The organism is Microbacterium sp. 05N427 (assembly GCF_056397105.1).
The window spans coordinates 1-57,671 of sequence record NZ_JBFTMT010000009.1 but is presented as its reverse complement, the minus strand read 5'-3'; the positions used below and the strand labels follow the sequence as shown (position 1 = coordinate 57,671).

Genomic DNA, 57,671 nt, shown 5'->3' with positions numbered 1-57,671 from the left:
CTGGGCATTCGTCGCGCTCAACATCGCCTGGATGGTGTGGATGGTGATCCAGGCCTTCCGCGACACCCGCTCGATCCTGAGCGATCCCTGGGGCCTGCCCACCTCGCTGGACCCTGCCAACTTCGTCACCGCGTGGACCGTCGGCGATTTCGCCACTGCGACGCTCAACAGCGTCAGCACGACGGTCATCTCGTCCTTCGTCACCGTCGCTCTCGCCGCACCCGCCGCCTACTATCTGGGTCGTGTCGAGAACCGCTTCACGAACGCCCTCACGATGTACTTCGTGCTCGGGCTGGGCATCCCCGCGCAGGTGATCCTGATCCCGCTGTTCGTGATGCTCAACGAGGTCTATCTGACCGACAGCCTGATCGGACTCAACCTCGTGTACGTCGGCGTGTCCATGCCGTTCACGGTGTTCCTGCTGATCGCGTTCTTCCGGTCGCTGCCGCAGGAGCTCGAGGAGGCTGCTGCGCTCGACGGCACCACCGCGTTCGGCACGTTCTGGCGGATCACCCTGCCCCTCGCGAAGGGCGGCATCCTCACCGCATTCGTGCTGCAGGTGATCTCGCACTGGAACGAGACGCTCCTGGCGCTGACGCTGCTGCAGTCGACCGACAAATACACGCTGCCGGTGGCACTGATCTCATTCATCCAGCAGCAGACGTACTCCGGAGCGGACTGGGGTGGCCTCTTCGCCGGGCTCTGCATTGTGGTGTTGCCGATGCTCGTGATCTATCTGTGGCTGGGCCGCCGGCTGACGGAAGGACTCACGCTGGGCATGGGTAAGTAGCCAGCCGGAGCCGCTACCAGAGCCGCCCGTTGCGGCGTTCCCAGGCCGCTTCGACCGTGACGTGGCGGCCGGCGTAGACCCCGGCGGGGATCGATGCGACCAGAACGGCGACGAGGATGATCAGCGGAACCTGCCAGCCGCTGGTCGCCGTGTGCACGAGGCCGAGCAGCAAGGGGAAGATCGCCGCCATCACGTAGCCGAGGCTCTGCACGAATCCACTGAGCGCGACGGCCGTCTCGGGCTCCCGCGCGCGGATGCTGATGAGCACCAGCGCGAGCGGGAACAACAGACCGGCAAGGCCGTACAACAGGACCCACAGCCAGGAGAGGGCCGGATCCGGAACGAGCAGCAGGCCGAGCAGCCCGGCCACGGCACCGGTCGCGCCGATGACRTACAGCACGCTCGTCGCGCGGAACCGCACGATCAGGACCGGGACGATGAGGGAGGCCGGCAATCCGGTGAACGCGAACAGCGAGAGCAGCAGGCCCGCGGCCTGCGGGGTGACGCCGGTCTGCTCGATCAGGATCGTCGGCAGCCACGCGAACGCGGTGTAGGCCATGCTCGCGGAGGTGCCGAACACGGCCGCGAGCACCCACGCGAGCGGGATCCGCACCAGCCGTCCGAACACCCGCGAGCTCGACGGCGCCACGACGATCGGCCCGGTCGAGAGTACGGCGGCCTCCTCGAACGAGTCCCGCCCTGTGCCCTCCCGCGCGGGCTCATCGGAATCCGGCTGTCCCGCGTGTTCGGCGGGAGATGCGACGACGCTCTCGGTCCGCGCACGCAGCAGCATCACGATCCACGGGATCGTTCCGGCGAGCGCGAAGACCGCCCACATCGCCAGAGACACACGCCAGCCCGCGATGTCCGCCGCCGGCACGGCGACCAGCGGGGGCAGGAACGTCGAGAACGCCATCACCGTCGTGTACAGCGTCATCATGAGGCCGAGACGGTCGGGGAAGTACTTCTTCACCATCGGCGGCATGAGGATGTTCGCCATGCCGACGCCCGCGAAGACGAGCGCCGTGGCTATGAGCAGGGTCGAGGAGTCGACCGCGAGGCCGCGGGCGATGAGTCCGACCGTGACGGCACCCAGCGCGATGACGGCGACCCGCTCCAGGCCGAGCCGGCGCTCCATGAGCGGCGTGAGCAGACCGAACAGCGCGAAGCACACCGGTGGCGCGGTGCCGATCAGCCCGACCACGGCCGCCGGCATCGGGAAGTCCTTCGCCACGTGATCGACGACCGGCGACAGGGACGCGACGGCGGAGCGCAGCGAGAACGCGACCAGCACGATGCCGAGCACCGCCAGGGTGCGCCCACGCCAGAGCGGCCGCACGGCGCCGGCCATCATCGCACGCCCCGGATCACGAGGTCTGCGCGCCCTCGAGCCAGCCCAGATACWCCGCCGTGACGGTGCCGGTGACGTACCGGCCGTCGAACGGGCTCATGTCCAGGTCGGTGAGCTCGGATCCCTCGGTGATCGCCGCCTTGAGATCCTCGACCTCCTGGTAGACGAGCCGGTCGGCGCCGAGCACCTCGGCGATCTCGGGGATCGTCCGGCCGTGCGCGATGAGCTCGTGCTTGGACGGCATGTTGATGCCGTACACGTGCGGGTAACGGATGGGCGGAGCCGCGGAGGCGAAGATCACCGACTTCGCGCCGGCGTCGCGAGCCATCTGGATGATCTGCTTCGAGGTGGTGCCGCGCACGATCGAGTCGTCGATGAGCAGCACGTTCTTGCCCTTGAACTCGGTCGACATCGCGTTCAGCTTCTGCCGCACGCTCTTCTTGCGCGCCGCCTGCCCCGGCATGATGAAGGTGCGGCCGACGTAGCGGTTCTTGTAGAAGCCCTCGCGGTACTCGATGCCGAGCTTGCGAGAGACCTCCATCGCGGCAGGGCGCGACGAGTCGGGGATCGGCATGACCACGTCGATCTCGTCGAGCGGCACGTGCTTCGCGATCGTGTCGGCGAGGCGCTCGCCCATGCGCAGGCGCGACTCGTAGACCGAGATGCCGTTCATGACGGAGTCGGGGCGCGCGAGGTACACGTATTCGAACGCGCACGGCGCCAGCACCGGAGCCGCGGCGCACTGCTTCGTGAACAGCTCGCCCTCGTTCGTGATGAACACGGCCTCACCGGGCTCGACCTCGCGGACGACCTCGTAGTCGCCGTTCTCGAGCACGAGCGACTCGCTCGCGACGACCCACTCCTCCTTGCCGTCCCTGACGCGCTTGCCGAGGATCAGCGGGCGGATCCCGAACGGATCCCGGAAGGCGAGCAGCCCGTAGCCGGCGAGGATCGCGATGACGGCGTAGGCGCCCTCGATCCGCTCGTGCGTGCGTGCGACCGCCTCGAAGATGCGCTCGGAGTCGAGGTCGACGGTCGAGGTCGTGGTCTGCAGCTCGTGCGCGAGCACGTTCAGCAGCAGCTCGGTGTCGCTCGAGGAGTTCAGGTGACGGCGGTCGCGGTGCGCCATGTCGGCGGTGAGTTCGCGCGTGTTGGTGAGGTTGCCGTTGTGGATGAGGACGATGCCGTAGGGCGCGTTCACATAGAACGGCTGAGCCTCCTCCTCGCTCGACGCGGTGCCCTTCGTGGCATAGCGGACGTGCCCGAGGCCGACGTTGCCGAGCAGCGAGCGCATGTCGCGCGTGCGGAACGCCTCGCGCACCATGCCCTCCGCCTTGGCCATGTGCATGACGCCGCTGGGCTCAGCCGTGGCGATGCCGGTCGCGTCCTGCCCGCGGTGCTGCAGCAGAAGGAGCGCGTCGTAGATGTCCTGATTGACCGGGGTGTGCCCGACGATTCCGACGATGCCGCACATGGGTGTCAGTTCGCTCCGTCCGCGTAGGCGCCGACCAGGCGCACAGCACCGCCGTCGACGCCCTTGGCGCCCTGTTCGAAATCGCCGGCCGGGCGTGCGGCCACGGCATCGAGCCGCACCGTCCCGACCTGCCAGGTGTCGATGCCGCCGGCCGTGAGCGCCTCGGAGATCGCGGCGGCGGAGGAGGCGTCGACGACCGCGAGGAAACCGATGCCGAGGTTCCAGGTGCCCTCGCTGGACTCCAGTGTGGTGCCGGCCAGATCGCTCAGCACACGGAACACCGGAGCAGGCGACCACGTGGAGCGGTCGACCTCGGCCCAGGACCCCAGCGGCAGGACGCGCGCGAGGTTGGCCGCGATGCCGCCGCCGGTGACATGGCTGAGCGAGTGCACGGCGCCGTCGAAGCGCTCGGCGATGCCGAGCAGCGGGGTCGTGTACAGGCGCGTGGGGGTGAGCAGCGCCTCGCCCCAGGTGGCACCGAGGTCGACGGCGCGGTCGCCATAGCCGATCCCGGCCTTCGCGAGGATGTGCCGCACGAGCGAGTAGCCGTTGGAGTGCAGGCCGCTGGATGCGAGAGCGAGGACGACGTCGCCGTCCTGGACGCGCTCGGATCCGAGGATCCGGTCCGCCTCGACGATGCCGGTCGCCGCGCCTGCGACGTCGTAGTCGTCGACGCCCAACAGACCCGGGTGCTCGGCCGTCTCGCCGCCGACGAGCGCGGTGCCGGTGAGCTCGCAGGCCTCGGCGATGCCGCGCACGATGTCGGCGATGCGCTCGGGGAAGACCTTGCCGCAGGCGATGTAGTCCGTCATGAACAGCGGCTTCGCGCCGACCACGACGATGTCGTCCACGACCATGCCGACCAGGTCGTGCCCGATCGTGTCGTGCTTGTCGATCGCCTGCGCGATCGCGACCTTGGTGCCGACGCCATCGGTGCTCGAGGCGAGCAGCGGTCGGCGATAGCCGAGCAGCGCAGAGGCGTCGAAGAGACCGGCGAATCCACCGACCCCGCCGAGCACCTCGGGTCCGTGCGTGGCACGGACAGCGGACTTCATGAGTTCGACGGCTCGATCGCCGGCTGCCGTATCGACGCCGGCCTCAGCATAGGTGCGGGAGGACACCCGTCAATCCTACCGGCGGGCGGCTGTGCGGTCGCCCGCCGTCCGGAGCTCACGGAGGCGGATCGGCGCCCGCAAGCCGCATCCTCGATCGTGACCCGCGATCGGGCCCCGCGCGGTCCGGAAATCCGTACGATGGGCCCATGGTCGACAAGCCGCAGTGGCTGGTGCGCGAGGAGGCCGGGATCCCGGTGCTCATCGCGCTCGCGCTGCGCCAACGACTCGGGATCCGGACCCCGGTGGAGTTGCCCACGTTGAGGGACCATCCGTTGCGCGCCTTCGACGACGGCGGGGTGGATGACGCGCTCGAGCGGCAGTGGCGGGCGTACTGGGACATGACCGTCGAACCCGAGTCGCATCCGTCCACGTCTCCGCTCGAACTCATCGACGGCTTCGACACGATCGTCGCGCTGCCGGCCGTGGGGGCGGAGCGGTTGCGCGCCGCGATCGCGCCGCTCGCCTCCGAGGTGGTGCGCTACGCGAACGAGGCTCAGCAGCGCTACTCACGCTCGGTCTCCGGAACCGGCGACCCGTACCGCGCGTACGCCGCCGCGCTCGCGGAGTTCGAACGCGACACCGGACGCCGCGCGCACTCCTTCGAGCTGAACGTGCACGTACTGCCGCTCGCACAGCGCGGGATCTGGCGCATCGGCGCGTTCAGCATCGCGGTGACCGACAGCCTCCGGCACGATCCCGTGGACTTCGACAGCGCGATCCGCCCCGTCATCGCCGATGTGGCGTGAGCGCCGCCGTTCGAGTGCGGGCAGCCTCGTCGGCGGATCTGACGCCGGTTTTGGGGCGTGTTCTGACGGTTTGGGGCGCACCAGCGCCACCAAACAGGGTCTGGCGCGCCCCAAAACGTGGAGGTGCGCCCCAAAGCGACCGGGCCAGGATCCGGTCTTCGGCACTGGGGCGCAGTCGGGCCCCGGCGGGTTACTCCGCGATCGTCTCGCGGTCGACGCGCACCATGCGCTCGCTGCGACGGGCGGCGCGCTCGAGGATCAGCGTGAGGACGCCCAGCACGGCGACGCCGACCGGAACCGTCCACAGCAGCAGGAAGCCGAACACCTGCCCGAACGGGTAGGCGACCTGCGTGGCCTCCGACGCGCCGAAGTTGCCGAACACGGTCAGCACGAACGCGAGGACCACTCCCACACCCACACCGATGCCGAGGAAGACGCCCCAGCGCGGCGCACGACGGACGCGCGCGATCTCGATCTCGGGCGTCCGGTCCGGCTGCGGCGTGCTCATGCCCCCATTGTCCCACGCGCATCTGTGGGGTGATCCGTCCAGGACGAGACACTGAGCGGGAAGGGATCAGGGACGCAGCGGCAGCAGCTCGGTGAGGTCCGCCCGGGTTCCGGAGGCGTGGATCCGGCCCGCCTCGAGCGCAGACGCCCAGGTCTCGGATCCGGTCGCGACCGCGATCCATGTGGCCGGATCCAGCTCGACGACGTTCGGCGGGGTTCCGCGTGTGTGCCGCGGACCCTGCACCACCTGCACGGCGCCGAACGGCGGCACGCGCACCTCGACGCTGTTGCCCGGCGCCTTCTCGTCCAGCAGCTGCAGCAGATAGCGCACGGCCGTGGCGTAGTCACCGCGGGTGGGCTTCCCGCCGGCGGCGAGCGCCGCACGGCTGGCGTCGAGCGCCTCGCGCCCCGCCGTCGTGTCGATCCTGCTCGCCATAGGTCCATGCTAGGCACCCCGGGCATAGGCTCGGCACGATGACTTCCTCCGCCGAGACACCCGCCACGGACACCGCCGGGGCGCGCGCCGACCTGCTCGCGGCGGCGGCGAAGGGCGCGCTCGGCCTCGGCCGTTTCCCCGGGGTCGACGACGACGCGCACGCCGCGTCCGTGCTGATCCTGTTCGGCCGCCTCGACGACGAACCGTCCGACGCGGATGCGGCCACGGTGCCGGCCGACCTCGACGTGCTGCTGCAGCGCCGCGCCGCGACGCTCTCCTCGCATCCGGGGCAGGTCTCGTTCCCAGGCGGACGCCGGGAGGATGCGGATCCGGATCCCGCCGCGACGGCGCTCCGTGAGGCGCAGGAGGAGACCGGGCTGGATCCGGACGGCGTCGAGATCCTCGCGACGCTCCCTGAGATCCCCCTCGCCGCCAGCAACCACCTCGTCACCCCGGTCCTGGGCTGGTGGCGCGAGCCCTCACGGGTGGTCGCAGTGGATCACGCCGAGACCGTGCAGGTGTTCCGCGTGCCGGTCGCGACGCTGCTGGATCCGGCGACCCGGTTCACCTCGACGCTCACCCGGCTGGGGCAGACCTTCCGCGGGCCCGCCTTCGACGTCGACGGCACGATCGTGTGGGGCTTCACGGCGATGGTCCTCGACGGCGTCTTCGAAGCCGCCGGGTGGACCCTGCCCTGGGACCACGCCGACGAGCGGCCCATCCGCCTCGAGGTGTGACGGCACGGCTCGCCCCGTCATCGAGGGGCGCCCGCTCGGTAGGCTGACGGGGTGAAGATCCTCGTCCTCGGTTCCGGTGCCCGTGAGCACGCGATCATCCTCGCCCTGCGCGCCGAGCGGAAGGGGCACGAGATCCTCTGCGCCCCCGGCAACGCCGGAATCGCGCAGGACGCGACGCTGGTCGAGGTGGATCCGATGGACGGCTCCGCCGTCCGCGCATTCGCCGACGAACACGGAGTGGACCTCGTCGTCATCGGCCCGGAGGCGCCGCTCGTCGCGGGCGTCGCCGACGTGGTGCGCGCGCACGGGATTCCGGTGTTCGGACCCGGTCGCGCCGCTGCGCAACTGGAGGGATCCAAGGCGTTCGCGAAGCGGATCATGGAGGCGGCCTCGGTGCCGACGGGACGCGCTGTGCGCGCCGCGACCACGGCCGAGGTCGAGGCCGCGTTCGATGACCTCGGCGCCCCGTACGTGGTGAAGGCGGACGGACTGGCCGCGGGCAAGGGCGTCATCGTCACCCCCGACCGCGCCGCCGCGCTCGCCCACGCCGAGCTCTACCTCCCCCACGGCCCCGTGCTGATCGAGGAGTTCCTCACCGGGCCTGAGGTCTCGCTGTTCTTCCTCAGCGACGGCGACTCCGTGCGTGCGCTGAGCCCTGCGCAGGACTTCAAGCGCGCCTTCGACGGCGACGAGGGGCCGAACACCGGCGGCATGGGCGCCTATTCACCACTGCCGTGGCTCGACGAGCAGTTCGGCAGCGAGGCGGCGTTCGTCGAGGAGGTCACCCGCAGCGTCGCCCTCCCGGTCGTGAAGCAGCTCGACTCCGAGGGCACGCCCTTCATCGGTCTGCTCTACGCGGGCCTCATCCTGACGCCGAACGGCGTGARCGTGATCGAGTTCAACGCGCGCTTCGGCGACCCGGAGACCCAGGTGGTGCTGCCGCGCCTGCGCACCCCGCTCTCGCAGCTTCTGCTCGCCGCCGCCACCGGCACGCTCGAGGATCAGCCGCAGCCGGAGTTCCGCGACGACGTCGCGATCACCGTGGTGCTCGCGAGCGAGGGCTACCCCGAGGCACCGCAGACCGGCCGCCTGATCGAGGGCCTGGCCGAGGCGGCCGCCGTCGAGGGCGTCAGCGTCGTGCATGCGGCGACCGCGGGGCCCGACGCCCCCGGAGGCAACCTCATCGCGACCGGAGGCCGTGTGCTGAACGTCGTCGCGACCGGATCCGACTTCGCCGACGCCCGCGCCCGCGCCTACGAGGCGCTCGGCCGGATCCACCTCGACGGCGCGCACCACCGCACCGACATCGCCGCGCGCGTCGCGCAGTAGCCCGGGCGTGCGGGCCGGGGCGTACCGCCCGCCCGCCGTGCCCGCGAAACGCGACGCCCCCTCGCAGCACCGAAACCCCCTCGTACGGACGTCCGTGCGAGGGGGTTTCGATACTCAGAGGGGGCGTCGAAGAGAAGAGTCCCGTCTGCCCTGGACCAGGCGGCGGACGGCCCCGGCTTCAGCGTCCGGCGAGTAGCCCGGCGACCGAGAGGTCCTCATCCAGCTCAGGCCAGTGGATCCCCTCGCCCCGCCCGATCAGACGCCAATCGGCGCGTTGCGCCGGAGTTGCCGCAGCAAGGCGCGGGAACCAGGACAGTGGTGCACTGACCGTGCGTCCGTCGAGAAGGCGCACATGGATCTCCTCGTCGATGCGGACATCGAGGGCGACGGCTTCATGCGTCGAAGTGCTCATGCCATGCCTCCTCGAACTCCTGCTCGTGCACGATGATGATGCGGACCAGTGCGGTGATCTCGCGCGTGGAGAATCCCCGATTGTCCGCACATTCTACGGGCGCAAGCCAGAACTTGGCTGTGTTTCCCGCCTGTTCGACGTGGACGTGCGGTGGTTCCGTACCCTCGTTGCTGTAGAAGAAGTACCGTCGTCCTCGAAGTCGCAGAACCGTCGGCATCGCCCCACCTCCGCTGCCAAGGTAGGCAGCCGAACGGCTGAGGATCCGGGTGATCACTGAATCGGTGGGAACCGCCGCACACCGCGCGCGTGGGGAGGACGAGATCAGGAGAGCCGCCGCACCCATCGGGATGCGGCGGCTCTCCTGGTTGATTGATCTGCCCCCGGGTCAGCGCTTCACGAGGTGCGCGGGACGCTGCATGAACAGGATCCCGATCACGCCGACCAGCAGCACGGCCGCCGGCAGGATCATCGACTGCGCCATCGCGGAGGAGAACCCCGCCACCACGACGTCGGGCAGCTTGCCGGTGCCGAAGTCGCCGCCCTGGCTGGCGGCTCCCGGAAGGTTCGCCTCCAGACGGCCCTGCATGAGCGCGGCGATCGCGGCCGAGCCGAGCACGGAACCGATCGTCCTGGTGGTGTTGTAGATGCCCGCGCCCGCGCCCGCCTGCCGCGGCTCGAGGTTGCGCGTGGCGGTGGTGGCGAGCGGGCCCCACATTCCGGCCTGGCCGATGCCCATGAGCGCCGAGGGCAGCAGGAACATCCAGATCGGGGTGTCCGGGGTCATCAGCAGGCCGTACCAGACCAGGGCGACTGTCGTGAGGCCGAGACCGGGCACGAGCAGGACGCGCGGATCGACGCGGTCGAGGATCCGGCCCGCGATCGGCGCGAGCACGCCCGACAGCACCGCCATCGGGATCAGCAGCAGCGCCGCCTCGGTCGGCGTGAGCCCCCGGGCGAGCTGGTAGAAGAACATCATCGGCAGCGACATCGAGGTCACGGTGAACCCGACCGTGGCGATCCCGAAGTTCGCGACCGAGAAGTTGCGGTCGCGGAACAGGCCCAACGGAACCAGCGGCTCGCTGCGCGTCTTCGCCTGCTGCCAGATGAAGACCGCCATCACCACGATGCCGGCCGCGATCATCGCCCAGATCCACCCGGCCCAGTCGTAATGCTGGCCCTCCTGCAGACCGAACACGATGAGGAACAGGCCGAGAGCGCTGAGCACGACGCCGACCATGTCGAACCGGTGCTCGTGGGTCTTCAGCCGAGGAACGAGGATCCAGGCGAGCACGAAGCCGATCACGCCGACGGGGAGGTTGATGAAGAAGATCCACTCCCACCCGAAGGCGTCGACCAGCAGACCGCCGGCCAGAGGGCCCACGAGCGTGGCGACGCCCGCCGTCGCGCCCCACAGGCCCATCGCGGCGCCGCGGCGCTCGGCGGGGAAGGTGCGCGTGATGACCGCCATGGTCTGCGGCGTCATCAGCGCGGCGCCCAGGCCCTGCACGGCGCGGAAGACGATCAGCATCTCCAAGGAGCTGGAGAGTCCGCAGCCGAGCGACGCCAGCGTGAAGATCGTCAGACCGATCAGGTACATGTTCTTCGGACCGAACCGGTCGCCGAGGCGTCCGGTGATCAGCAGCGGCACGGCGTAGGCGAGCAGGTAGGCGCTGGTCACCCATACGACGTTGTCGAGGTTGTTCGTGGACGGGTCCAGCGCGGCCTTGATCGCAGGGTTCGCGACCGAGACGATCGTGGTGTCCACGAGGATCATGAAGAAGCCGATGACCAGCGCCCAGAGGGCGGGCCAGGGGCTCTTCGGCTTGTGGCCGACGGCGTATGCGCCGGTCGACGTACCGATGGTTTCAGCCATTCTGGTGTGCCTTTCGCTTGGCAAGAAGGTGATCCGGATCCGGGCCCCACGCGAAGTCGGGGGACGAGATCCGGGGGATCAGGGTGGCGAGCCAGTCGATCTCCGCCTGCAGCATCAGGCGGTGCCGGATCGGCTCGAGGAGGTACTGCTCCGGCACATCGCGAGTCCCTGCGCCGTCGAGCGCGGCGCCGATCGTCGCCAGCTCCTCACCGAGCAGCGCGAGCCGCTGGGTGAGCAGGTCGACCGCTTCGTCCCGGTCGAGGTTGTGCGCCTCGGCCAGGGCGACGCGGAATGCGGTGCGCCGACGGCTGCCGCCGAGTTCACGGCGCACCCACTCGCGCACCGCGTCCGTACCCGCCGGCGTGACGGCGTACGTCGTTCGCTCGGGGCGGTTGCCGTCGCGATCGACGCCGACCTCCTCGAGCAGGCCCTGCCCGTGCAGGCGGGAGACGGTGTGGTACAGCGTTCCGTTGGAGATCGGGATGATCCGGTCGTCGCGACGGGCGCGCAGCAGCCGCGCCATCTCGTAGGGGTGCATGTCACCCTCGCTCAGCAGCGCGAGCACCATCACCCCCAGAGGGGTGAGCGCCGGATCCTTCACCATCACTCCATCCCGACTAGTCCATCTGGACTAGTCCGTCGACGACTATACGCCGATTCGGATCCCCACACCACCACTTCTCGCGCCGGGCCCTCGCCCGCACCGATCGCCGCAGCTCCGCTCGCCCCCCTCACCGCAGCGCCGCCGTGAGCTGGGCAGGCGTCAGCGCGCGATCCGCATAGACGAGACGCAGGACGGCCGGATCCGGGTTGCCCAGATCCGGAGCGCGGTGGACGAGACGCAGCCCGACCTTCTCCGCCACGGCGGCAGAGGCGCGGTTGTGCTCGACGAGGTAGGCGATCACCGGGATCTCGGGGGCGACCTGCGCCGCCGCCGCGAGCGCCGCACGAGCCACTTCCGTCGCGTACCCGCGACCGTGATGATCCGCGGAGAGCCGGTAGCCGAGGTTCCACACGCGGGCGGGCCCATCGGGGCCGGCGTCGGGCGCGTGGGCGCCCAGCAGCGTGCCGCCGCCGTTGCCGATGACCTCGCCGGTCTCACGCAGCCGCACGACCCAGGATCCGAGTCCGTGGATCCGCCAGCTGGACTCCCAGCGCTCGAGCATCGCGGCGATGCGTTCCGGCTCGGTGGGCCGGAGGCTCGGGAAGTGCGTCCACACGCGGGGATCGCTGTAGATGGCGAAGACGGCATCGAGGTCGCCCGGCGCAGGCCGCCGCAGGCTGAGACGGTCGGTCAGGATCTCGAAGGGGATGTCGGCGCTCACCCGTGCACACTAGGCGGGACCTCGGACATCGCGGCCGCCTCCGTGCCAGACCTGGCGGGACGCCCGCGATAATGGACGCGTGAGCACACCCCTCGAACTGTCCGGCTGGCGTCACCTCTACTCCGGCAAGGTCCGCGATCTGTACGCGCCGGAGGATCCCGCGGACGAGCGGCTGCTGGTCGTCGCGAGCGATCGGGTCAGTGCATTCGACTTCGCGCTCGAGCCGCCGATCCCGCAGAAGGGCGCCCTGCTCACGAGCCTCAGCCGCTGGTGGTTCGACCGGCTCGCGGAGGGAGCGGACCCGATTCCGAACCACCTGGTGGACGGCGACGTCCCTGCCGAGGTCGCCGATCGTGCGATGCTCGCCCGGTCGCTCGAGATGCTGCCGATCGAGTGCGTGGTGCGCGGCTACCTGACCGGATCCGGCTGGCTCGAGTATCAGGAGAGCGGAACCGTCTGCGGGATCGGTCTGCCCGCCGGCCTGCAGAACGGCGACCGGCTGCCCGAGCCGTTGTTCACCCCCGCGTACAAGGCGCCGATGGGCGAGCACGACGAGAACATCACCTTCGAGCGAACCGCCGAGATCGTCGGCGCAGAGCGCGCCGCCGAGCTGCGCGACCTGTCGCTCGCGATCTATCGGCGCGCCGCCGCCATCGCCGAGGAGCGCGGGCTCATCCTCGCCGACACGAAGTTCGAGTTCGGCGTCGACGGCGACGGCGACGGGGTCCTCCGCCTCGCCGACGAGGTGCTGACGAGCGACTCCTCGCGGTACTGGGACGCCGAGTCGTGGCGGACCGGATCCACTCCCTCCGCCCGGATGGCGAGCTTCGACAAGCAGATCGTGCGGGACTGGCTGAGCGCCCACTGGGACAAGCAGGGCACCCCGCCCGTACTACCCGCCGAGGTCGTCGCGCAGACCGCCGCGCGCTACGCCGAGCTGCTCGCCCGCCTGACCGCCTGACCCGTCCCCGCCCCGGGGCGCCCCGGGCCCGGGGTGCCCCGCCCCGGGCTCCCACAGAACCGTGTCCCACTTTCGGCTGTGGAACGGGGCCTTTCGCCGCCGAATTCGGGACATGGTGCCGCCGAAAGTGGGACACGGTCTGCCACGACGGGGCAGCCGCCTCCCAGGGAACGCCCAGGATAGGGTTTCTCCAGCCCCCCTCCCCCGATCCCGAGGAGCCCGCATGCCCCTGTGGAAGATCCACGGCGACGGACGCACCGTCGAACCCGGCGCCGTCGTCCGCCCCGATGAGCGCCTGAACTGGCCCGCCACGATCGCGATCGGCGTGCAGCACGTCGTGGCGATGTTCGGTGCGACGTTCCTCGTGCCGATCCTCACCGGCTTCCCGGTGCCCACGACTCTGCTCTTCAGCGGCGTCGGCACGATCCTGTTCCTGCTMATCACGCGCAACAAGCTGCCCAGTTATCTCGGATCCTCGTTCGCGTTCATCGCCCCGGTGACCGCCGCCACCGCCGCCCACGCGACCGGAGGCGACAGCGGGATCGGCGCCGCCCTCGCCGGCATCGTCGCGGTCGGCGTGCTGCTCGCGATCATCGGCGTCGTCGTGCACGTCGCCGGCGTGAAGTGGGTGGACCGGTTCCTGCCGCCCGTGCTGGCGGGCACGATCGTCGCGCTCATCGGGTTCAACCTCGCCGGCGCCGCGTACGGCAACTTCGCCAAGGCGCCCGTCACGGCCACCTTCACCCTCGCGATCACGATCGTGTTCGCCGTGCTCTTCCGCGGATTCCTGGGCCGGATCTCGATCTTCCTCGGCGTGATCGCGGGCTACATCTTCGCGGCCTTCCGCGGCGAGCTCGACTTCTCCGCGGTCGACAAGGCGGCCTGGGTGGGCCTTCCCACGTTCCACTTCCCCGACTTCGGAACGCCGAGCGTCTGGAGCGGCATCGCCATGTTCCTCCCCGTCGTGCTCGTGCTCATCGCCGAGAACGTCGGCCACGTCCGCGGCGTCGCGACCATGGTCGAGGATCCGGAGATCAACGCGCAGACCGGAAAGGCGCTGATCGCCGACGGCGTCTCGACCACGATCGCCGGCTTCTTCGGCGGATCCGGAACGACGACATACGGCGAGAACATCGGCGTGATGGCGTCGACCAGGGTGTACTCGACCGCGGCCTACTGGGTCGCCGGCATCGCGGCGATCCTGCTCAGCCTCTCGCCGAAGTTCGGCGCGATCATCAACTCGGTGCCCGCGGGCGTGCTCGGCGGCATCACGACGGGGCTCTACGGCCTCATCGGCGTGATCGGCATCAAGATCTGGGTCGACAACCGCGTCGACTTCTCCCGCCCCGTGAACCAGTACACCGCCGCCGTCGCACTCGTCATCGCGGTCGGCGGGTTCTCGATCGCGGTCAAGGACTCGGGCTTCGTGCTCGGCGGCATCGTCATCGCGACGGTGGCCTCGATCGTCATCTACCACGGCGGCAACGCGATCGCTCGGCTGCGCAAGACCGGCGCAGACGACCCCCGCCCGCTCGAGGCCGTCGGCCCGATGGGCGGCGACCCGGCCTGATCACCGCGAGGGGGACCGCGAAACCGAACCCGCGTCCCGAAACCGACGATGATTTCGTGGGTCTCGGGCGGCAGGTTCGGTTTCGCGGTCCAGCGGCGTGACGCCAGCGCCGGCGCCAGCAGGTCAGCGCGAAGCCCGCGCGCGCGGCTCGGATCCGGGAGCAGGCGCGGACTTCGGCATTCCGGGGAGAGGCGCCGCGGGCTCGGGCAGGCCGTAGCGGCGGTGCACCCAGCGGCGCGCCTCCTCGAGCGGGTAGGAGTCGCCGTAGACGATGCACTGCCCCACGATCCCGTCGAGCACGCTGCGGAGCATGATCTCCTCGAGCGCCGGATCCGCATCGCCGCGGTCGCGGAAGATGGAGCGCACCGCGTCCTCCGCGGCGATGACACCCGCCATGTGCCGCCGCTCCCCCTCCGCGAACAGGGCTCGCGTGGTCGGCTGCTGCTGCAGGGCGACCATCACGCGCTGCAGAGGCAGGGCGACCGCGGTCATGCCGAGTGCGGTGTCGATGATGGCCGCGAGCCGCACCTCCGGGGGGAGTGAGGCGGCGGACGGCGGGGGAACCTGCTCCTTGGCCGGCCGCGCGGCGGCACCCTCGGCCTCGGCGACACGGGCTCCCGCCGCSGCACCCGCCGCCGCGGCACCCGCACCCGCGGACTCGGCCACAAGGGCGTGATCGGCCGGCCCGCTGTGCGCGATGCCGAGCAGCATGTCGAACCAACGGTCGATCACGGCCTGGACGAGCTGCTCCTTGCCGCCGAAGTAATAGTTGACCAGACCCTGGGCGACACCCGCACGCCCGGTGATGTCGGCGATCGTGGCGCCGTCGATCCCGCGCTCGGCGAAGACGTCGATCGCCGCCTCGAGCAGGCCCTCGCGCGAGCGCTCCCGAGCGATGCGGTTCTGCTCCGGGGAGCGTGCCATGCGCCGTGCCTTCCGGATCCGTTTTCCGGGTGACGGATCCTTTCGCTACATTAATCACTGAATCTACATTCAACCTACGTAAACCCTCACGCCCCGGAGGCCTCTCATGCACGGCAGTGCCCGCGTCGATCTGAACGACCTCGGCAGCCTCGTCGGATGGCTCTTCGCGCAGTGGTGGGTGTGGGTGATCGTCGGCGTCGTCGTGCTGTTCTTCCTGGTGATCTGGATCCTGCCGGCCGCGAAGGTGAAGCCCTCCGAGGCGTACTCGACCGATGACCGCGAGGCGAACGAGATCGCCCTGGGCTTCCTGCAGATCGTGAACCAGCCGTCCGGCCCGTGGAACGACCCGACCGCGTCCGCGCTGACCCAGGGCGAGAAGAAGCGCCTGGTCGAGATGTGGGGGGTCGCCACCCGCGAGGAGTGGCTCGCCGGCATCGAGCGGCTCGTCACCGTTCGGCGTCGCCGCGACGTGTGGGTGACGTGCCTCGCCATCCGTGCAGACCTCGCAGGACGCCTCGGCCGCGTGCCGAAGTCCAAGGAGTGGACAGCCGCGATCATCGAGGCCGGCGGCGACAAGCGCGACGCCCGCTCCTTCGTCGCGGCGATCGAGGGCGTCGAGGCGCAGGTGCGCAAGCTCGTCGGCAAGGACATCGTCACGCCCGACGTCTACGTCCGCACGCTCGACGGCTACGCGCTCGGCCAGGCCGTCGCGCTCGCGACCTGGGGTGTCGCCCTGGGCCACGCCGACGTGGCGGAGGCGCGCGCGATCATCCACCGCATCAACGAGGAGGGCCGCCCCGCGTTCTCCTCCTGGGCCGACTTCGGCCTGAGCTACATCACGGGCCGCGTGATGCACTGGAGCGACGGCGTGATCGGCGAGAAGACCTTCGACAAGTTCGGCGACGGGTGGTCCGAGTTCAAGGCCGCCGCCACCGCGAAGCGCAACGGGCCGTGGGCGTCTCTGCCCTGGCGGGTCGGGTGAGCGGAATCTCATGAGCACGGATCCGCGCGCCGCGGAGCCGATCCGGATCGATCTCTCCGCCCTGCGCACCCCGCCGGGAATGCGCACGCTGCTCGCCTATGAGCGAGCAGCGCGCATCCCCCTGCACCGACGCTTCTTCGTGGTGCTCGCCGGGGTGCTGCTGCTCACGGCGGCGATCGTGGCCGCGCTCTGGTGGCTCGGCTCCGTCGGGATGCTCGCCCGCGTGCCGCTGCTGGCCGCGTTCGGCGCCTTCTACGGCGCGCTGGGAGCGATCGGCTTCGTCTGGTACGCCGTGGGGCTCTCGCGCCGCGCGCGCCTGGCGATGTTCGCGTGGGCGAACGGGTGGGCCTATGCGGATCTGTTGCAGGGCACCCGACGTCCGGGTTCGGCGTTCACGCGCATGCGCCGCTCGATCGAGCGCGGCGTCGTCGCCTCGGAGGACGAGCGCATCCCGTTCGAGCTGGGCCTCGCGCGTTCGATCGGCAGTCGGGACGAGGCCGCGACCGTGCAGCGCCCCTTCGCCTTCATCGAGCTCCCGCTGCCCGCGAAGGTCCCGCACATCGTGCTGCGCAACCGCCGCCGCAGCATCGTGCCCACTCTGGGGCTGGGCGGCGCGCGGATGGATCTGGAGGGCCACTTCGCGTCCACGTTCCAACTGCTCGTGCCCGAGGGCTATCAGCGCGACGCGCTCTACATCTTCACGCCCGATCTCATGGCGCGGATCCTGGATCTCGGCGCCGGCGCCGAGCTCGAACTCGTCGAGGATCGCGCCTACCTGTATCTGCCCGGCAGCACCCGGTTCGATCGACCGGACGTGATGCAGGGGGCCGTGCAGCTCGCCGAAGAGCTGCACCGACGCTTCGCGGTGCGCACAGGCGCGTACCGAGACGAGAGCACCGGCCCGATCGAACGACCGGAGGGAGTGGCGATCGGGCTGGGCGGACAGCGCCTCGGCGGGCAGGGAGTATCCCTGCTCGCCGTGGCCGGCGTATCGGCGGCGGTGATCCTCTCCGCAGGGGTCACGGCGTTCGCGCTGTTCGGCGGAGCGATCCTGCGATCAGGGGGTTGACCGCAGGCGCCGGTCTCTTGGGGGGATCGGCGACCGACGCCTCGTCTCCTGCGCTGTGCACGGCAGGGAGGCGGGGCGCTTCGGCGTCTGTGCGTGGCACGCGTCTCACGCCGATGCGGCGACGCACCTCACGCCGACCCGCGCACCACCAGCTCGGTGCCGAGGGTCGTGCGGTGCGGAGGGGCTGACCCCGTGAGCCGGTCGATCAGCACGCCCGCGAGCGCCTCGCCCTGCGCGTGCATGGGCTGGCGGATCGTGGTGAGTGCCGGATCCGTCGAGAGCGCCACGGGCGAGTCGTCGAAGCCGACGATCGCGACGTCCTCCGGAATCCGCACGCCCGCGCCGCGGAGCGTCCGCAGCACGCCGCGGGCCATGAGGTCGCTCGCCGCGAAGACCGCATCGGGCAGCGCGCCTCCTGGTCGGGCGGCGCGCGTGAGCAGCTCCTGAGCCGCACGCGCGCCACTGGCCTCGGAGTAGTCACCCGCGATCTCGGCGAACGGCTGCAGCCCGTCCTCGGCGAGACGCGCACGGAAGCCGGCGAGCCGATCCACGGCACCGGCCATCGACAGCGGTCCGGTCACGGTCGCGATCCGTCCTCGCCCGATGCCCCGCAGGTGCTCGACCGCCTGCCGCCCGCCGGTGACGTTGTCCACGTCCACGAACCAGTCGTCATCGCCGCCGTTGGTACGACGACCACCGAACACGACAGGCACCGCCTCGACGATGCGGTCGACGAAGGCGTCGCTGTTGTGGTGGGACAGGATGATCGCACCGTCCACTCCGCCGTTGCGCACGAAGCCCGTCATCCGGCCGCCCGGATCGTCGCTCGCGATCAGCAGGTTCAGGATGTAGTCCGAGCGCGCGATCCGGTCGCTGATACCCGCCACGACCGCGCCGAAGTAGGGGTCGCCGAAGAAGCGGCGGGTGTCCTCTGGCACGACGAGCGCGATCGCGTGCGTCTGCCGCAGAGCGAGCGAACGCGCCGCGCGGTTGGGGACGTAGCCGAGGCGCGCGATCGCGTCCTGCACCGACTCGAGAGCGTGCGGGCTCACCGCGGTCGATCCGTTCACGACCCGCGACACCGTCGACCGGGAGACGCCCGCCGCGGCCGCGACCTCCTCGATCGTGGCGCGCCCTGAGCCGCGCGGATCCGACGCCCAGCCCTCCGCTCGACCCTCGGTCCGGCCCTGCGCTCGGCCCTGCGCAGCCTTCGACCCGGTGCCTCCGGCACCCGGGTTCGACGCACCGGACATGCTCAGACCGCCCGGGCCGCGATGATCCTGGCGTACTCGCGCCCGGAGTCCTTCACGATCCGCTCCTGCGTGTCGTAGTCGACCCGGACGATCCCGAACCGCTTGCCGTAGCCCCATGACCACTCGTAGTTGTCCAGCAGCGACCACGCGAAGTAGCCGCGCACGTCGACGCCCTCCTCGATCGCGTCATAGGTCGCCGCGACGTGCTCGCGCAGGAACATGGCGCGCTCCGAGTCGTGCACGACGCCGCCGACGATGACCCCCGTCTCGGGGTCGGCCACGCGTCCGCCCTCGAGCTCGTCGTCATACGCCGCGCCGTTCTCGGTCACGTAGAGCGGCAGCCCCGGCGCGTACTCGGTGCCGAGCCGCCGCAGCAGCCGGGTGAGCCCCTCGGGTTGCACCTCCCACCCCATGCCCGTCCGCGGCAGCCCTCGCTCGACCCAGTGCACGTCATCCGCAGCGGGGAACGGCGAGCGCGTGCGCCGTGCGTTCTCGCCCTCGACGCCGCCGTCGTGCGGCGTGCCCTCGCTGCCCGACTGCGGCGTCCCGGAGAGCAGTTCGCCGTGGTAATAGTTGATGCCCAAGCAGTCCAACGGCGCGGCGATGGTTTCGAGGTCGCCGTCGTGAATCGCGGCTGCCCAGCGGCGCACCGCGATCGGATCCACCTCGCGGATGTCGGAGACGACGTCGTCCGGATAGGCGCCGCGGAGCACCGGATCCAGGAACCATCGATTGAACTGCCCGTCGATGCGGCGTGCGGCGTCGACGTCGGCGGGGTCGCGGGCGTCGGCGGGATCGGCGACCGTGAGGTTCAGCGTGATCCCGAGGTCGAGCTTCGGATCCCGCTCCCGCAGCGCCTGGACCGTGCGGCCGTGCGCCAGCAGCAGGTGGTGCGCGGCGAGCATGCCGTCCTCGATGCTGACCCGGCCCGGCGCGTGCACGCCCGCGGTGTAGGACAGGAACGAGGAGCACCAGGGCTCGTTCAGCGTGGTCCAGTGCTGCACGCGGTCGCCGAGCGCGTCGTGCACGCTGAGCGCGTACTCGACGAAGCGCTCCGCGGTGTCGCGGGACGTCCAGCCGCCCTTCTCCTCGAGCGCCTGGGGCAGATCCCAGTGGTACAGCGTGAGCCAGGGCACGATGCCGCCCGCGAGCAGCTCGTCGACGAGGCGGTCGTAGAACGCGAGGCCTGCGGGGTTGACCGCGCCGCCGTCGGGGCGCACGCGCGCCCACGAGGTGGAGAAGCGGTAGGCCTGCAGGCCCAGCTCGCCCATGAGCCGCACGTCGTCGGCGTAGCGGTGGTAGTGGTCGCAGGCGACGTCGCCGGTTTCGCCGTTCAGCACGGCACCGGGTTCGCGGGCGAACGCGTCCCAGATCGATGCGGTGCGGCCGTCCTCGAAGGCGGCGCCCTCGATCTGGTACGCGGCGGTGGCGGCCCCGAACAGGAAGCCGTCGGGGAATCGGCGGACGGACGTGTTCAAGGGCGCTCCTTCGCTCGGYGCGTCGTCGGGTCGGCGCGGTGGTGGATTCGCGGCAGGGCTCGGCATGAGGCACTCATGCCGCATGAGAGCGTCCCCGACGATCCGGATCAGGCTATGGGAGCGCTCCCACGATGTCAACAGCCGCGGTGGCGCCGCCGTTCCGCGCGGAACTCAGTCGATTCGTGCACGCGGGACCCGTTTCGCGACCGGCAACCCCCGATTCGACTGAGTTCGGCACGCCCCGCGCCCGAGACCGCACCGCGTACCCTGGACCGGTGACCTCCTCGCCCGCGCTCGTCCGTGCCGAATCGCTCATCCGCTCGATCCCGGACCACCCGGAGCCGGGCATCCTGTTCCGCGACATCACACCGCTGCTGGCGGACCGCGAGGCGCTGCAGGCGACGACCGAGGCTCTCGTCGCGCCGTTCCGCGGATCCTTCGACGTCGTCGCGGGGATCGAGGCGCGCGGCTTCATCCTCGCCGGAGCGGCAGCGATCGAGGCGGGGACCGGCTTCGTGCCGATCCGCAAAGCGGGCAAGCTTCCCCTTCCGGCCGCGTCCGTGGACTACGCGCTCGAGTACGGCACCGCCACGATCGAGATGCACGACGACCTGCCCGCCGGATCCCGGATCCTGCTCATCGACGACGTGCTCGCCACCGGCGGCACCCTGGCCGCAGGCCGGAGGATCGTCGAACAGCTCGGCTATCACGTCGCCGGGATCTCGGTGCTCTTCGAGATCGACGGGCTGGGTGGCCGCGACGTCGTCGGCGATGTGCACACCGTGTTCCGCAGCTGAACCCCTCCCGCCCCGTGCTGCCCTCGAAGAGTGCGCCGGCCGGCGACCGGGCGGCGACCGGCCGGCGACCGGGCGGCGACCGGGCGGCGAAAACCGGACGGTAGACTGGACGCGCCCTCCCGCCCGCGACATTTCGGAGCCTCGAATGCCCACCATCGTCGTCGACGTCATGCCCAAGTCCGAACTGCTCGACCCGCAGGGGAAGGCCGTCTCCGGAGCGTTCGCCCGCACCGGCGTGACCGCGTTCAGCGACGTCCGCATCGGCAAGCGCTTCGAGCTCACGGTCGACGGTGACATCACCGACGACGTGCTCGCCGAGGCTCGGCGGATCGCCGAAGAAGTGCTCTCCAACTCCGTGATCGAGGACGTCGTCGGCATCGAGGTCGCGGAATGACGATCCGGATCGGGGTCGTCACCTTCCCCGGCTCCCTCGACGACCGCGATGCTCAGCGCGCCGTGCGCATCGCCGGCGCCGAGCCGGTCGCGCTCTGGCACGGGGATCACGACCTCGCCGGCGTCGACGCCGTGATCCTGCCCGGCGGCTTCAGCTACGGCGACTATCTGCGCTCCGGCGCGATCGCCGCGCTCTCGCCGATCATGACCGAGGTCAAGGACGCGGCGGCCAAGGGCATGCCGATCCTGGGGATCTGCAACGGTTTCCAGATGCTCGTCGAGGCGCACCTGCTGCCCGGCGGCCTGATCCGCAACGACCACCAGCACTTCGTGCGCCGCGACCAGAAGCTCACGGTCGAGAACGCCGACACGGCGTGGACCCGCGACTTCCGCGCCGGCCAGGAGATCATCATCCCGCTCAAGAACGCCGAGGGCGGCTACATCGCCTCCGACGAGACGCTCGATCGCATCGAGGGCGAGGGCCTGGTCGCCTTCCGCTATGCGGGCGTGAATCCGAACGGATCCCTCCGCGACATCGCCGGCCTCACCAACCCCGCCGGCAACGTCGTGGGTCTGATGCCGCACCCCGAGCACGCGACCGAGCCCGGCTTCGGCCCCGACACGTCCGCCGCGATGCGCAGCGGCGTCGACGGCCTGCCGTTCTTCACGAGCGCGATCGCCGCGATCGCCCGCGTCGCCGCCTGACCCCCTCCTACTTTCGAGTCGTCCCCGTCAGCGGATCCCCCGGGGTCCGCTGACGGGGACGACTCTGTTGGTGGGGGCCATCACCGGGGGGGCGTTGCGCGTGCGGATCCCCGGGGTTAGCGTCGGAACCGTCCCCGACGTTGGGAGAAGCGCATGGCCGGCCGGTTCGTGTACTGGATGAACGTGTCGCTCGATCTGCGGATCGAAGCCGCCCCTGGCGATGACGGCGGCGGCGACTGGATGCGGATCGACGAACCGCTGCATCTCGAGTTCAACCGGCGCGCCGCGGAGCTGTCCCTCATGGTGCAGGGCCGTCGCGTATTCGAGATCATGGAGTCGTTCTGGCCCGCCGCGCGTGACGACGCCTCGCTGCCCGCGTTCATGCGGGAGTACGGTGCGATCTGGACCGACAAGCCGAAGATCCTCGTCTCGCGCACCCGGGCCGAGGCGCCGTTCCACACGCGGGTCATCGGCGAGAACGCGGTCTCCCGGCTCGCCGAGGTCCGTGCCGAGACCGAGGGCAGCATCGGCGTCGGCGGGGCGACGCTCGCCACGGCGCTGCTCGACGCAGGCCTGCTCGACGAGCTCCTGCTGTTCACGCACCCGGCGATCCTCGGATCCGGTCGCCCGCTGTTCGACGATCCGCGCCCCGGCGAGCCCAGGCCCCCGGTGATCCTCGATCTGCTCGAGCAGGCCTCCTACGACCAAGGCGTCACCCTGCACCGCTACGCCATCCACCGCTGAGCGTCCCTCGTGGCTGAGCCCCCCTCGTGGCTGAGCCCCCCCGTGGCTGAGCCCCCCACCTCCCAGTCGTCCCCATCAGCGGACGCGATAGGCGCCGCTGACGGGGACGACTCGAAGTAGGAGCGGCCACCACAGGGGGCGGCGGTGCGACGGTCGGCCGAGGGCCGGCGGCCAGACCCCGATCAGGACGGCCATCACCACGACCGTGACGAGTTCGTGCGCGATGTTCAGCACGGTCAACGAACTGGGGCGCCCCTCGAAGGCGTCGTGCGTGATGAACCGCGCCGCCGTGAACCCCATCCACAGCGTGATCGCCGTGACCAGCGCCGAGAGGAAGAAGGATCCGCCGTAGAAGTGCCAGGCGATCGCCGTTGCTCCGGCGAGCACCCAGGCCGTGAGGAAGCTCACGATCACGGTCGCGATGATGGCGAGGACAGGGCTGCCCTTGGGGTTGTCGAGGTCGACCCCCGCGAGGCGGGCCCAGCGGGTGCCGAGCACACCGCGGGCGTACCAGATGGATCCGACGATCATGCTCGATGCGGTCGCCAGCAGTACGGCCCAATAGTTGATCTCGGGAACCATGACAGCCTCCTCAGGTCGGTGCCGGACCGCCGACAGCGCCCCGGTGCGCTCAGAGTACCGCCGCAGCGCTCCCCATCGCCCGGTCGTCCCCGTCAGCGGACGCTATAGGCCCCGCTGAGGGGGACGACTCGAAAGTGGGAGGGCAAGCGAGGGGGCGCCAGGGCCGGGGCGGGGGTCACCGGGCGGGGGTCACCAGGGGCTGGGCTCGTAGTCCTTCAGGAACACGCCGTGGACGTCCTCGCCGGCCTCGCCGCGCACGATCGGGTCGTACACGCGGGCGGCGCCGTCGATGAGGTCGAGCGGAGCGTGGAACCCCTCCTCGGCGAGGCGCACCTTCGTGTGGTGGGGGCGCTCGTCGGTGATCCAGCCCGTGTCGACCGCGGTCATCAGGATCCCGTCGGTCTCCAGCATCTCGCCGGCGCTCGTGCGCGTGAGCATGTTCAGCGCGGCCTTCGCCATGTTCGTGTGCGGGTGCCCTGGGCCCTTGTACCGCCGAGAGAACTGGCCCTCCATCGCCGAGACGTTCACGATGTGCTTGCGTCGGGCGGGCGAGGCGGCCATGGCCGGACGCAGCCGGCTGATGAGCAGGAACGGCGCCGTCGTGTTGCAGAGCTGCACCTCGAGCATCTCGAGCGGATCCACCTGGTCCACGCTCTGCACCCAGCTGTTCACCCGGTTCACGTCGGGCACGAGGCCGCCCGCGTCGATCGCCGTGCCGTCCGCGTGCTTCGCGAGGGAGGAGGATCCCGGCGCCATCGCGAGGCGGGACAGGTCTTCTGCGGTGAGCGCCTGACCGCCCTGTTCGGCGATCGTGCCGCCCAGCGAAGCGGCCGACAGTAAGGGCGTGGCGATGGACAGCAGCGGGTGCGCGTCGACCGAGGCCTGCAGTGCCTCGGGATGCGGGTCCGCGGTGTGCCCGAAGGTCTCCATCTCGGGCAGCGGCCCGTCCGGAAGCGGCTGCAGCTCGGCGTCGGCGAGCAGCGAATACGCGCCGGGCGAGCGGCGCACGGTCTGCGCGGCGTTGTTGATGAGGATGTCGAGCGGGCCCTGAGCTGCGACCGAGTCGGCGAGCGCGATCACCTGAGCGGGGTCGCGCAGGTCGATGCCGACGACGCGGAGCCGGTGCAGCCAGTCGGCCGAGTCCGGAAGCGCCGCGAACCGGCGCACCGCGTCGCGCGGGAACCGCGTCGTGATCGTGGTGTGCGCGCCGTCGCGGAGCAGCCGCAGTGCGATGTGCATGCCGATCTTGGCGCGGCCTCCGGTGAGCAGCGCGCGCCTGCCGTCGAGGTCGGTGCGGGCGTTGCGCTTGCCGTGGCTGAACCGCGCGCAATCGGGGCAGAGCTGGTGGTAGAACGCGTCGACCGTCGTGTACGGCTGCTTGCAGATGTAGCAGTTGCGGGGCTTCAGCAGCTCGCCGGCGGTCGGAGCATCGGTCACGCTGCTCTCGAGGTCGAGACCACGCGTCTCGTCGTCGATGCGGTCCGGGGCTCCCGTCGCGGTCGCCGCGATGGTGGCGCGGTCGGCTTCGGCGATCGCATCTCGGATCTCCCGGCGGCGCACGCGCTTGGCGGCCTTGAACATGGCCGAGGTCCCCCGGCGCACGGCGATGAAATCGGGGTGATCCTGATCGAGCCCGTGCAGCTCGGCGAGCACGCGGAGGGTGGTCGCGAGGTCGGTCGGGTCGATGCCGGATCCGACGGCGTCGCCGCCTGTCGTGGCGCTGCGGTCGCTCTGCGTCGACGGGGCGTCGGAGGGGGCGTCGGTCATTGTCCCCATTTTACGCGAGCCGGCTGGATGAGTGCCCGGGCGTTGCGCCGCCCCGCGCTGTCGAGCGCACGGGTGGTTGCCGAGTGCACGGGTCGTTGCCGAGCCATGCACTCGGAGCCGTCGGCCCGCCCCGGCCCACGAACACACGGCTTGCTACCGAGTGCACGGCCAGTTCCCGTCGAGATCCCGTGCACACGACAGGATCCCGTGCAGTCGGGCGGATCCCGACGCGAGTGAGCGCGTCCGTGAGGTGCTGACTTCTATCCGGACCGACGAGTGCACGACTTGTTGCCGGCTGCACGGCTTGCTGACGCGGAGAAGCCGTGCGCTCGGCAGGATCCGGTGCATCCGGCAGGATCCGGTGTATCCGGCAGGATCCGGTGCAGCCGGCAGGAACGGGTGCACCCGGGCAAGATCCCGTGCACTCGGCGGGATCCGGTGCACCCGGCACGATCCCGTGCACTCGGCAGGAACCCGTGCACCCGGCAGGAACCGGTGCACCCGGCAGGATCCCGTGCAGTCGAGGGGATCCGGCGGGCGCGTCGGGGCATACGCTCGAGGGGTGAGCCTGCTCGTCACCGTCCCCACCGCCGAACTCGCCGCCGACATCGCCGCCCAGGGCCCGCTGCCCGATGGCGTGGAGGTGCAGGTCTGGGACATGACCACGCCCCCGCCTGCGGCGCGGATCGACATCGTCGTGCCGTCGTACCTCGGACGGCAGCGCTTCGCCGCACTGGACGGCGTCGACGTCGGTCTCGTGCAGGGGCAGATGATCGGGTACGAGGCCGTGATCGATCGCGTGCCTGCGGGGGTGCCGTTCGCGAACGCCGCCACCGTGCACGAGCCCGCCACCGCCGAGCTCGCCGTCGCGCTGACGCTCGCGGCGCAGCGCGAGCTGCCGCGGTTCGTGCGCGCGCAGGACGCGGGCGTCTGGGATCGGGCGTTCACATCGAGCCTCGCGGATCGGCGCGTGCTGCTGGTCGGCATCGGCGGCGTCGGCAAGGCGGTGGCCCGTCGCCTCGCCGGCTTCGAGACCACCATCACCGCGATCGCGCAGACCGCGCGCACCGAGGTGATCGACGGCGTCGGCGAGATCACCGTGCACGCGCTCGCCGACCTGCCGGCGCTTCTCCCCGACGCGGAGATCGTCATCCTGTCTCTGCCCGGCGGATCCGCCACGCACCGGCTGTTCGACGCGGCGATGTTCGCGCGTATGGCCGACGGGGCGCTGCTCGTCAACGTCGGTCGCGGAACGCTCGTCGACACGCACGCGCTGGTCGCCGAGAACGGCCGGATCCGCGCCGCCCTGGACGTCATGGATCCGGAGCCGCTGCCCGAGGGACACCCGCTGTGGACCGCTCCCGGCGTGCTGTTCACCCCGCATGTCGGCGGCGCCTCGACCGCCATGAGCCCGCGCATCGCGGCCCTCGTGCGGACGCAGATCGACCGCATGCTCGCGGGCGCGGAGCCGGTGAACCTCATCCCGCGGTGAACTCGCGCACGGCTTCCGCGCGGGCCGCAGTCGGGCGTCCGGCCGCCACCGTTCTCAGGATGGATACGCCGGTTCGGCGTTCCCCGACCTCGGATTCCGCGGATCCGCAGAATCCATCCTGAGAACGGGATGCCCGCTCGACGGCGGCGGCCGCTGCAGCAGGGGAGCAATCCCGCTCGAACCGATTCGATCCCCGCGTTTCCGGGATCCACCGGCATCCCGGTAGCCTGATCGCATGGCCGAGATCGAGCAGCAGTCCGCCCCCGGATCCGAGTGGTGGCGCACCGCCGTCATCTACCAGATCTACCCGCGCTCCTTCGCCGACGCGAACGGCGACGGCATCGGCGATCTGCCGGGCATCACGTCCCGTCTGGACGCGCTGCAGCAGCTCGGCGTCGACGCGATCTGGCTGAGCCCGTTCATGCCCAGCCCGCAGAAAGACGCGGGCTACGACGTCTCCGACTACCGCGGCGTGGATCCGCTCTTCGGCACGCTCGACGATTTCGATGCGATGCTCGCCGCCGCGCACGCCCGCAGCATCCGCGTGATCGTCGACCTGGTGCCGAACCACTCCTCCGATCAGCACCGCTGGTTCCAGGAGGCGCTGCAGGCCGCTCCCGGCAGCCCCGAGCGCGCGCGGTACATCTTCCGCGACGGCAAGGGCGAGCACGGTGAGCTGCCGCCGAACAACTGGCAGAGCGTGTTCGGCGGCGGCATGTGGACCCGGGTCACCGAGCCCGACGGCACGCCGGGCCAGTGGTACCTGCACATCTTCGACCCGAGCCAGCCCGACTTCGACTGGACGAACGAAGAGGTGCGCGAGGAGTTCCGGGGCGTGCTTCGCTTCTGGCTCGACCGCGGCGTCGACGGCTTCCGGGTGGACGTCGCACACGGCATGATAAAGAAGGCGGGGCTGCCCGACTACACGCCCGGCGACGGCGCCGACTCCATGGGCGGCGACCAGGAGGACGTGCCGTACTGGGGCCAGCCCGGCGTGCACGAGATCTACCGCGACTGGCACGACGTGCTCGCCGCCTACGACGGCGACCGCGCCCTGTGCGCGGAGGCGTGGCTGCCCACGCTCGACCAGATCGCGCTGTGGGTGCGCCCCGACGAGATGAACCAGGCGTTCAACTTCAACTACCTGATGACGCCGTGGAACGCCGAGGAGCTGCGCGCCGTCATCCGCGACTCCCTCGACGCGTTCGGCGCGGTCGGCGCCCCCAGCACCTGGGTGCTCTCGAACCACGACGTCGTGCGTCACGCCTCGCGGCTCGCGCTCACGTGGGACAACCCGCAGGGCGACGGCATCGGCCCGCGGGACGAGCCCAAGCCCGATGGGGCCCTCGGCCTCGCGCGCGCCCGCGCCGCGACCACGGTGATGCTCTCGCTGCCCGGATCCGCCTACCTGTACCAGGGCGAGGAGCTGGGCCTGCCCGAGGCGATGGAGATCCCGGACGAGTTCCGGCAGGACCCCACCTGGTTCCGCACGAGCGGCAAGCGCTACGGACGCGACGGCTGCCGCGTGCCGCTGCCGTGGAGCGGCACCGAGCCGTCGTACGGCTTCAACGACACCGGCGCCTCGTGGCTGCCGCAGCCCGCGGAGTGGGCGGAGCACACGCGCGCGCTCGAGGACGGATCCGACACCTCGACCCTCAGGCTGTACAAGACGCTGCTGCAGCTGCGCAAGGAGCGCGGGCTCGGATCCGGATCCCTCGTCTGGGAGGATCTGGGATCCGATGCGGTCGCGTTCCGGCGCGGCGATCTGCACATCGCGGCGAACCTCGGCGAGACCCCTCTGTCGCTGCCGGCGGGTGCCGCGATCGTGGTGCACAGCGCGCCCGAGGCCGGGTCCGTGCTGCCGCCGAACGCCGCCGCCTGGTACACGATCGCGAGCTGACCGCCGGGGACCGCGAGCTGACCGCGAGACCGAACCTGCGTCCCGAGACCGCGCATACCATCGTCGGTCTCGGGACGTGGTTTCGGTCTCGCGGCCAGCTGCGCGCTCAGCGGGCGCGGCCAGCCCGCCGAGGTCAGGCCGGGTCGAGCGCACCCACGGACGGTGCGTCCGAGCCCACCCCGCCCGCAGAGCCCGCCCCATCCGCCGAGCCCACCCCGCCCGCCGAGCCCACCCCGCCCGCCGAGCCCGCCCCATCCGCCGAACCCACGGCGCGGCGCCGGTGCGTCGCCGCGGTGACGAGCTGCACCACGAGCGTCACCGCGAGCACCGCGCCCGAGAGCAGCAGAAGCTGATCCGGCAGGGCGCCCTCGGCGAGCGCGAGTCCGCCGAGGGCGCTGCCCAGCCCGCTGCCCAGCATCATGGCGCTGTTGTTGAGCGCAAGCACGAGGGCGGCCACGGCCGGCGGCACCATCGTGGCGAGCCGCGTCTGGGCCGCGACGCCGGATCCGCCGTTGAAGAAGGCGGACACCAGGAACCAGGCGAGTCCCGCCACGGCGCCGGCGACACCGGGGAGCATGAGCCCCGCCCAGCCGAGCACGGCGGCGGCGAGCACGGTGGCGACGATGACGGTGAGCACGGCCACGGGCCCGCGCCGGTCAGTGACCCGGCCGGAGACGATGTTGCCGACGAGGCTCACGATGCCGTAGCCGAACAGGGCGCCGATGATCGGGTATCCCTCGCCGATGCGCGGGCCGAGGATCAGGGTCGCGTAGGTGAAGCAGAGGTAGCTCGCGCACATGAGGCCCATCGGCACCAGCAGCACGAACAGGATCGCCGGACGCGTGAGCGGGCTCAGCGCCGCGCGCAGGGACAGCGGCGGAAGGCGCAGCGGCCGCACCTTCCACAGGATCCCGACGAGCGCCGCCGCGCCGACTCCAACCACGAGGAACAGCGGGATCCGCCAGTCGGCCTGCCCGATCACGAGCCCGACCGGCACGCCGAGCGCGGTCGCGAACAGGAAGCCGCCCATCACGAGCGAGAGCGCCCTGCCGCGATAGTGCTCGGGGGTGCGCGCGATCACGTAGGAGCCGATCACGGCGTTCAGCAGCGCCCCGCCGAGGGCCGACACCACGCGCCCGCTCATCGCCCAGAAGTAGGTCGGCGCGAGGCCCACCATGAGGTTGCCGAGCACGAAGACGCCGAGGGACAGCACGATCGTCGACTTGCGCTCCCATCGTCCGGTCAGAGCTCCCAGCACCGGACCGGCGATCGCGCCCGTCACCGCGAACACGCTCATGAGCTGCCCTGCGGCGGCCGCATCGACCTGCAGGTCCGTGGCGATCTGCGGCAGCAGCCCTGCTAACACGTAACCGTCGATCCCCATCGAGAAGGTCGCGACGGCGAGCCAGATCAGCGCTCCAGGCCGGAAGCCGGTGTCGTCAGCAGTCGTTCGCACCAGGTCATCCAACCAGAGCGGATCCGTTCCGCGCCCCTCTTTTGCGAGGATTCCGGACGAATTGTCGGACACCGGGTCAACCGACCACCTCGAACGCGGCCGACAGCAGGGCCTCCTCCCTCGACGACGGCCCGACCAGCAGTGCGAACGCACCGGGTTCCACCCGGCGGATCCCCGCGGCGTCGACGATCGTGCAGTCGGCGACCGGCAGCTCCAGCGGCACCCGAGCGGACTCCCCCGGCGCGAGGTCGACCTGGCGGTAGGCCTTGAGCTCCTTGTCGGTCCAGCTCGCGCTCGTCACGACGTCGCGTACGTACACCTGCACCGTCTCGCGCACGGGGCGAGCTCCGGTGTTGGTCACCGTCACCTCGGCGACGATCGTCTCGTCGGCGCCGAGCGTCGCCGAGGCCAGCCCCAGTCGGGAGTACTCCACGGTCGTGAACGACAGCCCGTCGCCGAACGCCCACGCCGGCGCCTGGGTGAGGTCCGCGTAGCGGCTGCCGTGCTGCCCGCGGATCTGGTTGTAGTAGGTCGGCTGCTGGCCGACGTGTCGCGCGAACGAGATCGGAAGACGTCCAGAGGGCTCGATCGCGCCGGTGATGAGCTCGGCGATCGCCTGCCCCCCGTGCATGCCGGGGTTCGCGGCCCAGATGACGGCGGCGGCCTTCGCCGTCGAGGCCGGGAGCACGAGAGGCTTGGACGCCAGGAGCACCACCACGACCGGCTTGCCCGACGCGATCATCGCATCGAGCAGCGCGTTCTGGCCCCCGATGAGCTCGAGCGTCGCGGTGGAACGCCCTTCGCCGACGAGCTCGATCCGATCGCCGACCACGGCGACGACGACGTCTGCGGCGTCCGCGGCGCTGACGGCCTTGGCGAGGAGGCGCGGATCGGGCTCGGCCGGCACCACGACCGGCGGCCGGGGCTGCCCGTCCGGAAAGGTCGCGCCGAGCGGGTCGTCCTCGAGCGTGAGGATGTCCGCGCCGTGCGCGTGCTGCACGGCCAGGCCGGCCGTCCCACGCAGGCCGTCGAGCACGGTCGTGATCATCTCGCGGGGCTGCCCGTCGAGCCACCCCGCCTGACCGGATCCGCCGGCCCAGTCGCCGAGCTGGGTCTGCGCATCGTCGGCGAGCGGCCCCACCACGGCGACGCGGATCGGATCCGCCGGAGCGAGCGGAGCCGTGGCCCCGAGCGGCAGCACCCCGTCGTTCTCCAGCAGCACGATCGAGCGTCGGGCGACCTCGAGGTTGAGGTCGGAGTGCTCCCGGCTGCCCACGACGGCGTCCAGCCCCGGCGACGGCAGACGCGGATCCTCGAACAGCCCGAGGTCGAACTTGAGCGTGAGGATGCGCGCGACGGCGGCGTCGAACGCCTCCGTCCCCAGCAGGCCCTTCTGCACCGCCTCGAGCGCGCCCTCGAAGAAATGCGGCGTGGTCATCACCATGTCGTTGCCGGCGGTCACCGCCGCTGCGGCGGCATGCGCGTAGTCGGGCTGCACGCGCTGCTCCCAGACCATCCTGCCGACGTTGTCCCAGTCGGTGATGAGCGTGCCGGTGTAGCCCCACTCGCCGCGCAGCACGTCGCTGAGCAGCCAGTCGTTGACCGTGATCGGCACCCCGTCGGTGGTCTGGTAGCCGAGCATGAACGTGCGGCAGCCCTCGCGCGCGACGCGCTCGAAGGGCGGCAGGAACCAGCTGCGGAGCTTGCGCCGCGAGATGTCCGCCTCACTCGCATCCCGCCCGCCCTGGGTCTCGGAGTAGCCGGCGAAGTGCTTCGCCGTGGCGAGGATCGCGGTCGGATCCCCCAGGCCCTCCCCCTGATAGCCGCGCACCATCGCGCTCGCGAGCTCGCCGATGAGGAACGGATCCTCGCCGAACGTCTCGCTGATCCTCCCCCAGCGCAGGTCGCGGGCGATGCACAGCACCGGCGAGAACGTCCAGTGGATCCCCGTCGCCGCAACCTCCTCGGCCGTGGCGCGGGCGACCTGCTCGATCAGCCCCGGGTTCCAGGTGGCCGCCATGCCGAGCTGCGTCGGGTAGATCGTCGCGCCCGGCCAGAACGAGTGCCCGTGGATGCAGTCCTCTCCCACCAGCAGCGGGATGCGCAGGCGGGTCTCGGCGGTGAGCCGGTTCGCCTCGAGGATGCGCTCTGGGGAAGTGTGCAGGATCGAGCCGACGTGACGCCGCAGCACATGATCGCGCAGGTCGTCGCGCGCGTCGAGCTGCAGCATCTGCCCGACCTTCTCCTCGACCGTCATGCGGCCGAGGAGGTCGGCGACGCGTTCGGGTGTGCCGAGGCTCGGGTCGCGGAAGGGCAGGACGTCGCTCATGCGGTGGTGCTCTCCGGGTCGGCGGCCGCTCCGGCCGCGGGGGACGCCGCTGGCAGTGCTGCGGGCAGCGCGGCGGGGCGCACCGCGGTCACGGCGGCGTTCTGGTCGATGCCGCGCTTCTTGAGGGCGCGGGCGCGCTCTCCGGCGGAGCGCAGGCGAGGGTTGACGTACTCGTCGATGCCGAAGTTGATCAGCGACAGCGCGACGCCGAGCAGGGCGATGCAGAGCCCGGCGGGCACGTACCACCACCAGTAGTCGGGGAAGGCGTTGTTCTGCTGCGCCCAGAACAGGATCGTGCCCCAGTTCAGGTTGGACACCGGGATGACCCCGATGAACGCGAGCGTCGTGAGCCCCAGCACGGCGGCGGTCATGGTGCCCACGAAGCTCGACGCGATGATCGCCATCAGGTTCGGGAGCATCTCGACCAGGATGATCCGGTGCAGCGGTTCGCCGTTGGCGCGCGCGGCCTGGATGAAGTCGCGGTTGCGCAGCGACATCGTCTGCGCGCGCAGCACCCTCGCACCCCATGCCCAGCCGGTCAGGCCCAGCACCGCGGCGATGATCCACAGCGGCGGATCCTGGAACTGCGAGGCGACGATGATGATCAGCGGCAGCGCAGGGAGCACCAGGAAGACGTTCGCGAGCGCGGAGAGGGCCTCGCTCTTCCAGCCGCGCAGATAACCGGCCGTCACGCCGACGACGATGGCCACGACGGTCGCCATGATCGTCGCCAGGAAGCCGACGAGCAGCACGCCGCGGGTGCCGTAGACCAACTGGCTGAAGACGTCCTCGCCGATGTGCGTCGTGCCCAGCAGGTGCTGCAGAGACGGCGCCTCCAGCGTCTGATCCAAGTGCTGCGCGGTCGGCGGATACGGCGCGATCCACGGTGCGAAGATCGCGACGAGCACGAACACGCCCAGGATGATCAGTCCGGCCGCCGACTTGGGGTTGCCGAACATGGCGAGCGACGCGCGCAGCTGCGACCAGAAGGTGCGCCGGGGTCCGGGCCCGGGATCCGCGGTCAGCACTGCGGCGGTCCCCGGCGTGCCGGCGCCGGGCGCCGTCACGAGGAGTTCTTGATTCGTGGCAGGAGCGTTCATGCTCAGCCCTCCGTCTGACGGGTGCGCGGATCGAGGATGGCGTAGACGATGTCGGCGATGATGTTCGCCACGAGCACCGCCATCACCAGGACCAGGAAGATCCCCTGCATCAGGGCATAGTCCTTGGCGTTGGTCGCGTTCAGCAGGAGCAGGCCGATCCCGGGGTAGGAGAAGACCATCTCCATCACGATCGTGCCGCCGACGATGAACCCGAGCGACAGCGCGAAGCTCTGGATCTGCGGCAGCACCGCATTCCGTGCGGCGTACTTCCAGAGCACGCGCCGGTTCGGCAGGCCCTTCGCCTGCGCCACGGTGATGTAGTCCTCGTCGAGCACCGTGAGCATCATGTTGCGCATGCCGAGCACCCACCCGCCCAGCGACGCGATCACGATCGTCAGCACGGGCAGTGCGGCGTGCGAGAGCACCTGGCCGATGAACTCGCCGTTCCACCCCGGCTCGACGCCGACCTCGTAGGCGTGCCCCGCCGGGAACCAGCCCAGCGTCGAGGAGAAGAACGCGATGAAGATGAGGCCGAACCAGAAGTACGGCACTGTGCCGAGGAACGTGGTCACCGGCACGAAGACGTCCAGCGCGCTGCCGCGCCTCCAGCCGATCACGGCGCCCACGCTCGTGCCGATCGCGAAGGAGATCACGGTGGCGACGCCGACCAGCCCCAGGGTCCACGGCAGCGCGGAGGCGATCGCCTCGTTCACCGGAGCCATGCCGGTCGAGATCGAGACGCCGAGGTCGCCGCGCAGCAGCATGCCCCAGTAGTCGAGGTACTGCTGCCACAGCGGTACCGAGGAGTCGAGGCCGAACATCAGGCGCAGCGCCTTCTCCGCGGCGGGCGTCAGCTGACCCTGGCTGCGGGCCATGAACGAGTCGACCGCGTCGCCCTTCATCATGCGCGGGATGAAGAAGTTGATGGTGATCGCCGCCCACGCGGTGAACAGGTAGAACGCGGCGCGGTTCAGGATGAAGCGCCACGGCACGCGGATCCCCCCGCGTTCGGCGCGGGTCGCGGTCGTGCCCACCAGCGTCGGATCGACGGCGGGGGAGATCGCCGGTTCGGTCGAGACGGTCGTCGGTTCGGCGCTCATCGCGCACCTCCTGCCACCGGCACCGCGGGCCTGCCGAAGTGCTTCTCGGGATCGGGCGACGCGGCGCGCAGCTCGCGGGTGTAAGGATCCTGCGGGTTCAGGATCACGTCGTCGGCGGGGCCGCGTTCGACGACCCGGCCCTGGTTGAGCACCATGATCTCGTCGCTGAAGTGGCGAGCGGTCGCCAGGTCGTGCGTGATGTAGAGCACGCCGAGCCCCTCCTCGCGCTGCAGCTCTGCGAGCAGGTTCAGCACGCCGAGCCGGATCGAGACGTCGAGCATCGAGACCGGCTCGTCGGCGACCAGCAGGTCGGGGCGGGAGGCCAGCGCCCGGGCGATGGCGACGCGCTGACGCTGCCCGCCGGAGAGCTCGTGCGGACGACGGTCGATCACGGCGCCGGGCTCYAGCCGGACGCGGTCGAGCAGCCGCCGCACCTCGGCATCGACGTCCTTGCGCGCCACGATCCGGTCCAGCTGCAGCGGACGTTCGATGTGGTGCCGGATCGAGTGAGACGGATTCAGCGAGGCGAACGGATCCTGGAAGACCATCCGCAGGCGCTGACGGTAGCGGCGAAGGCCCGCACCCCGGCGCGGGATGGCCTCGCCGTCCAGCAGCACCTCACCGTGCGTGGGGGATTCGAGCTGGGTGAGGATCTTCGCGATCGTGGACTTTCCACTGCCCGACTGCCCGACCAGGCCGATGGTCTGGCGCGGGCCGAGCGTGAAGCTCACGTCGTCCAGCGCCTTGATCCGGCCTGCCCCGCGGACGTTGTAGATCTTCGTGACGTTCTTTACCTCGAGCGTCGTCATCGCCGCACCATCCCTCTCTCCCCCGTGAGCCGCGGGAACGAGCTCAGCAGGGTTCGCGTGTACTCGTGCTGCGGATCGGTCCAGATCTGCTCGGCTGTGCCGAGCTCCACGATCTCCCCGGCGCGCATGATCGCGATCCGGTCGCTGATCTCCAGCAGCAGCGGCAGGTCGTGCGTGATGAACACGACGGAGAAGCCGAACTCGCGGCGCAGCTGCGAGATCTGGCTGAGGATCTCGCGCTGGACCAGCACGTCCAGCGCGGTGGTCGGCTCGTCCATGACCATGAGCTGCGGACGCAGCGCGAGCGCCATCGCGATCATCACGCGCTGGCGCATCCCGCCGGAGAGCTCGTGCGGGTAGGAGCGTCGCCGCTGCCCGCCCACCTTCACGATCTCCAGCAGCTCGACGACCGCATCCCGGCGTTCGACGCGGCTCATCGCCGGGCGGTGCACCCGGAAGACGTCGTCCAGTTGCGCGCCGATCGTGGCCACCGGGTTGAGCGCGTTCATCGCGCCCTGGAAAACCATCGAGATCCGATCCCAGCGGAACCGGCGCATCTGCTCGACATCGAGCGCGTTCACGTCGACGTCCTCGCCGGACGCGTCGTGGAACGTGACGCTGCCGCCGGTGATCACGGCCGGGGGCTTGAGCAGCCGCTGCACGCCGTACGCGAGGGTCGTCTTGCCGCAGCCACTCTCGCCGGCAAGGCCCACGATCTCGCCGCGGCCGATCTCGAGGGTGACGTTCTTGACCGCCGCGACGGGCGGATCCACGTCGTACACGACCKAGAAGTCGCGCACGGTAAGAAGGGGGTCYGTCATGAGGGCATCGCTTTCGAGCTTTCTGCGGGCGGGCGCAGGGGCGGACGCGGGCTCGCGCCCGGCGTCCACCCCGCGGCGAGCGGGAGGTTACTTGCCCGTCGGCTTCAGCTTCAGCACGACCTGGACCGCGGAGGGCTGCGTCGGGTCCGCCGTGGCGTACTGCTGGTCCTCGCTCGGCCACCCGGTGTACTTCCTGGTGTTGTACTCGCCCAGCTGCGGGTGGGTGCCGATCGGGATCGCCGGCACGTCCTCCACGAAGATCTTCTGCAGCTTGTTCAACGCATCCGTGCGGGTCGCGTCGTCCGAGGCCTGCGCGTACTGCGCCAGCAGCGCGGTCGCCTCGGGGTTGTTGTAGCGGCCGAAGTTGTCGGAGACCTTGCCGCCGGCCGCCTGCTCGAGGTAGGCGCCGTTCATCACATCGTCGTAGATGTGCCAGGGGTTCGTGCCCGACCCCGTCCAGTGCAGCGCGGCGTCGAAGTTGCCGGTCGCGACGTTGCTGAGCCAGGTGTCCGCGTCGGGCGTGGCGACCTTGGCATCGGCGCCCAGCGTGCTCTTGACCTGGGTGGCGACGAGCTGGATGCCGGTGACGTAGTCGTTCCAGCCCTGCGGATCCTGCAGCGTGAACGACACCGGAGCGCCGGCCGGATCGATCAGCGCGTCCTTGTTCCAGGTGTAGCCCGCATCGCTGAGCACCTTCTTGGCGCCGTCCACGTCGATCGAGAAGGTCTTGTCCTTGTAGTCCGGTGCGATGTACTGGTCGCCCGTCGGCTGCGGGATCCCCGTCACGCTGGTCAGCTCGGGACCGGCGTTGCTGCGCGCCTTCTCCGCGTGCGCCTTGCGGTCGATGACCATGTTCACGGCCTTGCGGAACGCGGGGTCGTTGAACGGCGCCTTGGTCGTGTTCACCACGATCATGTCGGGGCTCAGCACATTGGCCGCCCAGAACACGTTGTGCTTCGGATCCTTGTCGACGTAGTTCTTCTGGAAGTCGGTGATGAAGATCTGCGCCCAGTCGGTCTCGCCGTTCTGCAGACCGCGGAGCAGACCGGTGTTGTCGTTGTACTCGAGGTACTTGAGCTGCGGGACGGGCACGTCGCCGCCCCAGTAGTCCTTGCGCGAGGAGAGCACGACGCCCTGCGAGGAGAAGCTCTTGATCGTGTACGGGCCGGTGCCGATGGCCTCCTTCACCGGATCCTTCGTCGGATCGGCGATGGCCTTCCACTGATGCTCCGGCACGATGCCGACCTGCAGCACATCGCCCTGCTTGACGAACTTCGACTCACTGAAGGTCAGCACGACCTTGTCGCCGTCCTTCTTGATGTCGGCCAGCTTGAGCCCGCCGAGATCGAGCGCAGGGGTGTTCTTGATCAGCGTGTAGGTGAAGACGATGTCGTCGGCGGTGAACGGCTTGCCGTCGCTCCATTTCACGTCGGCGCGCGGGGTGACCGTGAGCTGCGTGTAGTCGGCGTTCCACTCGACCTTCGAGGCGAGCCACGGCGTCGTCTCGTTCTTGCCGACCGGGTTCACCATGGCGAGCGGTTCGTAGATCATGCGGTCGTAGCCGAGCGACATGCCGGATCCGGTGCTGATGAACGGGTTGTTGATCTGGGTCGCGAGCACGGCGGCCCCATCGGGCTTCGCGATCGTGAGCGAACCACCGGCCGAGCCGGAGGCGCTGCTGCCGCCCGATGAGCAGCCGGTCAGCGCCACTGCGCTGATCGCCGCGAACGCCGTCACCGCGATCAAGGTCTTCCTGAGCGTCATTGCTTCTCCTTCTGGTGGGGCACAGTCGTCGTGCGCCCATCTGGTGCGGGGTCCCGCTTCCTGGGGATTTACTTACTAGCGGGAAAGTAAGTAAAGGTGAGGTTACCGATCAGTAAGCTGTATGACAAGACGGGGAGGGGAAACGAAATGGTCACGACCACATCGAGCCGCGTGAAGTCGCGACCGGAGACCGAGCGCAAGCGCACGGAGATCCTCGAGGCCGCAGTCGAGATCTTCGGCGCGAAGGGCTCGACGAACGGCACCCTCGCCGACATCGCCGAGCAGGTCGGCATGACGCATGCCGGCGTGCTGCATCACTTCGGCTCGAAGCAGAAGCTGCTGCTCGAGGTGCTCGCCTATCGCGACCAGAGCGACGTCGCAGGACTCGCCGAGAAGCACATCCCCGACGGCCCCGCGCTCTTCCTGCACCTCGTCAAGACCGCGTTCACGAACGAGCTCCGGCCCGGCATCGTGCAGGTCTACACCGTCCTCTCCAGCGAGTCGGTCACCGACGACCACCCGGCACGCGGCTTCTTCGAGCACCGGTACGCCAACCTCAGGGACGAGGTGTCCGCGGCCTTCGGTGCACTGTGCGCCCAGGAGGGCGTGAACGACACCGCGGTGATCGCCCCCGCGTCCGCCTCGATCCTCGCGGTCATGGACGGCCTGCAGCTGCAGTGGCTGCTGGATCCGTCCGCCGTCGAACTCGCAGAGGCCAGCGCGTTCGCGATCCGGGCGATCGTGAACGGCGTACTCCACCCCGGGCCCGCGCTGGAGACCTACGTCACCGCGGAATGACCGTGCGTGCGGGCGAGCCGCGCCTCCACCCCGAGCAACCCGAACGCGACGACGGCGGCCGCGGTACGCACGGCATGTCCGATCTGCCAGCGGTCCCGCGTCGCCGCCCAGTCGGCCGGGGGCGACACGATGCTCCAGCCGCCCTCGGCGAGGTTGATCGGCACATTGACGACGAGCGTGACGACGAGCACCGCGAGCAGCAGCGCGAGCGCCGCAGAGGTCAGCCAGAAGCTCAGGTCCCGCACGCGCGCGTGCAGAACGGTGAGAACGCCCGTGGTGACGATCGCCGGGATCAGCAGCACACCGGCGAGAGTGGGCAGGGCGATCAGGGTCACCTGCTGGGTCTGCGCGTAGACGCTGCCGTCGAAGCCGCGCAGCGAGAGCTCGAGCACCAGGATGCCCACGAGGAATCCCGCGAACAGGCCGGTCAGCCCGTCGCTGAGGAACCGGAGGATCGAGCGGATCATGCTGCCGCCTTCTTTCCGCTGCCCTCACGGAGGAGGAGTTCGAGCAGGCGCGGCTTCTCCGCGACGGTCGCCACCGCGCAGATCTTCCGCACGTACTCGTCGGAGGACAGCTGGCGCAGCATCACGTCGGCCAGATCGGCGCGGGAGGTGTAGGACGCGTTGAGGTAGCCCTCCGCCGTCCGGTAGTCCGTGACCGCCGAGGTCTCGAAGAGCCCGTTGGGGCGCATGATCGTCCAGTCCAGATCGCTCGCCCGGACGAGCGCCTCCATCCGCACCATGTCGGCGTAGACCGTGCGGCCGAAATAGGCGACGATCGGGCCGGCGACCTTGTCGACGAAGAACCCGCCGTGCGGGCCTGCCCCGGGATCGACGAGGCTCGCGCTGACGCAGACCAGGCGACGGACGCCCAAGTCGGTCATCGCGGTCATGATGTTGCGCACCCCCTCGGAATAGACCGTGACGGGCTGCTTGCCGTAGGGCACGCCGAGACTGGAGAGCACCGCATCCTGCCCCCGGACGGCCGCGTGGACCGCGCCCGGATCGTGCACGTCCGCGCCGATCACGCGCAGCCGGTCGTCCCGGAGCGGGAACTCCTCGGGGCGACGGGTGACCGCCGTCACCTCGTGACCGGCCTGGAGCGCCTGAGCCGTGATGAGCCTGCCGGTGGGCCCATTCGCTCCGAACACGACGATCTTCATGATGACGCCCTTCCGCTAGTCTGTTTCTAGAACTCATATAATACGGAAACGGTAGCATATGAAAACCGAAGGATCATCGAAAGCGCCGGGGTCCCGACATGCGGATGCGGTGCGCGACGCACTCCGCGACACCCGCGTGCAGCTCTCCGTGCTCAATCACCGCATCGGATCCCGCTTGGAGGTGAGGGATACGGACTTCGACTGCCTCGACCTCATCTCGATCCACGGACCGCTCAGCCCCAGCGCCCTCTCCCGGCTCGCCGGGATCCGCCCCGCGACGATGACGGGGATCCTCGATCGCCTCGAGCGCGGCGGCTGGATCATCCGCGACCGCGACGCGGCGGACCGCCGCGCGGTGCTCCTGCGGGTGCTGCCGGAGCGCAACGCCGAGGTCTTCGACCTCTACTCCGGGATGAACGCGCAGCTCGACGAGATCTGTGCGGACTACGACGAATCCCAGCTCGCGATGATCACCGCCTTCCTCCGCCGGGTGCACGACGCAGGGGGCTCCGCCACGACGGCGCTCGCCGCACCATGACCCGGTGCGCACGGATAGGCTCGGCCGCATGACGATCGACCTCGAGGCACTCTTCATCGACCTGCACCGCAACCCCGAGCTCTCGTTCCAGGAGGTGCGCACCGCGGGCATCGCCGCCGCGCACCTGCGCGACCTCGGGCTCGAGGTCACGGAGGGCGTCGGACGCACGGGCGTCGTCGGCGTGCTCCGCAACGGCGACGGCCCGGTCGTGTGGGCGCGCGCCGACATGGACGCGCTGCCCGTCGTCGAGGAATCCGGGCTCGCCTACGCCAGCACCGCGAAGGGCCTGGACGCGGACGGGCACGAGGTCGGCATCATGCACGCGTGCGGCCACGACATGCATGTCACCGCGATGATCGGCGCCGTGGAGGAGCTCGTCCGCACCCGGAACGAGTGGTCCGGCACCCTGGTCGTCGTGATCCAGCCGGCCGAGGAGTTCGGCGCCGGCGCCCGCGCGATGCTCGACGACGGCGCGCTCGACCGCTTCCCCCGGCCCGACGTCGTCATCGGACAGCACGTCACGCCGTTCCCCGCCGGCATGATCGGCGTCCGCCCAGGGCCGCAGATGTCGGCCTCGGACGGTCTGCACGTCGTGCTGCACGGCCGCGGCGGGCACGGCTCGCGCCCGCACTCCACGATCGACCCCGTCGTCATGGCGGCGGCCACGGTCATGCGCCTGCAGACTGTGGTCTCGCGCGAGGTGGATCCGCACGACCTCGCCGTCGTCACCGTCGGCGCGATCCACGCCGGCACCAAGAACAACATCATCCCGGCCGAGGCCACGCTCGAGCTCAGCCTGCGCTACCCCGACGACGCGCTGCGCACCAAGGTGCTGGCCAAGGTCGAACGGGTGATCAAGGCCGAGGCGATGGCGAGCGGTGCGACCGAGGACCCCACGATCGAGACGCTGCACACGCTGCCGGCGACGATCAACGACGCCGCCGCGACGGAGCGTGCGACGGCGGCCTTCCGTGCCGCGTTCGGCGAGGAGAACGTGATCGATCCCGGCCTGTTCACCGGCAGCGAGGACGTGTCCTGGTTCGCCCGCGACGCGGGCGTGCCGCTGGTGTTCTGGTTCTGGGGCGGCATCGCGCCGGCGCGCTACGCCGCCGCGGTCGCGCACGGAACCGTCGACAGCGAGATCGCCACCAACCACTCCCCGTTCTTCGCGGTCGAGATCCACCCGACGATCGAGGTCGGCGTCCAGGCGCTCACGGTCGCCGCCCGCGAGTTCCTGGACTGACCGCCGCCGCGCCGCGCGCCACAACTCTGCAGGACGTTTGCAACTCTGCAGGACGGATCCGCCCGATTCGTCCTGCAGAACCGCAGAGGTCCTGCAGGTTGGCCGCCCGGTCCTCGCTGAGCGGATCCGCGCTCAGACGTCGACGCGGACGGGCCCCAGCGCGGCGAGCGGGGCGTGCGCCTCGTGGTGCAGCCGCTCCATACGCTCGTCGAGCTCGCTCGCGGCGTCGGCCGCCGCGGTGAGATCGTCCACGAGGTGCGCGGGCACCTGCCCCTGGAACTTGTAGTGGATCTTGTGCTCGAGGCTCGCCCAGAAGTCCATCGCGATCGTGCGGAACTGCACCTCGACGGGCACCATGATCGGGCCCGAGGAGAGGAACACCGGCACCTCGAGGATCGCGTGCAGGCTGCGGTAGCCGTTGGCCTTCGGCGTCGCGATGTAGTCCTTCACGATGCGCACGGTGATGTCGTCCTGCGCGGCGAGCAGGTCGAACAGCCGGTACACGTCGGCGACGAAGCTGCACGTCACGCGCACACCGGCGATGTCGGTGATGTTCGCCCTGATCGTGTCGAAGTCGGGCTCGATCCCCCGGCGGGCCACTTTCTCTACGATGCTGTCCGGCGTCTTGACCCGGCTCTTCACGTGCTCGATCGGGTTGTAGGAGTGGTGGTGGGTGAACTCGTCCCGCAGGATCGAGATCTTGGTCTCGATCTCGCGCATCCCGAACTCGTACTCGTGCAGGAACCGCTGGAACTCGTCGCGCAGCTCGCGCGCCTCGGACAGGGTCTGGTTCAGCGCATCGTCGTCCAGGGGGGCCATGCTCATGTCTGCGACGCTACGCAAAAGGAGTTCGGATCTCCTGTGTGTTCGTTCTGAGCGGATCGGCCTGCCACATCGACGACGGCACGGCGGCCGGCTCGTCGGCGTCACGCGGTGATCGTCGAGATCGTGCCCGTCCCGTACGGAAGCACTCTCCCAGATCGACGATGCCGGCGATCAAGGCCGAAGGAGGTGACAGCCAGCACGGCGCCGCCGGCCGTGAGGATGAGCCCGACCCACGCGGGAGCGAGCAGGCCCAGCCCCGACGCGATGACGATTCCGCCGAGGGCGGCGCCGAGGCCGTTGGCGACGTTGAAGGCGGAATGGTTCAGCGCTGCGACCAACGTCTGCCCCTCGTGGGCCACATCCATCAGGCGCGTCTGGATCGTCGGCCCGAGAGCAGCCGCGCCCGCTCCGATGAGGAAGGCACTCGCGAAGAGCCCGACGTGCCAGCGCGCGGTGAGCGCCAGACAGATCAGACCGACCGAAAGCAGCCCGAGCGCCGCGTAGCTAGTGCGCCGCACACTGCGGTCTGCGGCCCAGCCGGCGGCGAAGTTACCCGTCGTCATGCCGACGCCCACGGTGGCGAGCAAGAACGGGAGCAGGTTCGGCGCCAGTCCTGTGATCTCACGCGATAGCGGGCTAATGAACGAGTAGACCGCGAAAAGCCCTCCGAAGCCCACGGCTCCCATGCCCAGCGCGAGCCACACCTGCGGCCGACGCAGCGCACGGATCTCGCTGCGCACGGTCGCCCGAGGGTCGGCCGGCAGCGCAGGGACGAAGACGAAGACGAGCGCGAGCGCCACCGCGAACAGCCCCGAGATCACGATGTAGGCGCTGGCCCACCCGAAACGCTGGCCGAGGCCGGTCACGACAGGGATCCCGACGATGTTCGAGATGGTGAGGCCGCCGATGACGGCTGCGGCGCCGAGCCCGCGCCGAGCCTCACCCAGGAGCCGTCTCGCGGCGAGAACGGCGATACCGAAGTACGCCCCATGGGGCAGGCCGGCCAAGAACCTCGCACCGACGAGCATCGGCAATGTCGTCGACGTCGCAGACAGCACGCTTCCCAGCACGAACATCGCGAGCAGCGCGATGAGCACGCGCCGCACCGGGAGTCGTGCAGTGAGTGAGGCGATCGCCGGCGCGCCGACCACGACGCCGGTGGCGTACGCCGTCGTCACCCACGCCGTGGCCGCCAACGCGCGCGCAGGTTCGCTCTCATAGAGAGTCGGCAGCAGCGCCTGGGCGAGATTCGAAACGAGTCCCATCCCCGTGAACTCGCTGGCGCCGATCGCGAACCCGCCCAGGGCGAGCGCCGCGACGGCGAACAAGGGGATGCTGCGGGCTCGGGCCAATGCGTCCATTTGGTACTCCTTCAGGTGTGAGCGGATGCCCACACCGTCGGGAGCGCGTTCTACCGGAGCCCACGTGTTGCTCCGTGCACGCTTCACGTTAGGGATCCGCTGTTTCCCCCGGATTACGAAATGTGCTTTCAGAAGTAAACAAACCCCCGGAAAGACAGCCGCACGACATCATCGCGAAACAACGCGATGATGTCGTGCGCCACTCAGTCCGTCACGACCTCGAAGCTCGCCGCGCTCTCGAGTCGGCGGTAGTCGATCCCGGGCAGAAGCTGCTCCGCGATCCAATTGGTCAGCTGGGCGCCCGCCTCACTGAGAGTGCCGTCATGGATCGGCACGACAACCTCCGGCCCGACCGCGCGGGCGTACTCGACGACGGACTCGAGATTCAGCCACGGCCCGGCGATTGGCAGGAAGAGCACTCGAACCCAGGACTCGGCCGGTGCCGGCGTGAGAGCGTCACCGGGGTGGAGAAGCGCTCCATCGATGAAGAAGGCGAGGTTCTCCTCCTCAGGGAGATCCGGGTGGATCACGGCATGAGCTCCACCCAAGGCGACGACGTCGAATCCGGCCGCAGAGAAGCGCTCTCCCGGCGCTACGACATGAAGGCGACTCCCCTCGGCGCCCGCTTCCTGCAACATCGCCGCGACAGCTGCCGTCGTCCACACCGGCGCGCCACTGTGCACCACCGCGGCGGCATCCACGTGATCCTGGTGATCGTGGGTGATCAGCACAGCGGAGGCGCCCTGCAGCGCCTGCGGGTCGCTGTAGACGCCCGGATCGATCACGAGCCTGCTCCCGCCCTTCTCCATCGAGACCGCGGAATGCCCCCAGGTGGAGATCGTCGTCATGTCCTGCTCCTTCGTCACAATGAACGGCCGCCCTCCACGAGGGCGAACTGGTTCGACCGCGTCTTCACTCACGCGCCCGGGGCGCGACCGTCTTTCTTCAACCGAGTTCATCTATCGCTTGCTCACACAGAGCATGTATTTCATAATGCCCTTTAGCATCTCTGATGTAAACGCAGGCCATGCCCCCGCGATTCCCGCTCAGAGGCAGGTCCGCTCCGATAAGTCGATATTCGAAGGGGCACCGCAAATGCACGATGAAAGAACTCGGAAGTTGTCCGTTCCACAACGATCGCGCGGGCATGGACACTCCGGGCCACGGGCCTGGGCGCGGTCGGTCATCGGTGGCGTGGCGATCGCCGCCCTGACCGTCACGGGCTTAGCCGCCGCTTCCGCATCGGCTCAGACGTTCGGAGGCAACGTCAGCGTCACCTGGTCGATTCCGGGGGTGCCCGCGACCGGGCTTCCCGACGTGACGTTCTACGAGACGATCGGAACCGACACGGCGCAGCGGGAAGGCACCTACTTCGCCCAGCAGTTCGGCTTCACGAAGACCGCGGACATCGGCTATACCGGACTCCAGCCCCGCGCTCCACTCAACGGCGCACCCAGACTCCATGGTGTCTTCTCGAGCTTCATCAGCGGCACGACCAGCACGGACGCGAACTGCTCGGACGGGGCGGACGGGGGTGCGGGCGTCAGTTGCGCCATCGACTTCGCCGGCGCGTACGGCCACCGATACGCGCTCACGGTGAGGCGGATCGCTGCTGACACATGGAGCGGAACCGCCACCGACACGGTGACCGGGAGGAGCACCCACATCGGAAGCTACCGGCTACCGTCGGGCAGTGGTGACCTGGCCGGGGGCCAGGCCGGATTCGTCGAGTACTACGACGCCCCGGCGGCATGCAGCGAACTGCCCCCGGTGCATGTGGTCTTCGGCGCGCCGACATCCACCGCAGGCGGCGGGCTGAACGGGCAGGTGAACGACCCTTACGAATACGGGGCATGCCTCGGACAGGCCAACTATCAGGCGCAGCTCGTCGGCACCGGCGTGGAGATCACACGCGGTTGGGGGGCCGCATCCAGTCTCGGTCCTCTGTCGGACGGATCGACATACCAGATCCGCGACACGTCCACGAACCAGGTCATCGACGCCCCCGCATGGTCCACGTCCGCCGGCACGCAGATCGCGGTCTGGACCGTCAACGGCGGCGCCAACCAATTGTGGACGGCACGCGCCGAAAGCGACGGCAGCTACGCGTTCGTGAATCTGCATTCCGGCCTGTGCTTGGATGACGCGGCATCGTCGAGCACGGCAGGCAGCGCGATCATCCAGTGGGACTGCACCGGCGGTGCCAACCAGAAGTGGACCTTCCGAGCCGCGAGTGGGGGATACCAACTGATCAACCAGTGGAGCGGCCTCGCCGTCAGTCCCAACGGGACCTCCGCGGGCTCCGGACTTGAGCAGCAGAGCGGGCCCGGCACCACGTGGAGCTTCGTCACAACCGGGTGACATGCGTCGCAGCTGGAGCCGGTGAGCAACACCACGGCCTCGACAAGGAGGGTCCCCTCGCAATCGAGGAGACCCTCCGCCCGGCGTGTCGGCGCACTGCGACCTGTCGAACCTTGGCGGACCCATCTGGCGGGTCGCACCGAGTCGGCCGAAGCCCGCGGGGTCAGACGGTGATACCCGACACCAGTGCGGCCACATGCTCGGCATGCTGTTCGGCCGTCAGCGGTTGGCCCTCAACCTCGGGACGTCTTTGCCAGGGAAGGGGCCCCGCCGACCGCCGATACTCGACCCCCACCGCGTCCAGCCTGCGCAGATGGCCGTCCAACCGCGTAGAGAACACCTCGAAGGATTCGCGTCGCCGACTCCACAGCACCTCAGCGATCGCGCACAGACGAGGGAAGGCGTAGTAGTCGACCGTGCGCGGGGAATCCATGTGCTCAGTCCAGAGGTTCGCCTGTCCGCCGAGGACCCGTCGGGCTTCCTCGGGCGTCGCACCTACAGGGATCGGTTCGAAGGAATAGGCGTCGCGCAACGACAGCCGCGCTCCGAACGGAATCGGCTCGTCCGGATCATCGGACTGGCGATAGTCGAGATACACCTTGTCATCCGGGCAGGCCACCACGTCATAGCCTCGTCGAACGCCGGCGAGCGCGCCCCTCATGCCCCTCCAGGAGGCGACGACCGTCCCCGGAGGCGGGGTTCCCTCCAGTAGCTCATCCCACCCATAGGGCCGACGTCCACGGGCGATGATGTGCTCGGCGATCTGCTCGACGAACCATTCCCGAGCTCCATCCTCCGTCGCGATGCCGCGAGCCCGCATGAGTTCCTGGGTTCGCGCGTCCTCGCGCCACAGGTCGGTCGGGCACTCGTCGCCGCCGAGCCCGATGTAGGCACTCGGAAACAGATCCATGATCTCCGTGAAGACGGCGCGGAAGAACTGCACCGTGGAGTCCCCGAGGTTCAGCACTTCAGGATGAACGCCCCACGTGGTCGCGACGGCGGGCGCTGACGTTGCCGACGCGTCGTCGCCCACCCCTATGCCCAACTCAGGATATGCGGCGATGGCTGCACGGGAGTGCCCCGGGATGTCGATCTCGGGCACGATCTCGATGAAGCGCTGCCGAGCGTAGGCCACGATCTCACGGATGTCATCTTGGGTGTAGAAGCCGCCGTGCGGGCGCCCGTTCACCGGCGAGTGCGGCGGCGGTCCGACCTGCGATTCGACCCTCCAACCGCCGATCTCGGTCAACCTCGGACGCGAGGCGATCTCAACCCGCCATCCCTGATCGTCGGTGAGATGGAGATGGAGCAGGTTGAGTCGATGCATCGCCATCAGGTCGATGAAGCGAAGAAGATCATGCTTCGGCATGAAGTGTCGAGCGACGTCGAGGAGCACACCGCGCCAGCCGAAACGCGGCTCATCACGGATCTGGGCGAACGGGACCGACACCGACTCCGCGGCGGCGACCGCAGCCGCGCGAAAGACGCGTTCCGGCAGCAGCTGCAGCAAGGTCTGAGCCCCGTAGAAGACCCCCGCCTCACCTCCTCCCGAAATGTCGATGCCGCTCGCATCGACATCGAGTCTGTAGCCCTCGCGCGGAAGATCGTCCGCGACTCTCAAACGAACACCGATGGTGCGGTTCGTCCGGGGCTGCCCTATGGCGCTCGCAGGGGTCAGGGGCACGCCCACTCGCCCCACAGCGGTTATGAGCCAGGCCGCGACGCGCTCCAACTCGAGGTTTGCTTCGACGGCCATCCCGGCACGGAGCACGAACAACCCGTCGGCGACGGATACCGACTGAGGCAAGGGCAAGAGAGAGATCATCGGGTTCCTAAAGCAGTGATGGCGGCGCTCGGCGGTATGAGGGACGAGGGGCGGGTGGTATTGCGTCTGTCGTCAGAAGTACGGCCCTGCTACGTCACGCCCAGCTCGGCCGACAGCACCATGGCGGCAGCACCGAGCAGGACGAGATCCTCTCCTCCTGGCGCTGAGACCACTCTGAGCCCGGCATTCACAGCGGGGATGGACCGCTGAACGATCGTCTCCTCGACCGCGCGCAGGAAGTGGTCGCTGACGAGATCCACGGGCCCCGCGATCACGACATCCTTCACCCCTGTCAGCGCGATCATCGGCGTGAGAGCTCGCCCCAGAGCGAGCGCTGCATCAGAGAGGATCCGGTCGCGATCGCTCGGGTCGCGCTCCAGCCTGAGGCGCAGATTGGGAGCGGACGCCGCGAGATCGAGGCACCCCCGCAGTCCGCACGAGCACCTGTCGCCATCATCGTCGACGACGATGTGTCCGATCTCACCCGCCGCGAACTGCGGCCCTTCGACAAGAGATCCGCCGATGATCAGCCCCGCCCCGATGCCGTGCTCGAGGGTGACCAGAAGAAGAGAAGAACGCTCGGCACCCCGGTACGCGTACATTCCGAGCACAGCGGCATTCGCATCGTTGGCGACATGGATGGCACCTTCGTAGTCACCGCGGACGCCCGCCGCCAGGTCCACGTTCTCCCAGCGAAGCGAAGACGCAAGCCGAACGACCCGCTTGCTTTCGACGATTCCCGGGGTTCCGATACCTACGCCGAGCAACGGTGCCGTCGACAGCTGGATCAGGCGGCCCAGGAGGTCAGCGACGAGGTCGAGCGCTGCCTCACCCGCTCTCCCCGCCACTGCGCCCTCGGCCCGGTGCAGCACCTTCCCACGAAGGTTGGTCACCACACCGGTGAAACGCTTCTCATCCGACAGATCGAGTGCGATGATCTGGAACGAGTCGTCGCGAACGGCGAGCATCGTCGCCGGCTTTCCGGCGCTCGTACGGCGGCGGGTGCCGATCTGCTCGATGACCCCCTTGTCGAGAAGCTCGCCGACGAGATCGGAAACCAGGGGCTTGGAGAGGCTGGACTGTCGCGCCAGGTCCGCTCGGCTGAGCGGACCATGCTGGATTAGCGCCTGCAACAGCAGCGTCCGGTTGGTCTTGCGACTGCGCTCGGGGGATGCAGTCTCTGTGACACGCAGCGCGCGCAGAGGCGAAGGGTGTTCGGTGTTCGCCATTGTGGCTGCGTCCTTCCCGCCGAACGAACGTCGGCGCGATCCAAATAAAGCAGACAAGATTACAAATATCAAACAAGACGAAACGAGAGCTCGAGCCGAGCCCTGGGGAGCAAGGTCAGCAACGAGAACGAGTCCGAGATCGCGGCCACCCGGCATTAGTAATGAGTTTTACGATGTCTCTGAACGCTCAGGCGTTCTTTCGGGTCGACCTCGCGCATTCCGGCAGGCAGCGCAGTGCATCAGCATGCTCTAAGCGCTGCGCTGCCTGCCGGTGATCATTCAGCGCACGATGTCACGGACGCACTTCAAGGCCGTCGAAGGTGACGTTCGATCCACTCGAACGCKGGTCCGACGCGGGGCTCACCGAGATTGTGACCGTGTGCGAACCCGAGAGTAGCTGCGGGCTCGTGTACACGCGCGTCCCCGGGGCTGCGGACACCGCGTAGAGCGACGCGTCGGCCACCACGGTACCGTCGATCACCACTCGGATCAGGCCCCCGTCCGGTGCCTGCGTGGCCCAGATGGAGAGATGACGTCCGCTGAACGAGAACGCCGCTGTGGCCGAGGTCGAACCGGCGACGTGATCAGATCCGTTGCGGGACGCCACCACATTCTCCGTGGTCCATGTACCGGAGTAGCTGATGCCGCTCGACGAGTCGTCCGTGAACGTCGCTGCGCCCAGCGGGCTTCCACCGAACGCCCCCCTGTTCGGAACAGTCGTTGAGATCACGTTGCCCCAGTAGTCCGCTGCCGGCGGGTTCGCCACGGCGATCCCGTTGTTGGCGCCGGAGGAGCCGGAGGCGATCTGGTATCCGCCCACCGTCTGATAGCCCGTGGCCGCCGTACCCTGAGCGATGATCTTCGGGTCTGCTGTGGACGCGAACAGGTCGCTCGGCGGCGTGAAGCCGCGATAGACGTTGTTCGAGTAGTACGCGTTGTTCGGCATCGACGCACCTGACGGACCGATGAAGATGTTGTTCGCAAGATACGTCAGGCTGGCGAATCCCAGATCCGGCGAAGCCGAACCGCAGTCGATCGTGTTGTTGTAGAACGCGAAGTCCGTCAGATTGCCGGGGTTGTCGACGACGCGGCAATCACCCACGGAGACGTTGTACCGGTACACGATCGACGTCGGCTTTCCTCCGCCGCAACCGACGCAATCCAGCAGGATCCCACCGTAGTTGTTGTGGTCGTAGTTGTACTGATAGGTGCACCGGCCGGTCATGTAGCCGTCGCAGTCCCACGCCTCACTGTCGAACGTGTGCGCCACGAGGTTCATCGCCTCGTTGTACTGGAAGGTGGGGTTGTCGTCGTTCCATCCCCAGATCGCCGCGATGTTCTGCGGGTTGATCGCATTCGTCCCCGCGCCGTCGGAGATGTTGTGATCGATCAGGGGCGAGTCGGTTCCGCAGGCCACGATGCCGTCGTTGCTGTTGCGCACCACCTTGTTGCCCTGGACGAGCACGTAACGGTTCTTCACGACATTCGTGTTGGAGCCGTCGGTGCCGTACAGACCGATACCGTTGCCGCGCATGTCATGGACATAGTTGTCCGAGATCGTCAGACCCGCCATGAGCGCGCCATCGAGCGGAACGTTGAGCCCGATCCCGTGCGACATGTAGAAGCCGTTCGCGTCAGCACCACGATCGGAGACACCCATCACGTCGTGGACGTCGTTGTTGCGAATGGTGATACCCGAGTAGGTGGCAGCGCTGTTGATCGTGACCAGGATGCCGGATCGACGCGCCTCGGTCGCCGAAGAGTTCGTGACCTCGAGTCCGTCCACGATCCAATAGGACTGGTTCTGCAGGAGCACCGCGCTTTCTGCGACTGCACCGCCGGCAATGATCGGCTTGGCGCCCGACGCGTAGCCGGTGATCGTGATCGGAGCGCTGGCGCTGCCGTTGCCTTGCGGGAAGAGCCGACCGGAGCAAGTGACCCCGCGCTTGAGGAGAAGTTGATCTCCCGGCGAGAACGTGTGCCCGTTAGGACCACTCAAGGAATTCCACGGGCTGGTGCTCGTCCCCGATCCGTTGCTCGCAGCACTGCAGTCGACGTACCACGCCGTGCCGACGGCGGCCGCCTGAACCGTCCACGTGAACGTGATGCTCGATGCGTGCAGGCGCGAATCGGTTGCCGTGAGCGTCGTGGTCCACGAGCCCGCTGTCCGCGGGGTTCCCATGACCATGCCCGTCGCGTAATTGATGAGCAGGCCGTCGGGCAGGTTCGTGGCCGTCCAATCGACGCGCCCCACCCCTCCAGTTGCCGAGGGCGTCAGGCCGGTGGCCACGCCGATGGTGGATGTCTGCGTCGAGACCGCCGCGATCGCGGGCGGATCGGTCGCCGGAACCGTCCACTGCTGAAAGGCCGCGCTGGGCTGGCAGGGTTGAAGCTCCAGCCGCGCCCCGTCGACGATCGCCTGTCCGGTCACGCTCAGGCACTTGCCCGACTTGAGGTTCGAGATCGTGCCGTTGGGGAGTGCCACCCATTTCTGGTCGCTGCCGCTGCTGACACAGCTCCACAGCTCCACGACCGTGCCGTTCGCCACTGCCTGACCGCTGATGCTCAAACACTTGCCGAGCACTCGGACCGTGCCGTCGGAGGAGAGCGTCCAGGACTGCGCGGAAGCGCCGTTGCACGAGAACAGCTGGATGATGTTGCCGTCCTGAGTGCTCGAGTTTCTGTCGTCGAGGCACTTTGCGCCGATCGTGATCTGACCGGGTGTCGCCGCGGATGCGGGCTGAGCGCTGATCAGCAGCCCGAAGACCACGGCGATGATCACCACTATCACGGCCCAGGGCCGTCGTTGTAGCACGTGAGGGGTTGTCATCTTCGTCTCCTCCTGTTTGTGGTGCATGTGATGGATTCCCGCTGCGGTTCGTGTGCGTGACGTATGTGCGTTCTCTGCGGGTGACGTCTGCGTAGCGCTTGAGAGGGGATAGTGCGTGACGCGAAAGGTGTCGCCTCTGGGGAGGACACCGTTCCTGCGCTGTTCACGATGCCGACGTGCATGACGACCGCCGCGCGCTCAGCTCAGGAAGATCTCGATGACCGGCACAAGCACGTCCGGGCGCTGAACAGGCAGCTCCAGCGTGAGTGTTCCGGCCGGCTGCCCACCGGGTACCGTGTTGAACGCCTCGGCTTCCGGCGGTCGGATGACCATGCGCACTTCGGACGCATCGTGCAGGAACTGCGCATAGGTCGCCTGGTCCGCCAGGTCAGGCAGATGCAGTGCACCGAACGGCCAGGCGAACAGATGCACATACAATCGCCGACCGCGCTGGGTGTAACGCACATCGGTCGGCGCCGCCCAGGACGCCGGACCCGCGCCGTAGACGGCGCGCGAGTGTATACCGACCCAGGACCCGACCGTGTCGATGACGCCCCCCGATTCCGGGTCCACCCGGCCCCGCCCGTCCGGGCCGACGTTCAGCAACATGTTCCCGTTCATCGCGACGGTGTCTATGAGCATGCGCGCAACAAGTTCCGGAGACTTCATGTCATGGTTGTCCCGGTCGTAGCCCCATGATCCGTTCATCGTCTGGCAGGCTTCCCAGGTGACGAGCTGTCCATCTTTCTCCATGGGCGAAGTCGGCTGATACTGCTCCGGGGTCGTGACATCGCCCGGGATACCGAGGCGATCGTTCACGACGATGCCCGGCTGCAGCCAGCGAACCATCGTGAGGAGCTGCTCGGACTGCCACTCCGCGGCACCCTTTCCACCCCACACCGGCGGTATGGCGCCTTCTGCGTAGGAGTAGTCGAAGAAGAGGTAGTCGATCGTGCCGTACGAGGTGAGCAGCTCCCGCACCTGGGCGTGGAGGTAGTCCGCATAGAGACGGATGCGACGCTCCTCGTTGATCGCGCGGACCTTCTCCGCCGGTTCGTCACGCAGCGGATGGATCCCGTCGATCGGGAACTGCTCGTGATGCCAGTCGATCAGCGAGTAGTACAGCCCCACGCGCAAGCCGGCGGCACGTGCGGCATCGACGAACTCCCGCACCAGATCGCGCCCGCACGGTGCGTTCACCGAACTGTAGTCGGTCACCTTCGAATCCCAGAGGCAGAATCCCTCGTGATGCTTCGTCGTGAGCACGACGTATCGCATACCACCGCGCACCGCCAGATCTACCAGCTCGGCCGCGTCGAACAGATCGGGATCGAAGTGCTCGAAGTAACGTCGGTAGTCGCTGGCGCTGATCTTCTCACGTGTCATGACCCATTCGTGCCGCGCAGCGATCGAGTACAGCCCGAAGTGCACGAACATCCCGAAGCGGTCATGGACGAACCAGCCCGTGTCCGCGTTCGACGCCGCCGTGTCGACGGTACTCACTTTCCGGCGCCCACCGTCATGCCGGCGACGATGCGGCGACCGAGCCAGGTGTACACGATGAGCAGCGGCAGCACCATGAGCGTCATGCCTGCGAAGATCGATCCCCAGTCGGCTCCGTTGAACGCCGCAGAGTTCATGATCTGAATGAGCGCGATGGGCAGCGTCCGGGTCGACTTGTCCGTGAGCAGCACGAGCGAGAACAGCGTCTCGTTCCACGAGCCGATTGCCGCGAGAGTCATCGCCGTCGTCAGCCCCGGTCGCGCCAGAGGGAGCATGATCGTCACGAACGTGCGCATCCCGGATGCGCCGTCGAGCGCGGCAGCCTCTTCGATCTCGCCGGGGAGGGACGCAAAGAAGCCCGTCAGCAGGAACACGGTGAACGGGAGATTGAGGCCGATCAGCACGATCGTGAGGCCGAGCTGGCTATCGATGAGGGGGATGCCGGTGTTCTGCTGGACCTGCGCGAGCCCGATATAGATCGGGATCAGCAGGACCTGACCCGGCACGCCCAGACCGAGGGCGAACGCCGCCGTGATTTTCGGAGCGATCCATCGCGTCGAGCGGCTCAGGGCATACGCGGCGGGTGCCGCGATCGCCACCGCGAAGAAGGCTGAGATGAGAGTGACGGACGCGGAGTTCAGGAACGCGACGCCGAAGTCGCCGATCGTCCAGGCGTTCGCGTAGTTCTCCAGATGGGGAGGGACGGGGAGGCCCAAGGGCTGGCGCAGATAGTCCACCGTGCTGCGCAGCGACGAGACCACCATCCACGCGATGAGGAAGATGTTGAACGCGACGACGAGCCAGACCATCGCGCGTCCGATCCAGCCGGCAACGCCCGTCTTGCTCCCTGACGAACGCAACGTCCGCCTCGTGCGGGAACCCGCTGTCGTCAGGGCACGGGTGACAGAGGTCATAGTTCGATCGCCTCCCGGCGCAGGAGTCGGCGCAGGCCGAGGGTGAGCACGGCGACCAGTGCGAGGCTGACGAGCGCGGCAGCCGCGGCGAGCCCGAAAGCACGTCCTGCGTTGGCCTGAAACGCGCTCAGATACACGTAGATCGCAGTCGTCCAGTTCTGGCTGTTCGGCGAGGACGCACGCGTTCCACCGAAGACGAGGATCAGCTCGAACACCTTCACCGAGCTCATCGTCCACAGGATGGCGCAGACGGACACGACGTCCCAGGAGAGCGGAAGGGTGACCGTGAAGAACTGACGGATGGGGCCGGCGCCGTCCAGCGATGCCGCCTCGTAGTAGTAGGGCGGGATCTGGTCGACGCCCGACATGATGATGCTCGTGAAGTAGCCCGTGGAGGACCAGATGAGGATCGCCATGATCAGGGTGAACTGGTTGTCGGGCGCCAGCCATTTGGGCGCGTCGGTGATGCCCACCCAGTGCAGCGCGGTGTTGACGAGACCGTTCGGATTGAACAGCATTCCGGCGAAGATGGCGAAGATCAGCGCGTTGATCAGGTTCGGGAAGAACAGCACCGAACGCACGAAGTGCTTGCCCGTCATCTGGCGCAGCACGAGTGTGAGCGCGAAGGCGAGGACGAAGGTGATGACTCCGACGATCACGAGGATCTTGAACGTGTTCACGATCGACGTCGTGAAAGTGGGGTCGAGCCAGAGCTGCTGATAGTTCGCCGTGCCGACGAAGCGCATGGGGCCGAAGCCGGACCACTTGTTCAGGCTCAGCCATGCCACGAACACGATCGGGGCGAAGTAGAAGATGACCATGCCGGCGAGTGCGGGGAGCACGAACGGCCAGAACACGCGGCGACGCACGCGCTCCATGGGTGAGTGGGTCGGGAACCGCTTGCCGCGGGCGGGCGAACCGCCCGCGGCAAGCGTGGTGGATGACGTCGTCAACCCTGTGCCTTCCAGTACTGGACGTGCGCGGCCTTGCCATTGGCGACGAACTGGTCCGCTGTGGTCTTGCCGAGCCAGAGGTCGCCGAACGCGGGGTCGAAGACCTTGCTGAAGTAATTGCCGCCCTCGCCGTCGAACGTCACCCGCGGTGTCGCCTTGGAAAGGACTTCCTGGACGCTGGCGAGCTCGGCCGGCGCCTGGCCGTCCTTCAGCGCGGTCAGGTTGGAGGCTTCTGTCGCGATCTTGCCCTCGTACTTCTCCGACGAGAAGTACGCGATGAACGCCTTGGCCGCATCCGCGTTCTTGGCCGCGGTCGGAACGGCGAAGCCGAAGGGCAGCACGGAGACGCCGTCCGCCGAGGAACCGCCCGTGGAGGGGAAGTTCGCACCGGCGTACTTCCAGTCCGCGCCGATGGTCTTCGCCGTCTCGGCCGTGACCCAGCTACCCGTCAGGTAGAACACGCCCTGGCCCTGCGCCCAGGCGGTCTCGCCAGCCGGGTACTGGCTGGCGTCGTAGCCCGAGACCATGTAGCCGTCGGTGATCAACTGGTGCACCTGCTCCGCGGTCTTCTTCACCGCGGCGGAGTCCCACGCAGCGCCGGTCTTGTCTTCAGCGAGCTTCTTCATGGCTCCGTCGCCCGCGTTGCGGTTCAGAAGATAGTCGAACCAGTACTCCGCAGCCCAGACGGCGTCGCTGTCGCTGACGATGCAACCGACGCCGGCAGCCTTGGCCGCGGCGCAGTCCTTGAGCAGGTCGTCATACGAAGCGGGTGCTTCCTTCACGTACGGGCTGTTCGCGTTGTAGAACAACGACACCGTCGAGACGGTGTAGGGGATGAGGTACTTGTTGCTGGAGCCGCCGTACGCGGGGATCTTCTCGACGTAGGACTTGTTCACGACATCGGCGACCTTCTTGCCGTCGGCGTTCGTCTTCTGCCAGACATCGCTGAGATCGGCGAGAGCGTCCTGGCTGTTCAGGGCGGTACCGAGCTTGTCGTACCCCTGGTCGACCAGGTCCGGGGTCTTGCCTGCGGCGAGTCCGGCGGTCACCTGGTCGAGCACGTTGCGCCCCTGCCACTGCACCGTGACCTTGGCGCCGGTCTCCTTCTCGTACGCCTTGATCGCCGCGTCGATGACCTTGGCCTGCGGTTCCTTCTCGCTCCACATGGACCAGTAGGTGAAGCTTCCACCCTTGGCGTCGGATCCGCCTCCAGCGCCTGAGCAGCCGGCAAGCGCGAGCGCTCCGACGGCGACGAGTGCGACGGCGACGCCGCGAACTCCCTTGAGATTCATGTTGTTCCTCACTGCGTTGAATAGGGACTTGCATGGTGTGAATCGCAGCGCATCGCGCGGACCTCCCGCAGAGAGGCGCGGCCACTGCTGGCGGTGGCCTGCCCGGTCCGACCCAGACGCCCAAAACGGACGTCGGAGCACGGCCAGGTCCGGGGGACGATGTCGCACGGATTCTGGATCTGTTCTCGAGGATTTGGGTTCTGTATCGAAGGTTCGGGTTCCGTGTCGATGTTCACTCAGCGCCTGATGCTGGACGGGGCCACCTTGCCCCCGCTGCTTCACGCTCTCCTCACCGCTCGACATTCGGGCCGGCGATTGAGTTGGCAATAATAAAGCAGACTTTCGAACTAACCGCAAGCCTGGAATATCCGGCCTACTGGGGGCACCGATAGAACTTCACGCGGATACGTCTATTTTGAGAACTAAATGCTGAGCGACGCGCCACGCCCACACGAGGAGTGCCACGCAGGCACAAGAAGCGCTAGAAACCGCGTCAAAACGACGCCTCTTGGGCGTGCGCAACCGTCCATCAGACCTCGCACGGCACCCCCGGCGGAGGACAGTCAACGCGCAACGAAGGTCAGTGCCATGTCGGGCGACGAGAACGTCGAAACATCCCGTTCTCCAGAACGTGATCCAATCGTCACCCGCCCACAGCGCGAGGCCCTTCGACGGGACGACCGAGGAGCGGGTTCAGGCGAACCCTGGGGCACCGAGGAGCGGGTTCAGGCGAACCCTGGGGC

General features: G+C 69.0%; 51 protein-coding genes and 1 pseudogene (1 of these 52 running past the window's edge). 18 read left to right on the top strand and 34 right to left on the bottom strand.

What is annotated here, in order from left to right:
• Positions 1-790, top strand: partial view of a carbohydrate ABC transporter permease gene (locus AC1DG4_RS10615; protein WP_477381371.1) — the 3' portion only. It extends 140 nt beyond the left edge of the window; the window shows 790 of its 930 coding nt (coding positions 141-930); the start codon falls outside the window, past its left edge; it ends in the stop codon at positions 788-790.
• A 13-nt stretch (positions 791-803) separates the two neighbouring features.
• Here AC1DG4_RS10615 and AC1DG4_RS10610 read toward each other — a convergent pair whose 3' ends face one another.
• Genes AC1DG4_RS10610 through purM form a run of 3 tightly spaced genes read right to left on the bottom strand, consistent with a single transcriptional unit; the run spans position 804 to position 4,736 of the window.
• The gene (locus tag AC1DG4_RS10610; protein ID WP_477421227.1) at positions 804-2,141 is read right to left on the bottom strand and encodes an MFS transporter; all 1,338 of its coding nucleotides are present in this window, start codon (positions 2,139-2,141) and stop codon (positions 804-806) included.
• Between the two features lie 16 nt (positions 2,142-2,157).
• The gene (gene purF, locus AC1DG4_RS10605; protein ID WP_477421226.1) at positions 2,158-3,615 is read right to left on the bottom strand and encodes an amidophosphoribosyltransferase; all 1,458 of its coding nucleotides are present in this window, start codon (positions 3,613-3,615) and stop codon (positions 2,158-2,160) included.
• Positions 3,616-3,620: 5 nt separating this feature from the next.
• Complete coding sequence (purM, locus tag AC1DG4_RS10600) at positions 3,621-4,736, bottom strand: phosphoribosylformylglycinamidine cyclo-ligase (protein WP_477381365.1); 1,116 nt, start codon at positions 4,734-4,736, stop codon at positions 3,621-3,623.
• Positions 4,737-4,876: 140 nt separating this feature from the next.
• On the opposite strand from purM, the gene AC1DG4_RS10595 reads away from it, so the two are divergent.
• Positions 4,877-5,476 carry a zinc-binding alcohol dehydrogenase gene (locus tag AC1DG4_RS10595; RefSeq protein ID WP_477381363.1) on the top strand — a complete coding sequence of 200 codons (600 nt, stop codon included), beginning with the start codon at positions 4,877-4,879 and terminating at the stop codon, positions 5,474-5,476.
• Positions 5,477-5,666: 190 nt separating this feature from the next.
• Here AC1DG4_RS10595 and AC1DG4_RS10590 read toward each other — a convergent pair whose 3' ends face one another.
• Positions 5,667-5,984: a potassium transporter Trk gene (locus AC1DG4_RS10590; protein WP_477381361.1), complete on the bottom strand. Its 318-nt coding sequence runs from the start codon at positions 5,982-5,984 to the stop codon at positions 5,667-5,669.
• A gap of 66 nt (positions 5,985-6,050) precedes the next feature.
• Positions 6,051-6,419: a sterol carrier family protein gene (locus tag AC1DG4_RS10585; protein ID WP_477381359.1), complete on the bottom strand. Its 369-nt coding sequence runs from the start codon at positions 6,417-6,419 to the stop codon at positions 6,051-6,053.
• Between the two features lie 38 nt (positions 6,420-6,457).
• On the opposite strand from AC1DG4_RS10585, the gene AC1DG4_RS10580 reads away from it, so the two are divergent.
• Both AC1DG4_RS10580 and purD read left to right on the top strand, forming a co-directional pair.
• Entirely contained in the window at positions 6,458-7,156 is a 699-nt protein-coding gene (locus tag AC1DG4_RS10580; protein ID WP_477381357.1) for an NUDIX hydrolase, read from the top strand.
• A gap of 51 nt (positions 7,157-7,207) precedes the next feature.
• Positions 7,208-8,485: a phosphoribosylamine--glycine ligase gene (purD, locus tag AC1DG4_RS10575; protein WP_477421225.1), complete on the top strand. Its 1,278-nt coding sequence runs from the start codon at positions 7,208-7,210 to the stop codon at positions 8,483-8,485.
• A gap of 178 nt (positions 8,486-8,663) precedes the next feature.
• Here purD and AC1DG4_RS10570 read toward each other — a convergent pair whose 3' ends face one another.
• The 5 genes from AC1DG4_RS10570 to AC1DG4_RS10550 all read right to left on the bottom strand — a co-directional run bounded on the left by AC1DG4_RS10570 (position 8,664) and on the right by AC1DG4_RS10550 (position 12,095).
• Complete coding sequence (locus tag AC1DG4_RS10570; RefSeq protein ID WP_477381353.1) at positions 8,664-8,897, bottom strand: DUF2442 domain-containing protein; 234 nt, start codon at positions 8,895-8,897, stop codon at positions 8,664-8,666.
• Positions 8,878-9,114, bottom strand: a complete 237-nt coding sequence (locus AC1DG4_RS10565) for a DUF4160 domain-containing protein (RefSeq protein WP_477381351.1) — start codon at positions 9,112-9,114, stop codon at positions 8,878-8,880. The genes AC1DG4_RS10570 and AC1DG4_RS10565 overlap by 20 nt, the downstream gene beginning before the upstream one ends.
• 168 nt (positions 9,115-9,282) lie before the next feature.
• Positions 9,283-10,770 (bottom strand): DHA2 family efflux MFS transporter permease subunit, encoded by a 1,488-nt coding sequence (locus tag AC1DG4_RS10560; RefSeq protein ID WP_477381349.1) that lies wholly within the window; start codon positions 10,768-10,770, stop codon positions 9,283-9,285.
• Positions 10,763-11,374 (bottom strand): PadR family transcriptional regulator, encoded by a 612-nt coding sequence (locus AC1DG4_RS10555; RefSeq protein WP_477381347.1) that lies wholly within the window; start codon positions 11,372-11,374, stop codon positions 10,763-10,765. Before AC1DG4_RS10555 ends, AC1DG4_RS10560 begins: the two co-directional genes overlap by 8 nt.
• A 127-nt stretch (positions 11,375-11,501) precedes the next feature.
• Positions 11,502-12,095, bottom strand: a complete 594-nt coding sequence (locus tag AC1DG4_RS10550) for a GNAT family N-acetyltransferase (protein WP_477381345.1) — start codon at positions 12,093-12,095, stop codon at positions 11,502-11,504.
• Positions 12,096-12,174: 79 nt separating this feature from the next.
• Between AC1DG4_RS10550 and AC1DG4_RS10545 the strand changes: the two genes are divergently transcribed.
• Both AC1DG4_RS10545 and AC1DG4_RS10540 read left to right on the top strand, forming a co-directional pair.
• On the top strand, positions 12,175-13,056 hold the full coding sequence (locus tag AC1DG4_RS10545; protein ID WP_477381343.1) for a phosphoribosylaminoimidazolesuccinocarboxamide synthase: 882 nt from the start codon (positions 12,175-12,177) through the stop codon (positions 13,054-13,056).
• Positions 13,057-13,279: 223 nt separating this feature from the next.
• Complete coding sequence (locus tag AC1DG4_RS10540; RefSeq protein ID WP_477381341.1) at positions 13,280-14,626, top strand: uracil-xanthine permease family protein; 1,347 nt, start codon at positions 13,280-13,282, stop codon at positions 14,624-14,626.
• A gap of 123 nt (positions 14,627-14,749) precedes the next feature.
• Here the strand turns inward: AC1DG4_RS10540 and AC1DG4_RS10535 are convergent, their stop codons facing one another.
• Positions 14,750-15,550, bottom strand: coding sequence for a TetR/AcrR family transcriptional regulator (locus AC1DG4_RS10535; protein ID WP_477381339.1), 801 nt, complete (start codon positions 15,548-15,550; stop codon positions 14,750-14,752).
• A gap of 106 nt (positions 15,551-15,656) precedes the next feature.
• Here AC1DG4_RS10535 and AC1DG4_RS10530 point away from each other — a divergent pair, with 106 nt between their 5' ends.
• Both AC1DG4_RS10530 and AC1DG4_RS10525 read left to right on the top strand, forming a co-directional pair.
• Complete coding sequence (locus tag AC1DG4_RS10530) at positions 15,657-16,532, top strand: DUF1266 domain-containing protein (protein WP_477381337.1); 876 nt, start codon at positions 15,657-15,659, stop codon at positions 16,530-16,532.
• 10 nt (positions 16,533-16,542) lie between these two features.
• Positions 16,543-17,601 carry a hypothetical protein gene (locus AC1DG4_RS10525; RefSeq protein WP_477381335.1) on the top strand — a complete coding sequence of 353 codons (1,059 nt, stop codon included), beginning with the start codon at positions 16,543-16,545 and terminating at the stop codon, positions 17,599-17,601.
• 128 nt (positions 17,602-17,729) lie between these two features.
• Here AC1DG4_RS10525 and AC1DG4_RS10520 read toward each other — a convergent pair whose 3' ends face one another.
• Together AC1DG4_RS10520 and AC1DG4_RS10515 are read right to left on the bottom strand one after the other, a co-directional pair.
• On the bottom strand, positions 17,730-18,854 hold the full coding sequence (locus AC1DG4_RS10520) for a LacI family DNA-binding transcriptional regulator (protein WP_477381333.1): 1,125 nt from the start codon (positions 18,852-18,854) through the stop codon (positions 17,730-17,732).
• A gap of 2 nt (positions 18,855-18,856) precedes the next feature.
• Positions 18,857-20,398, bottom strand: a complete 1,542-nt coding sequence (locus AC1DG4_RS10515; protein WP_477381331.1) for a glycoside hydrolase family 1 protein — start codon at positions 20,396-20,398, stop codon at positions 18,857-18,859.
• Between the two features lie 209 nt (positions 20,399-20,607).
• Here AC1DG4_RS10515 and AC1DG4_RS10510 point away from each other — a divergent pair, with 209 nt between their 5' ends.
• The 4 genes from AC1DG4_RS10510 to AC1DG4_RS10495 all read left to right on the top strand — a co-directional run bounded on the left by AC1DG4_RS10510 (position 20,608) and on the right by AC1DG4_RS10495 (position 22,971).
• A complete protein-coding gene (locus AC1DG4_RS10510) occupies positions 20,608-21,129 on the top strand; it encodes an adenine phosphoribosyltransferase (protein WP_235281709.1) in 522 nt (173 codons plus the stop codon).
• Positions 21,130-21,274: 145 nt separating this feature from the next.
• Entirely contained in the window at positions 21,275-21,523 is a 249-nt protein-coding gene (gene purS / locus AC1DG4_RS10505) for a phosphoribosylformylglycinamidine synthase subunit PurS (protein WP_477381329.1), read from the top strand.
• Positions 21,520-22,227: a phosphoribosylformylglycinamidine synthase subunit PurQ gene (gene purQ, locus AC1DG4_RS10500; protein ID WP_477381327.1), complete on the top strand. Its 708-nt coding sequence runs from the start codon at positions 21,520-21,522 to the stop codon at positions 22,225-22,227. The genes purS and purQ overlap by 4 nt, the downstream gene beginning before the upstream one ends.
• Positions 22,228-22,380: 153 nt before the next feature.
• Complete coding sequence (locus AC1DG4_RS10495; protein ID WP_477381325.1) at positions 22,381-22,971, top strand: dihydrofolate reductase family protein; 591 nt, start codon at positions 22,381-22,383, stop codon at positions 22,969-22,971.
• Positions 22,972-23,133: 162 nt separating this feature from the next.
• Here the strand turns inward: AC1DG4_RS10495 and AC1DG4_RS10490 are convergent.
• Positions 23,134-23,553, bottom strand: a pseudogene (locus AC1DG4_RS10490) (DUF1761 domain-containing protein); the annotation flags it as partial.
• A 189-nt stretch (positions 23,554-23,742) separates the two neighbouring features.
• Positions 23,743-25,320, bottom strand: coding sequence for an SDR family NAD(P)-dependent oxidoreductase (locus AC1DG4_RS10485; RefSeq protein ID WP_477381323.1), 1,578 nt, complete (start codon positions 25,318-25,320; stop codon positions 23,743-23,745).
• Positions 25,321-25,882: 562 nt separating this feature from the next.
• On the opposite strand from AC1DG4_RS10485, the gene AC1DG4_RS10480 reads away from it, so the two are divergent.
• Positions 25,883-26,812, top strand: a complete 930-nt coding sequence (locus AC1DG4_RS10480) for a 2-hydroxyacid dehydrogenase (protein WP_477381321.1) — start codon at positions 25,883-25,885, stop codon at positions 26,810-26,812.
• Between the two features lie 235 nt (positions 26,813-27,047).
• Positions 27,048-28,712 carry a glycoside hydrolase family 13 protein gene (locus AC1DG4_RS10475; protein WP_477381319.1) on the top strand — a complete coding sequence of 555 codons (1,665 nt, stop codon included), beginning with the start codon at positions 27,048-27,050 and terminating at the stop codon, positions 28,710-28,712.
• A gap of 133 nt (positions 28,713-28,845) precedes the next feature.
• Here the strand turns inward: AC1DG4_RS10475 and AC1DG4_RS10470 are convergent, their stop codons facing one another.
• The 7 genes from AC1DG4_RS10470 to AC1DG4_RS10440 form a co-directional block, all read right to left on the bottom strand.
• On the bottom strand, positions 28,846-30,168 hold the full coding sequence (locus tag AC1DG4_RS10470; RefSeq protein WP_477381317.1) for an MFS transporter: 1,323 nt from the start codon (positions 30,166-30,168) through the stop codon (positions 28,846-28,848).
• Positions 30,169-30,244: 76 nt separating this feature from the next.
• Positions 30,245-32,497, bottom strand: coding sequence for an exo-beta-d-1,3/1,6-glucosidase (locus tag AC1DG4_RS10465; protein WP_477381315.1), 2,253 nt, complete (start codon positions 32,495-32,497; stop codon positions 30,245-30,247).
• On the bottom strand, positions 32,494-33,597 hold the full coding sequence (locus AC1DG4_RS10460) for an ABC transporter permease (protein WP_477381313.1): 1,104 nt from the start codon (positions 33,595-33,597) through the stop codon (positions 32,494-32,496). The genes AC1DG4_RS10465 and AC1DG4_RS10460 overlap by 4 nt, the downstream gene beginning before the upstream one ends.
• Positions 33,598-33,599: 2 nt before the next feature.
• Entirely contained in the window at positions 33,600-34,697 is a 1,098-nt protein-coding gene (locus AC1DG4_RS10455; protein WP_477381311.1) for an ABC transporter permease, read from the bottom strand.
• Entirely contained in the window at positions 34,694-35,506 is an 813-nt protein-coding gene (locus tag AC1DG4_RS10450) for an ABC transporter ATP-binding protein (RefSeq protein WP_477420426.1), read from the bottom strand. The genes AC1DG4_RS10455 and AC1DG4_RS10450 overlap by 4 nt, the downstream gene beginning before the upstream one ends.
• Positions 35,503-36,327, bottom strand: a complete 825-nt coding sequence (locus tag AC1DG4_RS10445) for an ABC transporter ATP-binding protein (protein WP_477421224.1) — start codon at positions 36,325-36,327, stop codon at positions 35,503-35,505. Before AC1DG4_RS10445 ends, AC1DG4_RS10450 begins: the two co-directional genes overlap by 4 nt.
• An 87-nt stretch (positions 36,328-36,414) precedes the next feature.
• Positions 36,415-38,091 carry an ABC transporter substrate-binding protein gene (locus AC1DG4_RS10440; RefSeq protein ID WP_477381307.1) on the bottom strand — a complete coding sequence of 559 codons (1,677 nt, stop codon included), beginning with the start codon at positions 38,089-38,091 and terminating at the stop codon, positions 36,415-36,417.
• Positions 38,092-38,238: 147 nt separating this feature from the next.
• Between AC1DG4_RS10440 and AC1DG4_RS10435 the strand changes: the two genes are divergently transcribed.
• Complete coding sequence (locus AC1DG4_RS10435) at positions 38,239-38,889, top strand: TetR/AcrR family transcriptional regulator (RefSeq protein WP_477381305.1); 651 nt, start codon at positions 38,239-38,241, stop codon at positions 38,887-38,889.
• On the opposite strand, the gene AC1DG4_RS10430 is transcribed toward AC1DG4_RS10435, so the two are convergent.
• Both AC1DG4_RS10430 and AC1DG4_RS10425 read right to left on the bottom strand, forming a co-directional pair.
• The gene (locus tag AC1DG4_RS10430; protein WP_477381303.1) at positions 38,871-39,356 is read right to left on the bottom strand and encodes an anthrone oxygenase family protein; all 486 of its coding nucleotides are present in this window, start codon (positions 39,354-39,356) and stop codon (positions 38,871-38,873) included. The genes AC1DG4_RS10435 and AC1DG4_RS10430 overlap by 19 nt on opposite strands.
• Complete coding sequence (locus AC1DG4_RS10425; protein ID WP_477381301.1) at positions 39,353-40,054, bottom strand: NAD(P)-dependent oxidoreductase; 702 nt, start codon at positions 40,052-40,054, stop codon at positions 39,353-39,355. The genes AC1DG4_RS10430 and AC1DG4_RS10425 overlap by 4 nt, the downstream gene beginning before the upstream one ends.
• A 109-nt stretch (positions 40,055-40,163) precedes the next feature.
• Between AC1DG4_RS10425 and AC1DG4_RS10420 the strand changes: the two genes are divergently transcribed.
• Positions 40,164-40,592 (top strand): MarR family winged helix-turn-helix transcriptional regulator, encoded by a 429-nt coding sequence (locus AC1DG4_RS10420; protein ID WP_477381299.1) that lies wholly within the window; start codon positions 40,164-40,166, stop codon positions 40,590-40,592.
• Positions 40,593-40,620: 28 nt separating this feature from the next.
• A complete protein-coding gene (locus AC1DG4_RS10415) occupies positions 40,621-41,835 on the top strand; it encodes an amidohydrolase (protein ID WP_477381297.1) in 1,215 nt (404 codons plus the stop codon).
• A gap of 132 nt (positions 41,836-41,967) precedes the next feature.
• Here AC1DG4_RS10415 and AC1DG4_RS10410 read toward each other — a convergent pair whose 3' ends face one another.
• From AC1DG4_RS10410 to AC1DG4_RS10400, 3 genes are all read right to left on the bottom strand, one after another.
• Complete coding sequence (locus tag AC1DG4_RS10410) at positions 41,968-42,660, bottom strand: GTP pyrophosphokinase (RefSeq protein WP_477381295.1); 693 nt, start codon at positions 42,658-42,660, stop codon at positions 41,968-41,970.
• A gap of 101 nt (positions 42,661-42,761) precedes the next feature.
• Positions 42,762-44,021: an MFS transporter gene (locus AC1DG4_RS10405; protein ID WP_477381293.1), complete on the bottom strand. Its 1,260-nt coding sequence runs from the start codon at positions 44,019-44,021 to the stop codon at positions 42,762-42,764.
• Positions 44,022-44,224: 203 nt separating this feature from the next.
• Positions 44,225-44,869 carry an MBL fold metallo-hydrolase gene (locus tag AC1DG4_RS10400; protein ID WP_477381291.1) on the bottom strand — a complete coding sequence of 215 codons (645 nt, stop codon included), beginning with the start codon at positions 44,867-44,869 and terminating at the stop codon, positions 44,225-44,227.
• On the opposite strand from AC1DG4_RS10400, the gene AC1DG4_RS10395 reads away from it, so the two are divergent.
• Complete coding sequence (locus AC1DG4_RS10395) at positions 44,853-46,382, top strand: RICIN domain-containing protein (protein WP_477421223.1); 1,530 nt, start codon at positions 44,853-44,855, stop codon at positions 46,380-46,382. The genes AC1DG4_RS10400 and AC1DG4_RS10395 overlap by 17 nt on opposite strands.
• A 163-nt stretch (positions 46,383-46,545) precedes the next feature.
• Here the strand turns inward: AC1DG4_RS10395 and AC1DG4_RS10390 are convergent, their stop codons facing one another.
• The 7 genes from AC1DG4_RS10390 to AC1DG4_RS10360 form a co-directional block, all read right to left on the bottom strand.
• Complete coding sequence (locus AC1DG4_RS10390; RefSeq protein WP_477381287.1) at positions 46,546-48,207, bottom strand: beta-N-acetylhexosaminidase; 1,662 nt, start codon at positions 48,205-48,207, stop codon at positions 46,546-46,548.
• 89 nt (positions 48,208-48,296) lie between these two features.
• A complete protein-coding gene (locus AC1DG4_RS10385) occupies positions 48,297-49,592 on the bottom strand; it encodes an ROK family transcriptional regulator (RefSeq protein ID WP_477381285.1) in 1,296 nt (431 codons plus the stop codon).
• Between the two features lie 136 nt (positions 49,593-49,728).
• Complete coding sequence (locus tag AC1DG4_RS10380; protein WP_477421222.1) at positions 49,729-52,266, bottom strand: ricin-type beta-trefoil lectin domain protein; 2,538 nt, start codon at positions 52,264-52,266, stop codon at positions 49,729-49,731.
• 198 nt (positions 52,267-52,464) lie between these two features.
• On the bottom strand, positions 52,465-53,769 hold the full coding sequence (locus AC1DG4_RS10375; RefSeq protein ID WP_477381281.1) for an alpha-L-fucosidase: 1,305 nt from the start codon (positions 53,767-53,769) through the stop codon (positions 52,465-52,467).
• Positions 53,766-54,683: a carbohydrate ABC transporter permease gene (locus tag AC1DG4_RS10370; protein ID WP_477381279.1), complete on the bottom strand. Its 918-nt coding sequence runs from the start codon at positions 54,681-54,683 to the stop codon at positions 53,766-53,768. Before AC1DG4_RS10370 ends, AC1DG4_RS10375 begins: the two co-directional genes overlap by 4 nt.
• Complete coding sequence (locus AC1DG4_RS10365) at positions 54,680-55,636, bottom strand: carbohydrate ABC transporter permease (RefSeq protein ID WP_441977424.1); 957 nt, start codon at positions 55,634-55,636, stop codon at positions 54,680-54,682. The genes AC1DG4_RS10370 and AC1DG4_RS10365 overlap by 4 nt, the downstream gene beginning before the upstream one ends.
• Positions 55,633-56,928 (bottom strand): ABC transporter substrate-binding protein, encoded by a 1,296-nt coding sequence (locus AC1DG4_RS10360; protein WP_477381277.1) that lies wholly within the window; start codon positions 56,926-56,928, stop codon positions 55,633-55,635. Before AC1DG4_RS10360 ends, AC1DG4_RS10365 begins: the two co-directional genes overlap by 4 nt.
• Positions 56,929-57,671: the final 743 nt, after the last annotated feature.

Coding starts and splice junctions, on each gene's coding strand:
- AC1DG4_RS10595 (WP_477381363.1), top strand. CDS start 4,877: ATGGTCGACAAGCCGCAGTGGCTGGTGCGCGAGGAGGCCGGGATCCCG.
- AC1DG4_RS10590 (WP_477381361.1), bottom strand. CDS start 5,984: ATGAGCACGCCGCAGCCGGACCGGACGCCCGAGATCGAGATCGCGCGC.
- AC1DG4_RS10585 (WP_477381359.1), bottom strand. CDS start 6,419: ATGGCGAGCAGGATCGACACGACGGCGGGGCGCGAGGCGCTCGACGCC.
- AC1DG4_RS10580 (WP_477381357.1), top strand. CDS start 6,458: ATGACTTCCTCCGCCGAGACACCCGCCACGGACACCGCCGGGGCGCGC.
- AC1DG4_RS10570 (WP_477381353.1), bottom strand. CDS start 8,897: ATGAGCACTTCGACGCATGAAGCCGTCGCCCTCGATGTCCGCATCGAC.
- AC1DG4_RS10565 (WP_477381351.1), bottom strand. CDS start 9,114: ATGCCGACGGTTCTGCGACTTCGAGGACGACGGTACTTCTTCTACAGC.
- AC1DG4_RS10560 (WP_477381349.1), bottom strand. CDS start 10,770: ATGGCTGAAACCATCGGTACGTCGACCGGCGCATACGCCGTCGGCCAC.
- AC1DG4_RS10555 (WP_477381347.1), bottom strand. CDS start 11,374: ATGGTGAAGGATCCGGCGCTCACCCCTCTGGGGGTGATGGTGCTCGCG.
- AC1DG4_RS10530 (WP_477381337.1), top strand. CDS start 15,657: ATGCACGGCAGTGCCCGCGTCGATCTGAACGACCTCGGCAGCCTCGTC.
- AC1DG4_RS10525 (WP_477381335.1), top strand. CDS start 16,543: ATGAGCACGGATCCGCGCGCCGCGGAGCCGATCCGGATCGATCTCTCC.
- AC1DG4_RS10520 (WP_477381333.1), bottom strand. CDS start 18,854: ATGTCCGGTGCGTCGAACCCGGGTGCCGGAGGCACCGGGTCGAAGGCT.
- purS (WP_477381329.1), top strand. CDS start 21,275: ATGCCCACCATCGTCGTCGACGTCATGCCCAAGTCCGAACTGCTCGAC.
- purQ (WP_477381327.1), top strand. CDS start 21,520: ATGACGATCCGGATCGGGGTCGTCACCTTCCCCGGCTCCCTCGACGAC.
- AC1DG4_RS10495 (WP_477381325.1), top strand. CDS start 22,381: ATGGCCGGCCGGTTCGTGTACTGGATGAACGTGTCGCTCGATCTGCGG.
- AC1DG4_RS10485 (WP_477381323.1), bottom strand. CDS start 25,320: ATGACCGACGCCCCCTCCGACGCCCCGTCGACGCAGAGCGACCGCAGC.
- AC1DG4_RS10475 (WP_477381319.1), top strand. CDS start 27,048: ATGGCCGAGATCGAGCAGCAGTCCGCCCCCGGATCCGAGTGGTGGCGC.
- AC1DG4_RS10465 (WP_477381315.1), bottom strand. CDS start 32,497: ATGAGCGACGTCCTGCCCTTCCGCGACCCGAGCCTCGGCACACCCGAA.
- AC1DG4_RS10460 (WP_477381313.1), bottom strand. CDS start 33,597: ATGAACGCTCCTGCCACGAATCAAGAACTCCTCGTGACGGCGCCCGGC.
- AC1DG4_RS10455 (WP_477381311.1), bottom strand. CDS start 34,697: ATGAGCGCCGAACCGACGACCGTCTCGACCGAACCGGCGATCTCCCCC.
- AC1DG4_RS10440 (WP_477381307.1), bottom strand. CDS start 38,091: ATGACGCTCAGGAAGACCTTGATCGCGGTGACGGCGTTCGCGGCGATC.
- AC1DG4_RS10435 (WP_477381305.1), top strand. CDS start 38,239: ATGGTCACGACCACATCGAGCCGCGTGAAGTCGCGACCGGAGACCGAG.
- AC1DG4_RS10430 (WP_477381303.1), bottom strand. CDS start 39,356: ATGATCCGCTCGATCCTCCGGTTCCTCAGCGACGGGCTGACCGGCCTG.
- AC1DG4_RS10425 (WP_477381301.1), bottom strand. CDS start 40,054: ATGAAGATCGTCGTGTTCGGAGCGAATGGGCCCACCGGCAGGCTCATC.
- AC1DG4_RS10415 (WP_477381297.1), top strand. CDS start 40,621: ATGACGATCGACCTCGAGGCACTCTTCATCGACCTGCACCGCAACCCC.
- AC1DG4_RS10410 (WP_477381295.1), bottom strand. CDS start 42,660: ATGAGCATGGCCCCCCTGGACGACGATGCGCTGAACCAGACCCTGTCC.
- AC1DG4_RS10405 (WP_477381293.1), bottom strand. CDS start 44,021: ATGGACGCATTGGCCCGAGCCCGCAGCATCCCCTTGTTCGCCGTCGCG.
- AC1DG4_RS10400 (WP_477381291.1), bottom strand. CDS start 44,869: ATGACGACGATCTCCACCTGGGGGCATTCCGCGGTCTCGATGGAGAAG.
- AC1DG4_RS10390 (WP_477381287.1), bottom strand. CDS start 48,207: ATGATCTCTCTCTTGCCCTTGCCTCAGTCGGTATCCGTCGCCGACGGG.
- AC1DG4_RS10385 (WP_477381285.1), bottom strand. CDS start 49,592: ATGCCGGGTGGCCGCGATCTCGGACTCGTTCTCGTTGCTGACCTTGCT.
- AC1DG4_RS10370 (WP_477381279.1), bottom strand. CDS start 54,683: ATGACCTCTGTCACCCGTGCCCTGACGACAGCGGGTTCCCGCACGAGG.
- AC1DG4_RS10360 (WP_477381277.1), bottom strand. CDS start 56,928: ATGAATCTCAAGGGAGTTCGCGGCGTCGCCGTCGCACTCGTCGCCGTC.